Here is a 57,671-nt window from a genome sequence, read left to right as displayed (position 1 = left end):
TTGAGGCGCTACTGAAGCTTGAATTGGCGCGAATAATGCGTTGTTGTTCGTTACAGAACCTGTCATAAATACACCGATCCAACCAAGTATAGGTGATAAGAATGGGAAGGCTGCTCCAGTTTTTGAAATACCTTCGCCCATAGCGCTTGTTAAACCACCGTAAGTTGTCACTTTTGCAATGGCTAAGATGAAACAAATTGTCAAAATCGGTAACCATAATTCTTTAAATGCTTCTGCAAACAATGCACCTGCACGTTTGAAGTTCACTTTTGAAGAAATTAAAACCGTAATAATACCTGCAATCAATAATGCAGTACCTGTTTGATTCAAAATGTTAAATGTTAACATAATCGGTTGTCCAGAAATATCATTCATAGTACCTGGAATGCCAAATTTAATGTTCATGAATGACAATGCGCCATCTTCCAAAAAGAGTCCTTTAAATGCTTTTGAGCTCCAAATTAATACAAGGATAGTTAAAATAATGAATGGGCTCCATGCGTATACGACTTCTTTGAACGAATGATGTTGGACTTCCATTTTTTCTTCGCCTGTATTTAAACGGAAAATATTTTTCGGTTGGAATTTTTTCGAGAATAATGCTAAAGCACCCATTGAAGCAAGTGGAGGAAGAATGTCCACTAACTCAGGACCGAAAAATTGGTTAAAGAATACTTGTAATACTACGAATGGCACGATTGTAACAATAATCGCTGGTAATGTTTCTTTAATCCCTTTAAATCCGTCGATAATAAAGACTAATAAGAAAGGTACAATGATACTTAAAATAGGTAAGCTTAAGTTTGTCGCTTGAGCAACATCTAAAGCTGTAACGTCACCTTTTAAAGCTAATGTATCGATAACAGAAACAGGTAAACCAATGGCACCAAATGCACCTGCCGCACCGTTACCTACTAAACAAAGCATTGCGGCTTGTAATGGTTTAAATCCAAGTTGAATCAGTAACACCGCACAGATAGCAATCGGTACACCGAATCCAGCTACACCTTCTAAAAATGCATTAAACGCAAAACCAATTAATAACAATTGAATACGTTGGTCTTCAGAAATTGTCGTGATACTGTCTTGTACAATAGAAAACTGACCTGTTGCTACAGTAACTTTGTATAACCATACGGCCATCATAACGATAAAGCCAATTGGTAAAATACCTTGATAAAAACCTTCTAAAATACCACCAGAAGCAATGCCTACTGGGAGTTTAAATACAGCTAATGCAATCACAAGTGTTACGACAAGTGTTGTAATCGCTGCATAAATCCCTTTCATTTTAAACACTGTTAAACATAACAGGAATAAAATGATTGGTATACTTGCAACTAATGCAGAAATTGCAAGATTGTGAAATGGATCGAAATTCTCTACTAACATCTCTTTTCATCTACCTTCAATATTTATTTTTTATGCGTCAATCTCCATGAGGGGACATGTGATTGATTTCACATAAAATATACCATGCCTATGCAATTTATTCAATAGTGCTTGTGAATAATTTCTCAATAGTTGTAGAAGACTATTGATTCGTGTCATCAGCATTTAAAAGGTGTATATATCACCTTACAATGACGTTTATTCTAGATTATATAAGTTGTTTTTTCTAATTGCAATGATAGATTTTAATATGATAGAAATGCAAAGTTAAAAAATACTTATTCATTTTATACTATATGTTTAATTTTTATTTTTCAATATCATTTCAAACCGTTAATTCCTTTACTGTTATCACGCTATCAATAAAGATGGGGAACACGTGATCTCACCATCTTTATGTTTAAAAATTAAAAAGGTTAAGCCGCCTATGTGCCTAACCTTTTTGTTCAAAACGTATTATTGACGATATGCTGGGTCTACAATTTTCGCTTGTCCTGTACCATCTACTGTCACAACAGTATACGTTCCCGGTTGTGATTGATTAATAAAGCTAAACATGTAACTATAATGACCACCATCACCTTGCAATGCATAGTCATTATAAGGATTGTTTTGACCGTTAAAGCGATTGACTTCTGCTTGTGCATTGTCGAGTGATGTTTGGAAGTTCGGAAGATTTTTTAATGCTTGTTGACGATCGACTTGTTGGCGAACAATATTTTGAGCTACTGGTGCAACGTTCTGACCTTGATATGGTGCAACATATGTCGGTTTTGATTGTGAAGATGATGGCGACGTTTGATTTTGTTCATTTCCGTTGTCATTTGATGCCTGATTTTGTTGCGTGTCGTTTGTACTTTGTCCATTATCCGTGCCTTCGTTGTTGCCTGACGTCGCACTGTTGTCTTTGGATTGCTCATCTTTTGCTTTGTCATCTTTTGCTTTGTTATCTTTTTCTTTTTGCTTGTCTTGATCTACTTTCTTGTCTTTTTGAGTTGTTTGATCTTTGTTCGATGACTGATCTTTATCTTTTCCTTCATCATCCGAACATGCAACGAGTAATAATGGTACTATCATCAAGCTTGCCAATAATCTTTTCATGTTGCTTCCTCCTCATTCAGTAAATGATATAGAAAAACCCTATCACTTTTTTATACACTTCACACTGAATACTAAACTTTTTAAGCAAAATTTTCAAACAATTTTTATAAATCTTTCTCCATAATCCAATCTTCATCAATATGGTCGCCCATCTTAAATGGGTGTACCCCTGTTTTAACAAGGCCTTGTTTCAAATAAAAATTGAGTGCCGGTGTGTTTTCCTCCCACACACCTAACCATAACTTGGACTTACCTAATTCATTTTTCACAAAGTCACACACTTGATCGAATAGCCATTGCCCTAACCCTTGCCTTTGATAGTCAGGATACAAATAAATCCGTTGAAGTTCAGCATACTCAATACCTTTCTCTACTGTTTGTGCCGCTTCAACATTCACTTTGACATAGCCCAAGATTTCCACTTCATTGTGTAAAAAGAAAAAGTACATATTCGGATGTTCTAATTCAGCCGTTAACTTTTTGATAGACATTTCTTCTGCAAAGTAACGCTCAAATAACACTTGATCGTAATCATGTTGATACGCTGCTAAAAATGTATCTATACTTACCTTTTGCAAGGTTTCAACCTCTGTCACAGTCACTCTTCTCAATTGATATCCCAAAGTTTCATCCCCCTTTTCTTACATTGTACATGAATCGCTTCACTTCAACGAGCAAAAGCAATCTAATTGTCTTTCATGAACGTTTTTGGTAAAGTGTGAACGAAAAAAATTGAGGAGGCACATGCAAATGACAGAAACATTTAAAGCATTTCGCGTGAATCATGATGCAGACACATTATCTGGAGATTTCACAACGCTTACGGTAGATGATTTGTCTGAAGGCGATGTCACAATACGTGTACATTATTCAAGTATCAACTATAAAGATGTATTAGCGACAAAATCGAACAACAAAATTATTCGCAATTACCCGATTGTCCCAGGTATCGACTTGGCCGGTGTCGTGATGGCTTCGGACCACCCATCATTTAAAGAAGGCGATAAAGTCATTGCAACGGGGTATGATCTCGGTGTGAATCATGATGGTGGTTTTAGTGAGGTTGCGCGAGTGAAAGGTGATTGGTTAGTTCATCTCCCTGAAGACTTAACTTTAGAAGAAGCGATGATTATTGGTACTGCAGGTTTTACAGCTGCGATTTCTATCCAATTATTAGAAGATAACAAAATCACAAGTACAAATGGTCCTGTACTCGTGCGTGGCGCTACAGGTGGTGTCGGTGTAATGTCAGTCATGATGTTAAATGCAATTGGCTATAAAGTCATTGCAAGTTCTGGTCAGACTGAACATTACGAGCAATTAAAAGCGTTAGGTGCACGCACAGTCATCCCTAGAATTGATGAAATTACGGATAAAGCCCTTGCTTCAACAGAATGGCAAGCCGCTATCGACCCTGTCGGTGGTGAAACGTTAACTGAAGTATTAAAACGTACACAACGACATGGTGCAGTTGCCGTAAGTGGTAACTTAAGTGGCGCTCAGTTCACAAGTACCGTTTATCCATTTATTTTAAGAGGCATTCGACTACTAGGTGCAGATTCAGTCGCTTTTCCAATGCAACGTAGACAGCATTTATGGCGCCGTCTTTCTAAAGACTTAAAACCTGAAAAATTACATGACATTAAAACAGTTGTGCCTTTTAATGAATTAAAAACGTATTTAGAACGCGCAGAAAAACATGACTTTATCGGCCGTATCGTCGTTGATTTACGTTCTGAATCTTAAAAATTGTATAAACGTTGCTTCAGAAATGTGATAATCGTCACACTTTTGAGGCAACACCTCAATCAAATCATGGCGTCCACTTTCGCGTATACAACAGTATGATTAAGCATTTATAAAAATGTTTTGATGACAAGTAATTCACGATTACAAATCTTTAAACTTGCAAATTTTTATAATTTACTATTATCTTATGAAAGCGTATACTTGTATACAGAAAAATAATGGAGGTTGCACAATGAAAATAAATAAAAAGATGATTTTCTTCATTGGTGCTTTAGGTGGTTTATTATACGGTTATGACATGGGGGTTATTTCCGGTGCATTGCTTTATTTAAAAAATGACATCCCACTTAACGCATATACTGAAGGTCTTGTTGTTTCGTCTATGTTAGTCGGCGCAATTGTCGGTGCTGGGTTAAGTGGCCCACTGTCCGAGAAATTGGGTCGTCGTCGTTTAGTCTTTATGATCTCTATCGTCTTTATTATCGGTGCATTGATTTTAGCACTCGCACCAACGATGGAAATTTTAGTCTTAGGACGTGTCATTATCGGTTTAGCCGTCGGGGGTTCTACTGCGATTGTTCCCGTTTATCTTTCTGAGCTTGCACCGACAGACGCACGTGGCTCTTTAAGTTCACTTAACCAATTAATGATCACAATCGGTATTTTAGCTTCGTATCTTGTCAACTATGCATTTGCGCCGATTGAAGGATGGCGTTGGATGCTTGGCTTAGCAGTTGTTCCATCAGTTATTCTCATGGTGGGTGTGATCTTTATGCCTGAAAGCCCACGTTGTTTACTTGAAAAACGTGGTGAAAAAGCAGCGCGTGACGTGATGAAATTGACTTACCCGGCTTCAGAAATTGATCACGAAATTGAAAACATGAAAAAGATCAATCAAATTGCAGATAGCACATGGACAGTTCTTAAATCTCCTTGGTTGTTATCGACTATCATTATCGGTAGTGTTTTTGCGTTACTCCAACAATTAATTGGGATTAATGCCATTATTTACTACGCACCTAAAATTTTCGCAACAGCGGGATTAGGTGAATCAACAGCGATTTTAAGTACAGTCGGTATCGGTGTTGTGAATGTACTTGTGACCATTTTCGCGATTTCTATTATCGACAAAATTGACCGTAAAAAATTGCTTGTCATTGGTAATATTGGTATGGTGGCTTCGTTACTCATCATGAGTGCGTTGATTTGGCTCATCGGGGTAAATAGTGCCGCTTGGATTATTATGATTTGTTTAACAACATTCATTATTTTCTTCGGTGTTTCATGGGGGCCAGTCTTATGGGTCATGTTACCAGAATTATTCCCAATGCGTGCGCGTGGTGCAGCAACAGGGATTGCAGCACTCGTACTTTCAATCGGTAGTTTACTTGTAGCACAATTTTTCCCTGTGCTCACTGATGTACTTCAAGTTCAACAAGTCTTCTTAATCTTTGCAGTGATTGGTATTATTGCAATGTTTTTCGTTATCAAATTCTTACCAGAAACACGTGGTCGTAGCCTTGAACAAATCGAACAAGACTTGCGTGCACGTACAAATGCAAAAAATGTCGAATAAAATATAGGGATTGAGACTGGGAAAACTTAATGTCCCAGTCTTTTTTGTTCACGCCATTGTGAATCACTCAACCCAAAAATTATGGGTAGATACAAATATATTCTAGAAATTCATGGTCAACAATTGATAATTATTCTCATTTATTAGATAATGGATGATATCATATGAACTCGAGGGAGCGTAAAAAAATGAAAGATGTAACAATTATCGGTGGCGGCCCAGCTGGATTATATGCAAGTTTTTATGCAGGCCTTAGAGGGATGGACGTTCGCATTGTAGATGTTCAACGAGAATTGGGTGGTAAAATGCAAATTTATCCCGAAAAAATCATTTGGGATATTGGTGGAGTCGCACCGCAATCCTGCTATGACATCTTAAAAAATATCATTCAACAAGGCCTTCATTTTAATCCTGAAGTTTTATTAGAAACAAAGGTTACAAATATCAAAAAACACGGCGAACAACATTTTGAAGTGATGACTGCTGATGGTCAATCCTTAACATCACGTGCAGTCATTCTTGCAATAGGTGCCGGTATTATAAAACCATTACCGCTCAAAATAGAAGGCGCAGAACGATTTGAACTCACAAACTTACACTATGTCGTTCAACAATATCAAAAATTTAAAGATAAGGACGTCTTGATTTCAGGTGCAGGCAATTCTGCATTAGACTGGGCCCGTGACTTATCCGGTTATGCGAAAAGTGTGAAGCTTGTATATCGCAAAAAAGATATTTCTGGTCATGAAGCAATGCAAAGCATTTTAGATTCGTTAAATGTCCAAAAGTTTCCGAACAGTAAAATTATACAGTTGAATAGTACAGAGGATGACGCGAATCTCATCAATGAAGTCGTGCTTCAAAATAGTGAGACAGGTGAAACAACGACGCATTGTGTTGATGATGTGATTATTAGTCATGGCTTCGAACGTGAGTTGGCACTCTTAAACGATTCAGATGTTACAATTAAAACCGTAGACAATGATTATGTGTATGGGGAGAAAAATACTTGTACTTCTGTGCCAGGGATTTATGCTTGTGGCGACATTGTACAACATCCTGCAAAAGTGCATTTAATTGCCAGTGCTTTTAGTGATGCAGCTCATGCAGCAAATAGTGCTAAACAGTACATCGATCCTTCCGCCCCTAAAGAAGGCTACGTATCAAGTCACAACGATGTCTTTAAAGAAGCGAATCGTCAATTTTTACCACACTAAAACGAAAGGATTATGAAGCGATGACAATTGAAGTGAGATATGAAATTCCAAGCCCAGCCGACTATTGTGAATTACGGCGCGTTGCAGGGCTGAGTGAAAAATCAGAAACTGCTGCTCGAATTGGATTACCGAATGCGTGTTTTACAGTGACGCTTTTTAATGGCCAACAACTCATCGGTATGGGTCGCGTCATAGGTGATGGTGCAACTGCATTTCAAATTATCGATATTGCAGTACGTCCTGAATACCAAGGGCAAGGTCACGGCAAAACAGTCATGAACCATATTATGGATTACATTGAATCTGTGCGCCAACCCGGTACATATGTCAGTCTGATTGCAGATTATCCGGCCGATCAACTTTATGCAAAATTTGGCTTTATCTCAACAGAGCCGCATTCAGGTGGGATGTACCTTCACTACCCTGTTGAAAAGTAATATAAAAAGCCATTCAGTGCAGTGTCTCATTTCGTGACATTGAACCGAATGGCTTTTTTGTGTTCATGATTTATTTGGGAAGTGTTTCGTCTTTCACTTCATCTTTGGATACGGCGCCATCTCGAGGTGCCACAAGTATCGCTTGTCTTAATAAGAAAAATAATAGAATAAATCCAGCCGTTATCGTCACATGCCCTATACCTGCAAAGCCTGCAAATGACGCCGGAATCGTACCGCCAGAAATTTCTCTAAAACCTTTCATAAACTGCATTGACACTGTTGTCAACACACCAATATTGTAAATAATAAAATACCAGTTAAATAAATAGTAGCTACTGATTTTGAACAATTTTTCAATCGGAATTAACATCAAAAACATAAACATACCGAGCGTCAATAAGTGCGTATGCATTACGCTCATTTGGGTAGACCCCGTAAATTCATAGTGTACTGTTAATTCTCTATAAGCAAATCCACTCAATAACCCTAACACGGTATAAGTCATAAATGCATATAAAATTCGTCTCATTGTGTTCACGCTCCATTGTTTTAATCCGCTAACTCTCATGGTTGCTATTATTACTTTATACAACACGGGAATTGAACGTTACCCCTACATTTTTCGAACCTTGTGATGCGCATTGCACATAACTCAATCAACCATATTTTAGTGTGAATTGAATACAACAAACGTGCCCCTGTCATCACCTATACTAATGATTATATCGGCAAACCTAGACGTCCTGTCAACAACAATTATTTGTCAGATTTCGTAAAGTTTTTACGTTTAAACAATGCGACGATAGACACGATTAAAGCAGCAATACTGATCACCCAAAGCCATGGAGATGCTGCTGATGTTGTTTCACCCGCTTCTCCATGTTCAGTCGCTGCACCACCCGCTTTAACTTCTGTTGTCGGTGCTGGATTTTGGCTATCTTCACCTTCTTCTGTCCACTTTACAACTTTGCCATCTTTATATGTTTGTAGGGCATTCCATTTAAATGTCCCTTCTTCATCTGGATTGGCCACGATAATCGGGAAATTTTGATACTCATTTTCACCGATTCCTTCTCCTGTTGCTGTCCAAGTGATTTTCGTGATTTCACCGTCTTTATTTTTCTCTTGTTGGTGTTTAAACCCAGGCACAGGTTGAATCGCAGACACTGTGACACCTTTTGGCACTTCAAGTTCAACTTTAGTCGTATGGCTATCACGTTCAACCGGAACACGGACATCATATTGTTGATATGACCCCGGTTCGCTCACTTGTGGATCGAGTTTAACGTGTGCTTCAGCTACTGTAGCAGTGATCGCGACCATCACTATCAAAGCGATAAAACTGATTAAAAATTTTGGCATTTTCATTTATTTACTTCCTTTCTCTCTATAAGGGAATTTCAATTTGACTCATGATGACACCGGCTAAGATTAAAAATACACCGACGAAGATTTCAATATACAGTAATGGTTGATTGATACGACATTTTTGACGCATGGCCCAAAAAGTTTGGAAAGCACCCAAAATCATCATCACCATCGTCAACCCAATTTTGGCGAACCAGAGGCTACTATATGTTGTCGAACTTGTGATCATTGCAGATAAAGACGTCATATCGATAGACATTAAAAAGCCTGTCACAATAATAAGTATAACTGCGCCAATATTCGTTTTAAGTAGTACATCTTTAATAATCAATACATAAGAATGGCGCTGTTTTGAAAACAAGTAAGCGATTAAGTATGCAAAGCTTCCAAGCCACATTGCGATACCGATTAAGTGAATCGTCCGTATAACAATTGAATATATCGGTATGGATTGTGTCCAAACATGTCCAGAAATCGCCAAACTAATAAAAATGAATAACGGCATCATTTGTTGCCAAAGCGGTTCCATATTTCTCAAAGTGAACAGGCCTAGTACGATGATTAAACTTGTCATAGAAAGCATAAACGGAAATTGTATCCAAACAGAAAAATCAAGTTTCAATATCGATGTGATCACCGTTTCTGGTAAAGTCATCAAATAAACAATCGCTGCACCCACAGCTGTCATCATAAGTAAAATAACCGCACTACGATGATGCGGAATGATATGGAATGTAGGTGCTTCTTGACGTGCCATAAACAAATTCACAATGTACAGGCCTGTTAATATGAGCAACGCAGATTGTAAAATAAACCGTATGAGTCCAAACCAGAAAAAGGTATCCGTATAAAATGCCCCTGATGTATCAATCGCATCAGCTGTCTTATGACCGACAGAGAAATAATATTGACCGTCCACCTCATGGCCATCGATAGAAATCGTTTCCCATGAAATTTGATACGTGCCTTTTTGGACTTCCGAAGCATCAAAATTCAGCTTTTGTGACTTTCCTGATTCTTGGGGTTTCAATGTATCTATTTTATTCCCCTCATCATCATAAAGCGTGATCTTAGAATAATCGGTATACACAGGTTCATTAAATTCGAGTTGAATCGTCTCTGGTTGTGATGGAACAACACTATTTTCAGTTGGTGTTTGCTTCTCTAAAGTGGCATGCGCGAACGCTTCTTTCGGATGCATCATTAAAAGCACCATCAACGTCATGAATAATAAGATACCCGTCATACATTTTTTCATTCTATACATGCCCTCACCTCCTTCAAATCAAAAAATATTGACAAAAATCAAACATTTGCCATCCTTTAAAAGTTTAACAAATGTAAGGATGAACACAATCGTTTTGTTTAATTTTCGAAATTTTGTCACTTAATACTATTAATTTAACTGAACATTGTAAACACCATAATTTATTTACATATAACTTTTAAAAACACCTGCATTTTTCTCGAATTCCATTTAGTTTTTAATTGTATTTAAAAAGGTGCAATGTCTGATTAAAACCAAACACTGCACCGCTTTAAGGTTAAAACGCACTATACATTTAAAACTTCTTCTTCAATAGATACGTCTTCATTTAAGCCCACCATAGCTTCTGAAATATTTCGAGAGTTATAACCGATACGCTCTAAAACGGCAATAATATCTACATAAAGCAGACCACCATCTGTTGAACATTCGCCTCGATTTAAACGTTTGATATGACCTTTACGTAGTCGATGCTCAATATTAAAAGCTTCTCGACTCCGTTCAACGACTTCATCCTTTTTCGTTGTATCATATACATCTAATGTTTCTATCGCTTTTACAAATGATTCATCAACGAAGCGATACAGTTTTTCAATACCACGCTCAGCATCATCTGTCAGCGTAATTTGCTTCATTTTTTTACGTTCCATTTGATCAATGTAGGCTTCGATTAATTCAGACACTTTCAAAATAGAGCGATTCACATCAAACATGACTGCCAATCTTTCAACATCTTTACGATTAATATCTTTAGTCGAGATCCGCACGAGATAATTGCGAATACTGTCACTAATTGTCTCCACAGCTTGATGCTTTTGTTGTACATTTTTAATCATTTTTTTGTCCATTTGAGACGGATGGTGTACATCCTCAAGCATGGAACGGACGATATTCCCAACATTTTGCAGCTCTTTTTGGGTCTCTTGTAACGCCACACCCGGTGCATGATACACTAAATCTTTGTTCAAATGTTGTGGTTTATAATCTTCTGTGACATCCTTACCTGGCACAATTTTTGTCACAATCCATGCTAAAGCACCCACAAATGGTAATTGAATTAATGTATTTGTCACGTTAAAAGCCCCGTGAGCAAACGCAATAGTCATCGCTGGTTTTAAATGCCATGCCTCTTGAGTGATTGCGATAAACGGTATAATGACCGGTAAAAGTAATCCAAAAATGATAACACCAATAACATTGAATATGACATGCACAAATGCCGCTCGTTTTGCAGCAAGTGAGCCCGCTAAACTTGCTAATATTGCTGTAATGGTTGTTCCGATATTATCACCTAATAGTACCGGAATCGCACCTTGTAAATTAATTAAATCTTGACTATAAAATTCCTGCAAAATTCCAATTGTCGCACTCGAGCTTTGTACAAGTGCTGTTAAACCTATTCCAGCTAAAATCCCATAAATGGTATGTGAGGACATATCGAGCATGAGTTGTCTAAACCATTCCAACTCAGCTAATGGTTTCACAGAATCTCCCATAAACTCAAGTCCAAAAAATAGAGAACCGAAGCCGAATAAAACGCGCCCGATATGATTGATTTTTGAACGTTTAAAAAAGAAAATAAGGAACGCACCTATCGCTAAGATCGGCATCGCATACTCCCCTAAATCAATACCAATAATAAACGCGGTCACTGTCGTCCCTATGTTTGCACCCATAATGACACCTATCGCTTGTTTCAATGTCATAAATCCAGCTGTGACCAAACCAATCGTTATCACTGTCGTTCCCGAACTGCTTTGAATTAATATTGTCACAATCATACCTGCTAATACACCAAGGACTGGGTTAGAGGTATATTTATTTAAAATGTTACGTAAACGATCTCCAGCAGAAGCTTGAAGTCCATCCCCCATTATTTTTAAACCGTACAGGAAGATACCTAAGCCACCTAAAAACGAAAAGATGACTTCAGTTACCGACATTTCCATTTTTCCACCTCAATATAATGATTGTAAAAGTCTTAAAAAAAGACATGAAATAGGTTTCTTTTCAATATCTTAGCCATACTATCCAAGTATGATTCACTCTGATTATCTCTTATCTTTGTAAATTTAATGTTAAGATTTCATGAAGATTCGATTTAATTTCATGATTTTCCTAATAAATAACACGAAATTTAACGTCATATTCTAAATTTTGTCGTATTTATGACACATTAAACGCTTAACAATCACGATACAAACTTCACATTTCTAGGTTTAGGTTACGTATTCCCTTATTTATGCTTCGTCGTCTCGTCTGTTAATACATGTTTTCATGATTGATTATTCTTCAAAATTCATCAGCATATTCATGACAGATGTACGATTCTTTACTATAATGAAAAAGACTTTTCAGAAAAGGAAGTATACTATGACTCAAAATAATGATTATGAACTATTTCTTTTTTATTATGCTTATCAAACTTTTACAAAAACAGCTGATGATCTCATCGCTGAATATGATATGAGTCGCCAACATCATCGCTTTCTCTTTTTTATTAACAAACTGCCAGGTATTACAACAAAGAAATTACTGGAGAATCTAGAAATCTCAAAACAAGGCTCACACGCAACGCTCAAATTATTAAAATCAAAAGGCTTAATTTATGATGAACCTGATTTAACGGATCGTCGTTTGAAACGGCTTTATCCGACACCAGAAGGTAAAGCTTTAATCAAAAAATTAAACCGTGCACAAAGTGAATTATTTAATCGAATTAAGTCAGAGTTTGGTGAAAATTGGTATGCCATTATGGAAGGGTTTGCCTCACATAGACAAGGCTACAAAGATATTAGACATCTCAAACAAGATATAGAAGAAGGTGACGCAACATGATTCACGCTTATCGTAATGATACAGACTTGCGTGTCATAGAAAGTGAAGATTGGGAACATGCTCAATGGCTGAATGTCGTTAAACCAACCCCCGATGAACTTGAACGTCTTATTGAAGTGTACGGGTTTCCTCAAGACTTTCTAGAAGATGCTTTAGATAGCGAAGAAAGTTCACGTATTGAGTACGATGATGATAGCGACTACTCATTAATCATTAGTGACTTCCCTTTTTCCAAATCCGGTCAATACAAGCTTAAAAGTTTTACGACATTGCCGTTAGGTATTATTATCGGTAAAGATATTATTGTGACTGTTTGTGCCAAACCATTTCCTTATTTTGATCACTTAATGCAAAAGCCGATTAACTTGAAGTATAAGAGCCAATTCGCCTTGAAAGTGATGTATGATATGGCAGCACAATATAATAGAAGTTTACGTCTACTGAATAAAGAACGTCGTCAAGTGGAATATAATTTACAACAACGTGTGACGAATCAACGTTTATTTTTATTAAGTGAAATTGAAAAAAGTCTCGTATATTTTTTAGGTTCATTAAAAACCAATTCTTCAACGATTCGTTATTTGTTCCGTTTGCCAGCAATTAAACGGTTTGATGAGGATGAAGAATTACTAGAAGACTTGCAAAATGAACACCAACAAGCAGTGGAAACGACGGAGCTTTATTTACGTATTGTTGAGAGTATGTCGAATTCCTATGCGTCATTACTTTCGAATCAGTTGAATACGACAATGAAGACGTTGACGATTTTTACGGTGTTGTTAACGTTGCCGACGTTAGTGTTTAGTTTTTTTGGGATGAATGTTCCATTGCCTATTGATACAGGAAGTGCGTTTTCTTGGTTGATTATCATTGTGCTTTCAATGCTACTTGTGGTGGTATTGTTTGTCTTTTTATGGCGGAATGATAAGCTTTGACAGTTGGTTTTGTAGTTGCTTTATGTATGACATCATAAAGAGGGGTAGATTTTTCATTGTAAAAACCAACCCTCGCGTTCCTAGGCGACTTGCCTCAACTAAATTTGGCTTAATTGAAATGTTCACTTGATGAAAGCCAAATTGGATTTTCGGCTACGTCTGATGCCTCAGGAGTCTCGGGTGGTTTTTACAATCTCTTATTTTACTTTTTCACACAAACCCACACCCCATCGTCAAAGTTATAGGCATTTTCATCTACCACAAGTATCAGTTCTTTGGTTATGGTTAGACATGTCGTCTTGGTTTGCAATCTCATCAGTCAAGACTTTTATTTTATATGAGAATTGTTTCTCAATCCTCTTTAATAGCATCACTCTCATAAAGAAGCTACTTACCAATGTTATAGCTTTTTCATTCTTCATTTCCACAAGTGACCTGGGTTTTTCTTCTGTTTTATGACCTCGGGTGGTTTTTACAATCTCTTATTTTACTTTTTCACACAAACCCACACCCCATCGTCAAACTTTAGTCATTCTCATCTACCACAAGTATCACTTCTTTGGTTATGGTTAGACATGTCGTCCTGTTTTGCAATCTCATCAGTCAAGACTTTTATTTTCATGTTAGCATCGTTCCTCAATATGCTTTAAAAACATCACTCTCATAAACAAATTACTTACCAACGCTATAGCTTTTTCATTCTTCATTTCCAAAAGTAACGCGCATTTATAAGTCAATTAACAATGACTTTGTTTCAACTCAGTCCCCTTAATGATGACAAAAAGACTGAGGCACAATTCAGTTACCTCAGTCTTTTTTGCGATTCAAATTAATCCTTTACTTTACTCTGTTATACTTTGATATCTTTTCTGTTTCGACAGTATGAAGGTGATGACGAAGCTACCGATAAATGCGATACACATACCAATAATGTAATGTGTCCATGAACCTGGAGCGATTGAAATGATGCCCGGAATTCCAGCCGCGCCTAATGCTGTTGCTTTCACTTTAAAGAATGAAACATATGCCGAACCTAAAGCCGAGCCTGTCATTGCTCCGATAAATGGATAACGTAACTTCAGATTGACACCAAACATAGCAGGCTCAGTAATACCTAATACGGCTGATACCCCTGCTGCTGAAGCGACACCTTTCAGTTTTTGATTTTGTTTAATGATGAAAAATGCGGCCAATGCAGCTGCTCCTTGTGCCATATTAGACATTGCAGCGATTGGGAAAATGAATGAGCCCCCTGTTTTCGCTTGATCTGCAATGAGTGCTGTTTCAATGGCGATAAAACTATGATGCATACCTGTAATAACAATGGGTGCGTAGAATAAACCAAAGAGAAATCCACCAACTGCGCCACCTGTTTCATACAACCATGTTAAGCCATCTGTAAGCCAAAAGCCTGCTGTACGTGTCAAAGGTCCTACAAATAAAAATGTCAAAAAGGCTGTGATTAATATTGCGAATAACGGAGTCAACAAATTATCTAACACGGTCGGTACAATACGACGTAACCCTTTTTCTAACTGCGCTAAAATATATGTCGCGACTAATGTAGGTAACACTTGCCCTTGATAACCAACTTGTGCGATGGATAAGCCGAAAATATGCCATTGCGGAATTGGATCGCCATTTGCAAGTGCTTCAGGATAGGCATACCCATTCATCAATGCGGGGTGTACCATAATTGCGCCTAGTGCAGCACCTAAAAAGGCATTGCCACCAAATCGTTTTGCGGCACTAAAACCAATTAAAATAGGCAATAAAGCAAAAGGTGCACTTGCAAAAATATTAATCATGCTTGCAAATTCAGCAAAATGTGGATACATTTCTACAACAGATTGACTGTCACTAAAAATGCCCTTCGCTGTCAAAATATTGTTGAGTCCCATTAATAAACCGCCCGCAACAATGGCAGGAATAATTGGAACGAAAATATCAGACAACATCTTCACAAATCGTTGTAACGGATGCCCCTTTTTCTTTTGCTTTTTATGCTCTTGTGGTGCTGGTTCATCAGTGTCACCTTTCATTAAAGACTGTACTGCTTGAAAGACTTTATTCACTGTACCTGAACCGATAATAATTTGATATTGATCACTTGTAGAAAAGGTCCCTTTCACGACGTCCATTTGATTGAGTGTTTCCTCATCTACTTTGCCCTCATCTTTTAATGTAAGGCGTAAACGTGTCGCACAATGGGCCATTTCTTCAATATTCTCTTCTCCACCCACTGCTTTTAGTATCGTTTCAGCTTCTTTTTGATAGGCCATAACATCACTCCTTAAATTGTCTTACATGCATAAAGCAGTTTTAAAAGCAGTGTAAGGCTTCAAATCGGCACGTTCATTGCTTTCAAAACTTTTTGGAACCGGTACCAAAACCTGTTATATTCATTTTATTCGTTTTCAAATAGATTATCAATACCTATTCAAAAATTCTCTATCACTTTAATGAAAGCGCTATGAAATGAGGGTGTCGCTTTGGTAAGAATATGTTATAGTAGTGTTACTTCAAAACAAATAAGGCATTGACATGATTTTCTATCTTAAATTTCCGCCTATTTAATAATCGTATTCTCAACTTTTGAATACTACGCCATCGTCTATAAATCTTTACCACTTTTTTTCACTTCGATGTATCTTTTTTTAAAGAATATTGCTTTCCATAATCTTTTTAAACCATTTAATATGTCTTTATTTTTTCACTTTACGTCTTTCCTTTCACAATACGGCAAATCTTATTGTGGTCTAACAATCAATAATTTTATAATAATGTTGATTTATTAAGTCATTTCAATGCTGTTGAAAAATATTGAATTTGAAAGAGGGCAATTATGCAAGGCATCACTATAGAATTAATGAAACAGTACACAGCTAGCGCTTATCGTGTGTTCAATCGTATAGAATTACTTGTTTCATTTGAAGGCGTCCTGACACTCGAGCTTAACGGTAAATTGAGTCACTATTATCACCAGGTTGCAATCATTAACCATAATGACATTGTTAATGTTAAAGATGCACAAGCTGTTGCAAAAATCTCTATTCCATTACGCTACTTCTCAGCATATGAGCCCCATTATTTACTCGGATATTTCAATCAAGAAAAATTATCCTCTCACAATAAAATCACCTCACAAATAAAAAAAGTGATTACTGAAAAGAATACAGACGCACGTTTCGAAATTTTCTTACCGATTATCGAAAAGTTGCTTAATGAATGCTTTATCGTTACAGGGGCCGTTCATGTGCCACAGATTCAAGTGAAGAGTATTTTATTTAATAACATTATGGATTATGTTCACCAAAGACCCCTTTCACGCCTGTCTTTGCCAGAATTAAGTGAACACTTTTTCGTTACCGAATCTTACATTTCAACATTGTTTAACAGATATTTAAATTACACGTTCAAAAAATATTTTGTCTCACTGAAAATAGGTCTGTCCATATATCACTTACTGAACACGAATGAATCGATAAACCAGATTGCATCATACTATCAATTTAGTAGTTACAATCACTATTCTAAACAATTTAAACGTTTCATTGGTGTCAGTCCGATTACCTTTCGAAAACAGCATCAACAACCAATCAACAAGGTGCATGTACATCCGTTTGATTATCAATATTTTGAAGGTCATTTATTCGATGCTGATGAACAAGTTAATACTGCGCAACCGATAAGTATTTATTTAAATCAATCCCAACAAACGCAATGGATACCCTCTAAACAGTTGCTCCTTGAAGTACAACATATGCGTGAAGTGATGCAAATTTTCAATTCAACATCTCACGTGCATACTTATCAACAAGTAGCGCCTATCATACTGTACTTCAATCGTACGAAAGAGACGAATGTTACGGTTGATCATCTGGAGGAAGCCGAATGTTTAAGTAAGCTCGTACAGCAACATCAGTACGGTATCGCCTATCGTATCTCATCTATGCAAAATTATGAAAAGTTTAAATTGCACTTTTTACAGCCGTTATTACATGTACTACGCCAGTCTTCTGTTGCATTTGATTTGTCACAGTTGAATTTCAATCTCGTTTTAGATGAGGCTACAATGTCAGCGCATGACATCAACTTTATCGTTCAAGAAATGCAATTATTACTTGAACAGTGCCGATTTACATTACTGCTGTCTACACCGATTCGTGAACGTACATTACCATTAGACTTCGTGTTTGATTATTATATGGTCGATATGGCAATGGTGAACAGTGCTTCCCAATCAAGTATTACAGTATTACAACTTGAACATCCATTTCATCGACAATTTAAAGATTGGCTGGACGAACACAACATGAATCAGTGTCCAATACTCATCACAGGTGTCAATGAATGGTTATTTGCGCAACAAGAAGTTAAAGTACACCCTAGAGAATGGTTGGATATTTGGTTGAATATGCATCATACCGTTCAAGGCTTAAGTTTGCCGCTCATCTGTCGTCAGTCAGAAATGTATGGTTATTTCGATAGATTTGGACATCAAACGGCACTACAACATGTATTTTATTTATTGCAACCTTTCAATCACTCGCATTGTGTTGTGGGACATTCCTATATTATCCATGAATCCCCGCATGCGTATGATATTTTACTGTTCCATCCGTACCCAATTCAAAACAACAAAACGGATTTAACATATGAACTATACGGTACTTTAGAGTTACAGCAACATTTCATCGCAGAATATACGTACCATCCAAAATACAGTAACATTGATGCGATTTTGGATGAAAATACAAAAGGGTATTATTTACCTCCACATTTCATTTCTGCCATCCATACATCGAATCAGTTGTTAGTGAACATTCAACGCCATCATTTTGGCGAGTCACGATATCAAACAATGTTGCCAAAAGAGCACATCAAATTAATGCATATTTTGAAAACCCCAGCACAGCAAGAATCAGATATGTTGTAATGGTTAGCGCATAGCATGATAAATCGTAGTAAAAAAGGGTTAGGACAAGGTGCATCATTACCTCGTCTTAACCCTTATGCTTATCTCTTATTCGTCTTCAATATATTTATTTTGCGCGGCAACCATACCGGCACAATAGACAGCTGCGACCATACACAAAAATAGCACCATCCCTACTGTCCAGTTGTTAAACATGTCATGTGCTATCCCCATTATGAATGGACCAATCGCGGCAACCCAATAGCCAACAGACTGTCCAAAACCAGATAATGCCATACTGCCGGCAGTCGTTTTTGAACGAATTGAAAACATTGTCATACATAAACTAAAGCATGCGCCAATGCCCATACCTGTCAAAATCATCGCTATCAATAATACCCAAGTATTGTTGAAAAACAGTAACATAAATCCAACACTCATCAGTACCGCTACTATACTAATTAGACTTCTTTGTGTTGACATTTTTGCCGCGATAATCGGAAATGTAAACGTCATCGGGAGCTGCGCAAATTGATTCAACATTAAAAAGTAACCTGCCATTTCTGGGTCAATGCCTTTACTGACTAAAATAGATGGATACCACGCGACGATACTATAAAACATCATAGATTGGAATGCCATCGTCAGTGCAACAGCCCATGCAATTTTCGAACGATAAATCGGCTTTTTTAATCCCTCATGTTGTTGTGAAGTTAAATGGGATGCTTGTTTAAGTTGAGGTAGCCATAGCACGAGCGCAATCACAGCAAAAATGACCCAAAAAACGAGGGAAAAGCGATACGATAGCGACGTCACGGTAGAAAGAGGATAACTTAATCCCCCACCTAACCCAGCTGTAAAGTTCATCGTTGCGCTATAAATCCCTGTGATGACACCAATTTGTGTTGGAAAGGCCCATTTTGCATATGCGGGCAACGTCACATTGGCAAGCGCAATCGATACACCTAGTAACACCGTCCCTATAAAAAATGCGGGCACACCTCCCAAAATTCGAATAACGAGTGCTATAATCGTTAATATTAACGTTAAAAATAAAAAACGTGACATCGAAATTTTTGAAAGCATACGTGAAACAAATGGCGATACGATACCAAAAATAATGAGCGGAATGGTCGTAATCAATCCAGCAATCCCATTATTAATTTGTAAATCCATTTTTATTTGTTGAATCACTGGTCCCACAGCGGTTAATGGCGCACGTAATGTGGCCGCAATTAAAATGATACCGAAAACGAGTAACCATTGATCTTGAATTTTTTGATGTCCATTGAACTCAGACATTGTTGTCCCTCCATCTTTTGCCTCATGGAAGCGATAATTTCTAATATAGATACTATACCATAACACCATTCATGACTTGTGAAAAAATTGAAGACAGACAGCACGAACTTTATGCAATTTTTCAACATCACATCGCTCACTTTTCCATATGTCGGGTAAACCTTCATATACGAAACGACATGCAATACATCACTGAACTTCACAATTACATTTGATATTTTACTTCCTGAAAGTATTTTCATTCGATACAATAAGAAGTGACTTGTTATGAAGTCCCAATAAATTTTAAAGGAGGCCCATCAATGAAAGAAAAACAAACGATAGGTATCGTATTGATCGTGGCTATGTTAGTCGTAACAATAGGTGTTGTTGTAGTCATGATGCTTTCAGGACAAAAGGAAACATATTACGGTTATATGAAAGATGGTACAACTGCTGAAAAAGTCGTGAGTGAATCTGAAAAAACTGTTGAAGAAAATGTGAAGATTCCAACTGATGATGATTTCACACCTGAGAAAGGTGATTTTGTGAAACTTGTTGCGAAAAAAGATGACCCACATAATTATATTAAGAAAGAAGTTGTGTCACATGATGATGTGCCACATGGATTGATGATGAAAATTCATGATATGCACTAGTTTGTTGAGAATAGATCGGTTTAGTGATGTTTCTAAATCATATCGTTGAAATTCAGAAGAGAACCATCTTACAGATTACATAACGATGCTCTGCTTGATTACTTTAGCCTTTATTGATTGCACTTTGGGTCTCGCGTTCCGAGGCGCTGAAACTCCAACTAACTAACGCTTTAATTGTACTGTTACATTGTTTGTAGCGTTAGTGGATTTTGGGAGCAGTACAGAAATCTCATGTGCAACAAAGATTTCGTCGTACTGCCCCCGCAAGGCTGACTAGACTTCTCAGAAGCGAAAGCATTGAGAAGTCAGACAGCTACTGCGTTAAACAGTAGTCACTGTTAAATATCAGAAATCATTTTTAAGTCTTAGATTCATCCCTAAGGAGTCTTGCCCAGATTGCATTCAATAAGGCTTCTTTTATATTGAATAGCATCGTTTTTGTAATCTTTTTTCTCTTCTACCTCGAATGAAGTGACATGCTTTTGAAATCTACAAAATCTTCCTTCACACACTATTGCATTTTTCTTCAAAGCCCTGATTTATACCTACAATCATCATGTGCTCAACAACTTTATTGAATAACATACTGTTTAAGACACAGCTGATTTCTCGTGCAAACCTTAAAAGCTGATGCGGTTATAGCTTTATTTATTTTTAACGACGGATACGACGACGACCATTAAGATGATGCATACGACACCCACAAGTTGCCATAGCCCGAATGTGATATGTAGCCAGACTACTGATGTTAAGAGTGCTGTTAATGGTTCGAGTGTGCCTAACAGTCCTGATTCGTGTGGTTGTAAATAGCGTAAACTATCGATGTAAAACCAAAATGCTAGCATTGTCCCGAAAATGACAGCAAATCCAAAGTAGAGGTGTGTTTCTATTGTCCACGTTGAAAAGTCGACTTGCCATGGTGGATGAAAGAAACTTAATGCGACACCCCCAATGAACATCGCCCATCCCACGACAGTCAGCGAACTCCATCGTGCTAATAATTTCACTGGATAAATCGTATAAAATGCAAGTGCGAGGGCAGAGAGTAAGCCCCAGACAATCGTTAATTTCGGAACTTGTAGATTTTCTACATCACCGTTAGTCAGTAATAAAAATGTACCAGATAACGCCAGCAATACCGCGACGATTTCTTTCACACCTATTTTTGTCACTTTTCTGATGACGAGATAAAAAATGATGAAAATAAGCCCGAGGTATTGCAATAATGTCGCAACTGCCGCATTACCGTAGCTGATAGTGACCATAAAAGTGTATTGAACTGCCAGCATGCCGAGTAAACCATAAATTAAAATTTGCGTGATGGATTGCTTATCACGCCAAATATGAAAGACTTTCGAGCCTTCTGAAATGAAAGCAATGCCGAGTAATAACAGCCCTGAAATCATGAGTCGAACGGCTACAAACCAAGTTACGTCGACATTTGCATGTTGGAAAAGCCATTGTGAGACTGTTCCACCTACGCCCCAAAATGAAGCACCGATAATAACTAACAAGTAGCCAAACCACCGCTTTTGATGTTGTTGCGCCATAGTAAGCCCCCTCTGCTGTCGTTTTAGTTTTGTCTAATCTATCATGACTCTATGATGAAGACAATACCTTTTTGTTGCCTTCCCTTCACTTTTATCATGCAATATTAAAAGCAGAACGCCACTGTTCAATAGAACACGCGACATTCTGCTCAATCCGACATTTTAAATGCTTTACCAAATGATTTCGTCGACTGTGTCATCATTTAATGCGCGAATGATTTCAGTTACTAATTTAACGACAGCTTGATAATCTTTTTGGCTAATGATAGATACATTTGAATGCATATAACGTAATGGCAATGACAATGCGATGGAAGGAATACCGTCTAATGCTGTATGGAAGCTTCCGGCATCTGTACCGCCACCTGGAAGCGAATCCCATTGTAAGTCGATACCATTTGCTTTAGCCACTTTTTTCACGTGACGAATTAAGCCGACATGCCCGATATTTGTAGCATCTAAATTTAACACGATAGGACCTTGCCCTACTTTCGTGTCTCCGTTACTTTCTAATCCAGGTGTATCATATGCAACGCCGACATCTACAGCAATGGCTAAATCCGGTTTCACTTTGTGCGCGGCAACTTTTGCACCACGTAAACCGACTTCCTCTTGGACATTGGCACCCGCAACTAAATTAATGTCAATGTTTTCGTTTTTGAGCTCGTCCATTACATCGACTGCAACAGCACAGCCAAAACGATTGTCAAATGCTTTCGCGGTCATATAATCTTCATTGAGTAATGTTTCAAATTCTGAATATGGCGTAATCATATTGCCGATTTCAATACCTGCCGCTTCAACTTCAGCTTTATCTTTTGCCCCTACATCGATAAACATATTTTTCATATCCACTGGGCGTTTGCGTTCTTCAGGTGTTAATACATGTGGTGGCTTCGAACCGATAATACCGCGAATTTGGCGACCTTCATCTGTCGTGATCGTCACTTTTTGCGATAACATCACTTGATTCCACCAACTTCCGACTTGTGTGAAACGAATAAAGCCATTGTCATCTATTTTGGTAATCATAAAGCCAATTTCATCAAGGTGACCCGCAATCATAATCGTACGTTGACCTGTTTTTGAGTGCTTTTTACCGAACACGCCACCTAAATTGTCATAAATCATTTCGTCGCTATTCGGTTCTAATAGGTCGTTCATCACCTTTTTCACATTGTATTCGTGACCTGCAATGCCATTAAGGTCTGTTAATTGTTGGAGTAATGCTTTTGTCTCTTTCATTATTCATTGTCCCCCTTCATAGGATGTGTCTTGTTTATCATACCAAAAATTCTGAAAAATGTGTCTGACGATGAATGGATTGTCATTGCATCTGATCTTTCACAATGTTTATACTAGTATTATCAATATATAAATCACTGAAATCATCTAATTTGATACAACTTCAGGAGGGATTTTTAAATGGGCAACAAAGTAGCACTTATCGGTTTAGGACGCGTAGGCAGCCAGATTTTAACAGACATTCAATATACAGGTTTGTTCCAAGAAATCATTTTAATTGATACAAATCTTGACACTGTAGAAGGTGAAGCACTCGATCACGTGCATTATCAAGGATTAAGCGGAACACACCGTACACGTATTAAAGTCGGCACTTACGATATGTTAAAAGATGTTGATCTCATTATTATTTCTGCGAGCATTCCTTCCAATGCTGATATGGCAGATCGTACGAAATTGACAGCACACAACACGAAGATCATTCAAGAAATTATGGCGCAAATTACTACAGTGACAACATCTCCACATATAATGATGATCTCAAACCCTGTAGATACAATGACATATATTGCTGAAACACAATACAACTATCCACACCATAAAATCATGGGAACAGGTACGATGTTAGAATCGACACGTTTTCGTACTTTAATTGCCGATCATTATCAAGTTGACCCAAAAAGTGTTGAAGCGTTTGTGATTGGTGAACATGGTAAAACGACTGTTCCAGTATGGAGTCGTGTCCGTATTGCTGGGATGTCATTGGAAGAATATGAACAACTGAGTGGTGCCACACCAATTTCGAAACAGGGTATTCGTGACCAAATCGATCAAGTTTCCTTTGATGTGATGCGTAAAAAAGGTTGGACGAATTCTGCCATTTCACGTGTTGCTGTCGATTTAGCAGAAGCCATTTTTTATGATGAAAATCGCATTTTACCGATTTCTACCGTTCATCAAAATGTATACGATTATACAAATGTCGCTTTCAGTTTACCGACACGTGTAAATCGAGACGGTCACCACGAAGTATTCCCAATTTTGTTAGATGAGGAAGAAAAAGCGGCACTCGATCAATCCGTTGACTACATTCAAAAAGCAATAGAAACAGCAGAATCTGTGAAATAGTGTTAGAACCATACAGCATATCAGTTAAAGTACAAAAAGACTCGGCACATTGAATTGTCCGAGTCTTTTTTCATCTGTTTATACATATTGTACAGCGCGTCCCCATCAGTCATTGTAAAATATCCATGATGGTACGCAGCCATTAAAACCAGTTATTTCAACTTATAATCTTCGTCAAAGAAACTATACTTTGCCTTTTTATCATGCTTTTTCGTTTCAGTATTAAATCCTTGTAAGAAAAATCCACGTTTCATATGGATCGGTTGTGCAATGTATGTATTTTTTTCATCGCCTTCTAATTTTAACTCTTTATAAAAGATCCCTTTTCTTGGGTCGTACTCATCTTTTTCCTCAATAACTTTATCTTTCAAATGGTTTTCAGTTAAATATTGATCAATCATCTTTAAATTTTGGCTTTTTTGGTATCCTTTAAACGCAAAAAATGCACCGGCAACGAGGATAAATAAAACGATGAGTGACAAAATAATACCGATTATTTTTTTTAACATGTCATATGCCCCCACTTTTGTACTATCTTATTTTACTATCTTAACACAAATCAGTTTGAGACATCTAAGAGAACTTCCGCCGTCACATAAACGTCATAAAGTCGGTCGAAGCAATTGGCAAACGTTATGAAAACACTTACAATGAGATTGTATGCTGGAAACGGTACACAAAGGAGAAGATAGTATGAAAGCACAATGGCAAACAGCAGCAGGAAGAGCATTACTATTAAAACAACTCGTTGCACATCAAAGTGTAACCCATTCAGACGGTGAACAATCATTTCCTTATTTAGTGAAAGACAAATTGATGTCTCTCGATTATTTCAAAGCCCGTCCAGAGCAGATCCACCTCGTGCCGACTGACGACGGTCGACATGCAGTCATCGCATTATATCAAGGGGCAACATCTCACAAAGCTGTCACATGTATCAGTCATTTCGATACAGTAGGCATTGAAGATTTTGGTTTATACCAATCTGATGCATATGATATGGATGCCCTCACTGCAACTTTTCAAGCGCATATCGAGGATTTTGATAAAGACGTTCAAACCGATATTCTGTCAGGACAGTATTTATTTGGACGTGGCAGTATGGATATGAAGCCAGGCCTTATGTTACATATGTCACTCATTGAAAAAGCGATCATTGAAGAATGGGATATCAATCTCATTTTAATCACTGTTCCAGACGAAGAAGTCACTTCAAAAGGGATGCATGCCGCAGTGGCCTACTTAGATCAACTTTGTCAGCAACATCAACTCGAAATCGTCTTACATCTCAATAGTGAACCCACATTTCAACAACAAGGCAATGACGTCCATTATTTTTACAGTGGTTCAATCGGTAAAATTATGCCAGGTGTGTTCGTGAATGGCCGCGAAACACATGTGGGAACGCCTGCACTCGGTCTAAGTTCCAATTTTGTGATGAGTTATATTCTTCAAGAAATTGAATATAGCACGCGTTTTAAAGAAACATTTGAAGGTGAATCCACACCTTTTCCTGTCACATTAAAACTGAGTGATATTAAACATCATTACGATGTCCAAACGCCATTCCGCACAGCAGCTTTATTTAATCTTTTTTTATTCAAACAGAACGCAAATGATGTTTTTCAGCAATTTAATGATGCAGTCAAAGCGGGGGTGAATAAAGCTTGGCGCGCATACATAGAACGGATGGTGACTGAAGACGTTGCACCCATGCCTGAACTTCAACTGATGTCCTATCAAGAATTGTATCACTATGCATGTCAACATCATGGTAAAAGCACGGTACAAGCATTGATTGACCGTACCATTCAAAACGACCAAGCACCCCATGAACAGTCTATCGCAATCATTGATCAACTTATTCGTCTATGCAAATCACTGGGACCTGTCGTGATTACATTCTTTGCACCACCCTATTATCCAGCAACGAATGCATCGTTTCATCCTTTAGTTGAAGCCATTAAACAAACGATTACGGATACTGCAAAACAACACTTTAATCGTGTATCAAAACGCATTCACTATTTTAACGGAATTAGTGATTTGAGCTACGTTGCCCCATCTCCAAACGGCTCAGGATTTGACGCATTTCGCGATCACACACCTGTATTTGGACAAACGTATCACATTCCTTTTGAAGCGATTGAACGGATTCAAGCCCCTTTTCTCAATTGCGGGCCAATAGGTAAAGATGCGCATAAAGTCACTGAACGTATACACCAACAGAGTGCCTTTGAGGAATTACCTGTCATTTTAGAAGCCGTGATCAAAACACATTTCTTATCATCACTTTCGTGTGACTGACGTTTGAAATCAAAAATAGGACTGAGAAACGTCACATCTCTCGGTCCTAAATTTTGATTCATATATTTACTTTTAATGATACAACTTTGTATGACTTAATGTTATGAAACAGTTGCTTTATTTTCCGCTGCCTTTTCACGTTTAGATAAGTTAAACATCGTAACCAGTGCAATTAAGCCGAATACACATAATAAGATAAATGCGAAATGACTCGTACCTGTGATAGATGTTACAGCAGAAATGACAAGGGGTGGGAAGAATCCGCCTAGACCACCCATCATTGAGACAATACCGTTAGCGACACCCGCTTCTTTTGTGAAATAGTGTGGGACTAATTTAAACACGAGTCCATTACCAATACCAGCACAAACACTCACTGTTAAACAGCCAATTGTAAATAGTGAAATGTGACTTGAAATACCTAAGATAAAAGCACCTATAATCATAATCGAGAAGAAAATTTTCAGCATCGTTACCGCGTTAAATTTATCCCCTAAAATACCGCCAAGAGGTCTTAAACATGTCGCTAATGCGATAAACACACCTGTACGAATCCCTGCATCAACTTTATCAATACCGAAATTTTGTACGAGGAAGTTCGGTAAAAATAGACCAAATGCGACAAATGAGCCAAATGTAATAAAGTACCATAAGCTTAAATAATACAGTTTATAGTTTTTCATTAAAATACGTGTTTGTTCTACAAGTGGCACTTTCACTTTAGGTTCTTTATTGTCCCCTAAAAAGAACATAATGATTGCAAATACTGCCATGACAATTAAATAACTTCGTACAGTATTTTGCCATCCGATGACACCTGCAATCGGTGGTGCTAAAAATGAAGAGACCGCTGTCCCTAAGTTCCCCATACCATAAATACCGTTTGCAAGACCGACTTTATCTTTTGAAAAATATTTCGGAAGTGCTGTGACACCTACTGAGAAAATCGCGCCCCCGACCCCAAGGAAGAACCCTGCAAACATTAATGCCCCAGGAGATCCCGCTTGACTCAGTAAAAATATCGGTACGAGCAACACAATAAAGCTCGTGAAAAACACCCATTTTGCGCCAACAATGTTTGTTAAATAGCCAAAAGGTACACGAAGAACAGACCCTAAGATCACTGGGATGGCCAAAATAATTGAGAGTTGACCGCTGGAAATTTTAATATCTTGTGAAATAAATGGAATTAATGGTGCAATGATACTCCACGCCATAAACCCTGCAACAAGGCTGAGTGTTTGGAGCGCGAGTTGTACGCCACCTTTCGATTGATTCATTTCTCATTCACCTTTCTTTACTAGATGCATCAAGTTGAACGTCAGTTTTCGTTCAAAATGAAATACCTGATTAGATTTCACCTTTAGTTTAATGCTATTGTGAAATTTATAACATAAGGAGTTCCCCTATTCTTGCATAGCGTATCCCCTAACAATCGAAAGTGATCGTGCGCGCTTACAAATTTGAATGACGACATATACCTACAACAGAAAATGTTTCAAATACGAACCTCTCTCTATTTCCCTCTTACATAAAAGGAAAAGTTGTGTGAAGTAACAACGTCAGAAGAAGTGGATGAAAATATATCAATAACCCACTTCAAATTAAAAGTTGAGGATGGCACAAAATATCGTGTACCATCCTCAACTCGAAATGTTTTAAAACACAACCGTTTGCAATTCTGGGCGAGACTCCTGAGGGATAAAATAAACATCTAATTAGGATTACTACTGATTAATAGTGGCTACTGTTTAACGCAGTAGCTGTCTGACTTCTCAATGCTGATGCTTTTGAGAAGTCTAGTCAACCTTGCGGGGGCAGTACGACGAAATCTTTGTTACACATAAGATTTCTGTACTGCTCCCAAAATCCAATTCGGCTTCCTTCCAGTGTGCACTTTAATCAAGCCGAATTTAGTTGAAGGGTCAGCCCCTAGGAACGCGAGCCCAAGGCAGCAAACATTACAACAAACGCCTGCAACAGAAAATGCTTCACCAACCATCCACACTCTCTATCTCCTTACTCTAATATAAAAAGATAAGTTGCGTGAAGTAACAGCGTGAGAAGAAGTGGATGAAAATGTATCAATAACCCACTTCAAATTAAAAGTTGAGGATGGCACAAAATATCGTGTACCATCCTCAACTCGAAATGTTTAAAAACACTAGCGTTTGCAATTCTGGGCGAGACTCTTGAGGGATCAGCTGGCCCGGAAAATCCATCAACGCTTCCTTTGCAAATGTAACAGTAAAATGAAAGCGTTGATTAGTTGAAGGGGCAGCCCCTAAGAACGCGAGCCCAAGGCAGCAAACATTGCAACATACGCCTGCAACAGAAAACGTTTTTACTACCCACACTTGTCAGAGAGCATGTTCCAAGTCACCCTAGTTCCCCAACTTTTAAAATGAGCAACATGTTAAAACACTAAAAATCCAACAATTTCTTCTTCAACGCATACTCCACTAACTCCGGCTTCGACTTCAAATTCAACTTATCCATAATTCGCGTTTTATGCGCCTCAACCGTCTTCACCGATACAAACAGTTTCTCAGCAATATCCTTATTCCCATAACCTTTCGCAATCAACGGCAAAATCTCCAACTCCCGCTTCGACAACACTTTAAACGGATCATTCGAATACTCTCCGTCATTGGATGAATGAACAAACTCTTTCACCAAAGAAGTCGTCATTTTCGGATCAATATACGTTTCGCCTTGGTACACCGTCCGAATGGCTAACAATAATTGTTCATCCGGTGCATTCTTCAAAATATAACCACTCGCGCCACTTCTCAAAACGTGAAATAAATATTCTTCATCGTCATACATGGTGAGTATCAAAATTTTGGTATTCGGGAAACTGTCTAAAATTTTACTTGTCGCAATTAAACCTGATTCCCCTGGTGGCATACTCAAATCCATAATCAAAACATCTGGTGTGTGCTCCATCACTTTTTGATACGCTTCAACACCATCTGCAGCTGTACCCACCACTTCCATATCTTCTTGAAAGTTTAAAATCATCGAAAAACCGGTACGTACAACAGCGTGATCATCAGCTATTACGATTCTCATGCTACATTCCCCTCACTTTTGACTGATGGGTACTTCGAGTGACACAATCGTACCCTTTCCTTTTTGCGTTTCAATATTGAGCTTTCCATTCACCAGTTCAGCACGTTCGTACATGCCATAAAGCCCTAATCCTGATCCTTTAGGCGAATCACTCGGTTCAAATCCTCTCCCTTGATCTGACACTTCTGCATAAAGGTAATGGTCATCTTTGCGAATAATGACATCAACATCATCAACACCCGCATACTTCATCGCATTGAACACCGCTTCTTGTACGATACGATAGACGACAGTTTCGATCTCCACGTCAAAGCGCTCTGAGTCAATATCAAAATGATAATTTATTGCTAAACCGTAGTTATTTTCCATCTGCTTGAAATACGTTTTAAATGCGGCATCTAATCCTAAATCATCTAATGTAGACGGACGCAATTCTGATGATAAATTGCGCAAGTCATCAATCAATTTTGTCATTAAGCCTTCAATATTTTTAGCATTAGAGAGTAGAACATCCATATCGGTTTGATATTTCAATAAACGCATTTCCACATTAACGTTGATCAGTTCTTGAACGACCCCGTCATGTAATTCCCGTGAAATACGCTTACGTTCGTTCTCTTGTGCTGCGATCGTCTTTTGTATCATATTACGTTGATACAGTTTCTCTTGTCGTTGCAGTTGCGCTGTGACATTTTGCAGTGTAAAAGCTTTAATTTGACGTTCTTCATCAATCGTCTGATACGTCGCTGTAAATGGTTCAACTTTGTTATCTGTCGTTTTCATAAAAACTTGAAATGTCGTATCACCAATTTCTGAAGACTGGAGAAAACAATTTTGACATGTGCGTAAGGCATGTTCGTTTGTATAACCTTCACAGCGACCACATATCGTTGTCGAAATACCGCTCATATCATTATCCGGTGAAATGACACGTCTTGCTGCTTCGTTCATATCAATGACTTGCCCTTGTGCATCAATAAAAATAATCATTTCTGTCGTTTGATGATAATAGGCTTGTAAAAAATTGAGTAATTCTGTCTGTTGTTGTGGCATTATTGCATCACCTTGTCTTCACTCGTCAAACTGCCAATACCTTTAATGGATGAAATATCTTGCGCAATACGTGGCAATGGCTTTTGGTTACGTTGTCCGAGTAGAAGCACACCTTTCACACGATGATTATGCCACAGTGGAATCGCAATTAAAGCCGTCAATTGTTCACTCATCAATATAGGATAATCAAACAATGCGTTTTGAATTTCGTGATCTGTTGTATCAGGAATCATCATCGGCTTGCCTGTTTTCATCACATTTCCTGCAATGCCATGCCCATTCCGTAACACGATGCGACGATATCTTTCATTTAAGTTGCCTGACACGTAACGCCATTTGATTTTCATTCCTACATGATCTTCAGATGGCAAAGCAATACCGGCAAAGTCAAACTGGTATTCATGACGCAATCTATCTATTTCATCTTGATAATCATGTTGCGAAAAATCAATCTGGTTCACGGTCATCACCTTCCATTAAATTTTATGTTTGCGATAAATAATATAGCTACGACTTGCATAAGTCACCGGCACACTCCACACGTGAACGAGACGTGTAAACGGCCAACAAGCCATAATTGTAAAGCCTAAAAGGACGTGCAATTGAAATACAAGTGGGACACCAGTCATCAAACTCGCATCTGGACTGAGCGTAAACAATGCTCTAAACCAAATCGAAATCGTTTGACGGTAATCAAACTCTGGCGTTGTCGCATTTGTCACTAACGTGGCATAACAGCCGACGAAAACGATAAGTAATAATAAAAAGTTAACAAAAATATCTGACGCCGAACTTAAACGACGGACATTTTGTTTGGTAATACGACGCGCAGTTAACAAAAACATGCCAATTAACGTTATTATACCAAAAATGCTTCCAATATACACTGCACCGATATGATAGATGTGGTTGTTCACACCAACCGCTTCTAACCAATGTGCGGGAATAAGTAATCCAACGACATGCCCAAAAAACACAGGAATGATACCAAGATGAAACAGTAAACTGCCCCATTTTAATTGCTTCTTCTCAATAAATTCACTCGATTTTGCAGTCCATGAAAATTGGTCATAACGATAACGTACGAGATGTCCGATAACAAAAACTGCAAGACAAAGATACGGAAAGATCACCCATAAAAACTGATTAAACATGATGTGTCACCTCTTTATCTTGTACAATACAGCGCTTGAACGTTTCACGAAGGCCACGGATTAAGTGTGCGTACGGATTATGTCCGTCTTCCAAATGTTTCATCATCGCGTACGTGCCATCTTCAATAATCATGATGACCAGTTGCACATTTTCTTGCGCACGTGTATCCCCATCAAAGCGCGCCGCATATAGAAATTCCAACATTAATGGTAAGTAATCCGACAACTCTGATGCTGGCATTTCAAGACCGAACATTTCATAGAGGACTTTTAACTTTGCCAACATTTGACCCCGTTCTTTTTGTGTATCCAATTGATTGTAAGTCATATACAAAGTCGTTTTTTCATTAAAATCAAATGTATCTGTATAAAATGCTTGTATTTCTGACAAACTCTTTTCATACATTGCCTCTCGATATGCCACGACATGTGGAAAAGCCGGATGTGTCTCATCAAACACGTCTTCAAATGTTTTAGGATGGAAGGTCAATTTTTCAGGAAAGCTCAACTGCTGACTCATATAACCGAATGTATCTTTATACGTATTCAACATGTGTAGATCAATCACGGAAAATCCCTCCATAGAAACGCTCATTATAGATTTCTTGACCTGTTTTTCCACCTGTGCCTACGGGTACACCGCAACCGTCACAGTTCGCACCGAAATGTTCGCCACCATATCCTTGACTACCTTGCGCTGTGTACGTATCCATGTATTGTTCTTTATGCGATGTTGGAATGACAAAACGGTCTTCATGTTTGGCAATCGCAAGTAATCGATACATGTCTTTCGCTTGTCGTTCCGTTAAACCGACACGTTCTAAACGAGAGTTGTCAAAATCGCGGCCTGTATTTTGTGCCCGCATATAACTTCTCATCATCGCCATACGTTGAAGTGAGCCTTTCACTGCCACAGTATCTCCAGCTGTAAAGAGTTCTGCTAAATATTGAATAGGTAAACGCATCTCTTCAATCGCTGGGAAAATCGCATCTGGGTTGTTCCCTGCATTTTGGCCTTCAAAGTAGTTCATAATCGGACTTAATGGTGGGCAGTACCAAACCATTGGCATCGTACGATATTCTGGGTGCAATGGGAATGCCAATTTATATTCAATCGCTAATTTATAAATCGGTGAATTTTGTGCTGCCTCAATCCATTCTTGAGAAATACCGTCTTTTTCTGCTTGTTCAATCACTGCTTCATCATATGGATTTAAGAATAAGTCGAGTTGCTTTTCATACAAGTCTTGTTCGTTTTCAGCCGATGCTGCTTTTTGTACACGGTCGGCATCATAAAGTAACACACCTAAATAACGCATACGACCTGTACATGTCTCTGAACATACAGTCGGAATTCCTGCTTCAACACGAGGGAAACAGAACGTACATTTTTCTGCTTTATTCGTTTTCCAGTTGAAGTATACCTTTTTGTATGGACAACCTGTCATACAGTAACGCCAACCACGGCATGCTTCTTGGTCTACAAGAACGATACCATCTTCGTCACGTTTATACATCGCACCTGATGGACATGAGGCCACACAGCTTGGATTCAAACAGTGTTCACATAGACGTGGTAAATACATCATAAATGTTTGGTCAAAGTTGAATTTAATTTCTTCTTCAATTTTTTGAATGTTAGGGTCTTGCGGGCCAGTAATATGACCGCCCGCTAAGTCGTCTTCCCAGTTTGGACCCCAATCTAAATCCATGCGTTGTCCGGTCATGACCGAGTGTGCTTTCGCTACAGGTGTATGTTGGCTTGGTTTTGCTTTTGTCAGATGTTCATAATTGTATGTCCAAGGCTCATAATAATCTTGAATGACCGGCATATCAGGGTTATAGAAAATTTTACCTAATGCAATTTTGTTCAAACGTGTTCCTGATTTCAGTTCTAACTTCCCTTTTTTATTTAACACCCATCCACCTTTATATGTTTCTTGGTCTTCCCAACGTTTTGGATATCCAATACCTGGCTTCGTTTCGACGTTATTGAACCACATATATTCAGCGCCTGGTCGATTGGTCCAAGTACTTTTACATGTCACACTACACGTATGACAGCCGATACATTTATCTAAATTCAATACCATTGCGACTTGTGCTTTAATCTTCAAGCCAATCCACCTCTTTCATCTTTCTTACAGCGACATAGACATCACGCTGATTCCCAATCGGTCCATAGTAATTAAATGAATAACTGATTTGTGCATAACCGCCCATGAGTTGTGTCGGTTTTAAATGGATACGTGTTGGCGCATTATGAGAACCGCCACGTGTACCTGAAATGTCGGATCCAGGTGTTTCGATATGTTTGTCTTGAGCATGATACATGAACATTGTTCCGCGTGGCATACGGTGTGATACAACTGCACGCGCTGTCACGACACCATTACGGTTGTACACTTCTAACCAATCATTATCTTGAATATCGTGTGCTACAGCGTCTTCATTCGAAATCCACACTGTCGGTCCACCACGGAATAACGTCAACATATGTTGGTTATCTTGATATGTGGAGTGAATATTCCATTTTCCGTGTGGTGTTAAATAACGTAAGACGAGCGCATCCACGCCACCTTTTACCGGTTTATCTTTTGTGCCGAATACCATTGGTGGTAATGTCGGTTTATAAACTGGGAGTGCTTCACCAAATTGTTGGAACACTTCATGATCGATATAGAAGCTTTGACGTCCTGTTAACGTTCTAAATGGCACTAAACGCTCAATATTTGTTGTAAATGGTGAATAGCGACGCCCTTGTTTGTTCGAACCTGGGAACACTGCTGTCGGAATCACTTCACGTGGTTGTGATGTAATATTCAAGAATGAAATCTTTTCTGACGCACGTTCAGAAGAAATGTCTTTGAGCGGCATACCCGTTTGTGCTTCCAAGTCTTCGTATGATTTTTGTGATACACGGCCATTAGTAGCAGAAGAGACGTTCAAAATAACATCTGCTACTTTACGTGCTGTATCAATTCGCGGTTTATTATTTTTCACCGTATCATCTTCCCAAGTACCGACCATACTGCGCAATTCGTCATATTGATCTTTAACAGAGAAGCTGACACCGTGCGCACCCACTTTGCCATTTTCGAGTAATGGGCCGACTGAGATGAACTTGTCATACACATCTGTATACGTACGATCCACAACCGCAAATGCTGGCATTGTTTTTCCTGGTACAGCTTCCACTTCACCTTTTGTCCAGTCTTTCACTTCACCATATGCAAGTGAAATTTCTTGTTTAGAATCATGCGCAAGTGGTGCAGTCACAACGTCTTTATATGTGCCTGTTAAGTGGACACGTGCCATTTCTGAGAATGTACGGCTCAACGTTTTGAAAATATCCCAGTCTGAGCGTGATTCCCATAATGGATCAATTGCTGGGTTGAACGGATGAATGAATGGATGCATATCTGTTGATGAAATGTCATGTTTTTCATACCACGTTGCTGCTGGTAATACGATATCCGAATAAAGTGGTGTCGCCGTCATACGGAAATCTAATGATACGAGTAAGTCGAGTTTACCGACTGTATCTTCACCCCACTCAATTTCAGATGGCTTGTCTGTTTCATTCGGTTCAGCCATCAGTGCCGATTTCGTACCGAGTAAATGTTTCATAAAATACTCTTGACCTTTAGCAGAACTTGAAATCAAATTCGAACGCCATACGAAAAGTGACTTCGGATGGTTTTTACGTAAGTCTGGATTTTCAACCGTAAAACGTGTACGACGTGATTTCACATCTTCAACAGCACGTTTTAAAATCGCTTCATTCGTAAATTCACCTGCATCACGCGCTTCTTCTCCCCACAGTAAACTGTTGCGGTCAAATTGTGGATAGGATGGCAACCAACCATTACGTGCCGCTAAAACATTGTAGTCTGCTGGGTGTTGCAATTTAATATTTTCAGCTAATGGAGACGCTAAACGGTCAACACCAGACTCTTCATATTTCCATTGATCTGTCGCAAAATAGAACCAACTTGTTCCGTTTTGTAAACGCGGTGGGCCTTGCCAATCTTTCGCAAAGGCAATCGTACTCCAACCTTCAATTGGTCGACATTTTTCTTGACCTACATAGTGTGCCCAACCGCCGCCGTTCACACCTTGACAGCCACATAAAATGACTAAGTTTAAAATGGAGCGATAGATCGTATCTGAGTTGAACCAGTGATTGATACCCGCTCCCATAATAATCATTGAGCGACCACCTGTATCAATCGCATTTTGCGCAAATTCCATCGCGACTTGTGTCACAGTGTTCGCTTTCACACCTGTAATTTTTTCTTGCCATGCGGGTGTATAGAACGACGTCGCATCATCAAAACCTTTAGCTTCTAATTCATGATTAAAACGTTTCACACCGTATTGGCTCGCCATCAAGTCATATACAGTTGTCACATACGTTGTCTCACCATTTGGCAAAGTCACACGACGCGCAGGAATGACACGTTTGAAGACACCATTGCCATCATTATCAAAGTAAGGAAATTGCATCGTTACGAGTTCATAATCACCGTCAATGACAGTCATCGCTGGATCGATTTTTTCGCCAGCTTCATTTTCTAATTTCAAATTCCACTGCTTGCCTTCTTCCCAACGTTGTCCCATCGTTCCATTTGGCACTTGTAAAGAATCAGTTAAACGGTCAATAATCATTGGTTTCCATTCACTGTTTTCAGACGTTTTCCCTAGATCACTTGAACGTAAGAAACGACCTGCTTTAAAACCGTTGTCATCTTGGTCGAGACGCAAGATAAATGGCATATCTGAATATTGTTTCGCATAATTGATAAACATTTCAGACGGCTCATCTTCATAAAACTTTTGTAAAATGACATGCGTCATCGCTTGTGCAATCGCTGCATCTGTACCTGGATTTGGTGCCAACCAATTGTCCGCAAACTTCACATTTTCAGCATAGTCCGGCGCAACAGACACCACTTTTGCCCCTTTATAGCGCACTTCTGTCATAAAGTGTGCATCCGGTGTACGTGTGAGCGGTACGTTGGAACCCCACATCATAATATAAGACGAATTGTACCAGTCACTTGATTCTGGTACGTCTGTTTGTTCACCCCAAATTTGTGGCGATGCGGGTGGTAAATCTGCATACCAATCGTAGAAACTCAACATTTCCCCACCAAGTAACGAAATAAAACGCGCGCCCGCAGCATAACTGATCATCGACATCGCTGGAATTGGCGTGAAACCAGCAATACGGTCTGGACCATCTTTTTTAATGGTGTAAATCAATTGCGCTGAAATAAGTTGTGACACATCTTTCCAATTCGTACGGACATGTCCGCCTTTACCACGTGCTGACTTATAAATTTTCGCTTTTTCTTCATCTTCTACAATGGATGCCCATGCTTTAATCGGATCTTGATATTCTTCTAATGCTGCTGTCCATAACTCCCAAAGTTTACCTCTAACATAAGGATATTTAATACGTAACGGACTATATTCATACCAAGAAAACGACGCCCCACGAGGACAGCCGCGCGGTTCAAACTCCGGCATATCCGGCCCACAACTCGGATAGTCGATTTGTTGATTTTCCCAAGTAATCACACCATTTTTCACAAATACTTTCCATGAGCATGACCCTGTACAGTTAACGCCATGTGTCGTACGAACTACTTTGTCATGACTCCATCGCTCACGATACATCTTTTCCCATTCACGGCTTTTATGTTCTAATACTGACCAATTGCCATTAAATTTTTCAGTCGGTTTAAAAAATTGCATTCCAAATTTAGCCATAGATATCCTCCTTTTTCGCATAGCACGCCCTATCACTCTGATTGTACATTTATTCACATACATAAGATATTAGGGAAATACCTAATTCACTAGTGGGAATCCCTAGTGTTTGTAGTACACGTCGAAGTTATAGGAGAGGTATTTTAAATTGCGAAACCTATAGTACTCATCACAATTTTTGAGTTAGCTTTAAAGTAAACCAAACATCTTTTTTCTATACGACGCTCATAATGCAAGAAAACTGGTATTCTATTTGTAAATAGGAGAAGTCTAGCCATAAGTTGGCATTGAAAAACGAGAGAGTCCATGCTAAAAGTTGGAATTGAAAAAATGGAGAGGTCTTGCCAAAAGTAGACATTGAAAAAACACCAAACAACGGAAAATCCTCGTTGCTTGGTGTTTTATGTTGTGCAGTTTTATTTTATGCGCGGTGTTTTTGACGTCTCATGATGACTAAACCAGCACCTAGCATGAATAAGCCACCCACGATTGGTGCTTTTTCTGTCGTACCTGTGTTGGGTAACTGTTGTGCGCCGTTCTTCGCTGTATGATGACCTAATGCTGAACCATTTTGTGTTATCGTCATATTCGCTTGACTCATCATTCCTGTCGCATCAGTAGATGTCATGCGCACGACTGGTGCCATAGATTGAGCAGTGCCACATTGTTCAGGTGTTACGTTCATAGCACTTTGTTGTGACTGTCCATTTGCTGTTGGTACTTTTGTCATCGGCATCTCTTTTGATGGTTTTTGTTGTGGGAATGGAATCACGTTATCCCCTTTTGATGACGGTGGTGTTGTCTTTGGTGTTTCACTGTTTTGAGCTGGTTTACCGTTAATGATACGTTGTGGTTCTGTTATCGCATATTGTGATAAATCAGCTGTTTTCAAATACTTCGCAAAGACTTGTTCAAGTGAAATCCCTTCTTCACGAGGTCCACCAAACATGTCAAAACCATCTCCACCTGATGCTGTAAAGTCGTTCATCGCGACTGCATACGTACGATTCATATCTAAATCTTCATATTGTCCAGTTTGCTTGTTCAACACGCGAATCGCATGAATACGTTGACCAGGTGCTTTATTCATATCAAAATAAACTTGAATCGATTTGGATACTTGTAACAATCCACCATTTGCAGATAATTGTGTTTGACCATCTTTCGTCATTGTCGGTGCACTTAAACTATGTTCGAAAGCTTTCCACACATCGCTACCTTTGACTGAAATTTGCGCGATCGTATTGCCAAATGGTAACACCGTAATGACATCATTTAACGTCACTTTGCCTTTCGCAATCGATGCACGGATACCCCCACTGTTGGTCACCGCAAAATCAGATGGACGGCTGAAACCGTTTTGACCATATGCTTCCATTGCATCGGCAATCGCATTTCCTAAGTTCGTTTCATGCGTTCTTACATCGTCACGTTCACCTTGGAAATCAACAGTGTTATTCGGAATAATCACTTCTGATGTAGCTTTAAGAAATGCTTCGTTCGCCTTGTCGACTTGCGCCTTCACAGTAGCATCCGGTTTCAAATTCGCTAAACTTTTGACATTTAATAAGCTTGCCTCTGCATTCGAAAACTGATGGCCAGACTGTTCGAACGTAATTTTTCCAACATTTGCAAGTGCTGTACCTGTTTGTGCTAATACATCTTGATCAAATTTTTGACCATGTTCAATCACTGTATGCGAATGGCCATCAATGACAAAAATCGGATGGTGATACTGTTTGTTTTGACTGAGTTGACGTGTTAAATAATCCCCACGCCATTGTTCTTTAGTTGTCGGATCAATACCTAAATGGGATAACACGACAAACACATCGACTTGTCCATTTAAACGGTCCATTTCACGCGTCACACTTGTTAAAGGATCTGCAAATGTCACACCAACAATACCTGTTGGACTTGTTTTTGTTTTCGTTTCAGGCGTCGTCACTCCGATGATGCCATAACGGACACCATTTTTTTGAATTACGACTGACGGTTTAAATGCCAATTTCCCATCTTTGTAGACATTGGAACTGACAATCGGAAAGTTGAGCATCCCTTCCAATTTTTTCAATTGATCATAGCCAAAATCGAATTCATGGTTCCCCGCTGTCATTGCATCATAACCGACTGCATTCATCGCTTTCGCCATTTCTTCACCTTTAGATTGGTTCGATAATGGTAAACCTTGAAACGCATCGCCCGCATCGACAAGTAAATCTGGATTTTGTTGTTCCTTTAACGTCTTCAACTTTGCCATACCCAGTACACGGTCTTTTTCTTCAACCATGCGACCGTGAATATCGTTCGTATGTAAAATTGTATGTGTTGATTTTGCCGTTTTATTTTGCACACCTTCAGATGAAGTCGCTTGTGGTTGTGCTTGTTTAGTCGACAATCTTAGCATCATTGGCGCATCGTTTCCCGTCTGAGCCACATTTTCTGTAGTCATCGGTGCACTCGATGGCACTGTGTCATCTTCAGTCGCAGCAGCCGTCACAGCAGGCGTTTCTTCCTGTTTCTCAGCTGTTACACTTTCCGATGTCGTTTGTGTTGCTTCTTCTGTTGTTGCTTGTGGTTGAGATGTCGTATCCGGCTGACTTGCTTGCGTTGCAGTCGTTTCAGCATTTGCTTCCACTTTCGTTTCCGGTGTGGTTGGTTGTGATGCTTCTTCTGCATAACTCGAAATGTTATTGAACATCAACATAGCGATGATAAACATCACCAACAGCATGATACTTTTGAGCCCTGTCCTTTTCATATAAAACCTCCTTATTGTGATTACAACTTTATCCTAGCATAAAGCGCTTTCCAATTGTTTAAAATTTTTGTTAATTTGAAGATAAATATAATAATGGCTCGCCCTTTACCAAAAACGATACATACACTGTTACATTGGTTGAGGCATTAGTGGATTCTAGGCAATCTTACACCCAATGCAGTCACTTAGGGCATGTTTTTGAAATGAAGATAATCCTATACTTTAGCATCTAACTTTCACGTCCAATTTATCTTCATTTTTGGCCGTTTTTATCTACATCATTACTCGATATATGTCTATAAAAATTAGCTGTGAGGAAATCTATCGTCATAAATTTCTTCACAGCTAATTTTAGTATGTTTATTTATAATGAAGTTAAACCTTGATGATTGCAAGAATCGTACAAGACTCCTAAGGCATCTGAACACTTATATTACGCTCTCTTCCTTGCGATTTCATTCCCAAACAAGGGAGTCGAATATGCGTATACGCCGAGATTCCTCCTAACAATATTCAGAGGCACACATTTTAATTGCGTCCTGAACGAGACTCTTGAGGGATCAGACGCAGCCGAAAATCCAATTCGGCTTCTATCAAATGGACACTTCTATCAAGCCGAATTTAGTTGAGGCAAGTCCCCTAAGAACGCGAGTTCAAAGGACGCAATCAGCTAAATGCTCAAACCTTCACTCTTTGTTTATGTTAAAGAAATCTCACGTGTAAACGTCATCTCATCTATCCAACGCGCGATCGTCTCCGCTTGTGTCGGATGCAAATCGCTCCACCCACGATCATCAATCAAAACCGCATGTCCTGTTTCTGCCCATTCATACGCCACTTCAATCGCTTGATGCCGCTCACCTTTCACCAATACCGTCTCAAAATCACCACCTGGATGCAATACCGCTTCATCCAAGTCTCTCACAACATGACCTACAATTGTAATGCCAGGTCCCATACGCTCAGGCAATACCGCGATACGTTCTACAATCGTCGACACTGTTCCACTGACGACATGTTGATCCGAACGTGTCGCATTAAAAATAATCGCAACTGGAAAATCGATGCCAATTTGTTGTTGAATCGCTTGCATAAGTTCTGGTAATCGTTTTATGCCCATATAGATGGCGAGCGTGCCGTCATTGGCGAGTGTCGTCAAATCAATATCATTTTCTTCGTTATTTTTAAAGTGCCCTGTCGTAAAGGTAATATGCGTTGAGACACCGCGTTCTGTTAATCCACGGCCCAACTGACTCATGGCTGCACTCGCCGCTGTCACACCGGGCACAATTTCAAATGGAATACGATGTTCGCGTAACGTATCGACTTCTTCAGTCACACGCCCAAAAATCGCTGGGTCGCCACCTTTTAATCGAACAACCACTTGTGCCGATTGTGCTTTTTCAACAAGTAATGCATTAATGCGCTCTTGCTTTGTTGTACGTGTGTAAGGCGTTTTGCCAACATGAATCCACTCTGCATCTGGACGTGATAATTGCAGTAAAAAAGGGTTCACGAGCTGATCATACAAAATGACATCCGCTTTTTGGATACAACGCTCTGCCTTTTTCGTCAACAAACATGGATTACCCGGACCTGCACCGACTAAGTACACCTTTGTCTGTACTTCCGCTAAGGCAGACATATATAAATATCTCCATCCACCACTTCAACAGGATATGTCGCGACACAACCTTCATCGGGTTCTTGTACTTCTCCTGTATTCAAATCAATCTTTTGATCGTGGAGTGGACAAAATACATAATGCTCACTCACTGTGCCTTCTGATAAAGGACCTTGTTGATGTGGACACACGTTATGAATGGCTTTAATGTCGCCATCTTCTGTTAAAAATAATGCGATAGGCGTCTCACCGACATAGACTTTTTTACCGATTAATGGTTCTAAATCTGTTAACTTCGCCACTTTTACTTTTTGTTGTAACATCGCCTTACACCTTCTCAACTTCAAATATTTTTTGCTTGCGTTCATTTTCTACAATGTCATGCCATGGCTCTTGTTCGACGGCAGCTTTCGCAATCATAATACGGTCATATAATTCCTGTTGTTTTTCAGGATCAAGGACAACCGCTTTTACTTGATCAAATCCAATACGTCTCAACCATGGTGCTGTACGTTCTGCATAGTTCGCTGTTTCACGGTAGTATTGCATGTACGCACCACATAATTTAATGACATCATCTTCTGTCGGTACTGTCGTTAAATGTTCTGCAACTTCAACTGTTGTACCGCCATTACCCCCAACGTAAATTTGGAAGCCGTTTTCTACACCGATAACCCCGAAATCTTTCACACCTGATTCGACACAACTACGCGGACATCCGGATACACCCATTTTGAATTTATGTGGCGTATCAATGTATTCAAATGTCGCTTCCAAACGAATACCTAAACGTGTCGTATATTGCGTACCAAAACGACAAAACTCTTTACCGACACAGCTTTTCACTGAACGTGTTTTCTTCGCATAAGCTGACGCCGAGCGCATGCCGAGTGCTTCCCACACTGCAGGTAAGTCTTCCTTGTTCACGCCATACAAACCAATACGTTGAGAACCTGTCACTTTCACCAATGGCACATCATATTGTTTCGCCACTTCACCGAGACGAATGAGTTGATCTGCATCTGTCACACCGCCACGCATTTGTGGAATCACTGAAAATGTACCGTCTTTTTGAATGTTGGCATGGTAGCGTTCATTCGCAAAACGTGATGCTTTTTCATCTTCATGTTCAGTTGGGTATACCATATTTAAATAATAGTTCAAGGCAGGGCGACATTTTGGACAACCGCCTTTATTTTTGAAATCCAACACATGCCGGACTTCTTTTGATGTTTTTAAACCTTTTGCGCGAATTTGTGTCACGATTTGGTCGCGTGACAAGTCAGTACACGCACAAATGCCGGTCGGTGCGTTTGCGACAAAATCATCACCTAACGTATGTTCAAGCAATTCTGCAATTTGACCTTTACACTTACCGCAAGAGTTCCCTGCTTTCGTCACACGTGTCACATCTGCAACTGATGTTAAACCTTGTTCTTGAATCGCGCTCACAATTGTGCCTTTAGAGACACCGTTACAACCACAAATCGTTTCATCATCGTCCATTTCAGCAACGTTCATCGCATCTACTGCACCTGCTTTATGCAAGATGGACACAAGCGTATAATCGTCAATCGTTTCGCCTTTTTTCATCATATTATAGAAACGGTTACCTTCTTCAGTATCGCCATAAAGCACCGCACCAACAATCGCATTGTCTTGAACGAATACTTTTTTATAAATGTTGTCAACACCGTTAAACATTTCAATACCACGAATATCTTCATTTTCAGTAATGCGGCCCGCACTGAATAGGTCGCATCCAGATACTTTTAATGATGTAAATGTTGTCGAACCTTGATACCCTTCTGTTGGACGTCCTGTAATATGGTCAGCTAACACTTTACCTTGTTCGTATAAAGGCGCAACCAAACCGTACACTTTTGAGCGATGTTCCGCACATTCACCGACAGCGTAAATTTTTGGATCACTCGTTTGCATAAAGTCATCCACGATAATGCCACGACCGATATCTAATCCTGCTGCACGCGCTTCTTTCGTAACTGGACGAATACCGACAGCCATGACCACCATATCTGCATCGAGTACACGACCATCCGATAAACGAATGCCTTCAACTGCTTTGTCGCCGATAATTTCTTGTGTGTTCGCTTGAAGTTCAAAACGCAATCCTTGTTTTTCTAAGTCTTTTTTCAACAATTCGCCTGCACGACGGTCCAATTGTACTTCCATCAACCATTCTGCTAAATGAACGACTGTCACGTCCATACCTTGTTCGACTAGACCACGCGCACATTCAAGTCCTAACAAGCCCCCACCGATGACAATCGCTTTCTTTTTCGTTTTCGCCACTTCTAACATTTTTTCAGTATCGTCAATCGTTCTAAAACCGACCACACCTTCTAAACGCGAACCGTCAATCGGTAAAATGAACGCGTCTGAACCTGTTGCGATAATCATTTGATCGTAATCAACAACTTGACCTTGTTCTGTCTCAACTTGTTGCGCTCCTCGATCAATCTTGACTACTTTATCTCCTGTAATAAGACGAATGTTACGCTCTGTATACCATTCATACGGGTTCATAATCGTTTCTTCTACTGTCATTTTGTTTTGTAATATATTTGATAACATAATTCGGTTATAGTTCGGATACGGTTCTTTACCGATAATCGTAATATCAAAACGGTTTGGATCACGGTCTAGAATTTCTTCAATTGTACGTACACCCGCCATACCGTTACCGACCATTAATAATTTCGTTTTACTCATCATTATCCTCCTCAAGCGTTGCCAAAAACGCCTTTATTTTCGCCGCATATACTTTGGTCTGTTGAATTGACTGTCCCTCTGAACTGATACTGATCTTCATCCCTTGGTGTTCAATATCAAGGCTGTTATAAAAGTCTGATTGCGTGCGATCTCCTGTATGATTCACCCATTGTGTGGGCGCCGCATCATCACGCACTTGTTGATTCACTGTTGCATCATTTGTCGCAGTGATAATGAGATCCGCATCATCCAAGTCTCCTCGTTCATAACACTTTTGTATGAGTTGAATATGTGTCCCCCGCGTCTCATTCAAAAAGCGCTCATTAAATGTAGGACTCACGATTTTGATTTGACCTGCTTCATCTTTTAATTTCGTAAATTTTCGCCACGCAATGTTTCCGCCACCAACAATAGTCACTGTTTTATGTGTCAAATTTAACTGGATAGGATACATGTTGTGTCGCCTCCACATGTTTCAAGCCGTTGTACAATCACTTCTTTTAAAACCGGGTGAAAATTGATTGCTGTCGTAAAAGTGATGTCACACGGTAAATTGAGTGCCCCTATACGTTGCTTTGTACGTTGAACTAAATAGCCATCATAAAAGAAGTACGGAATAATCAATAACTTCGGCCACTTCTGGGCAAGTTCAGTTAAAACTTTTTCATAATTCAACTTCCCATAGACCATACACGGATAGCAAGGTCTTGACGCCGTTGACAGTTCGTTAGCGATGTTTTCTAATGCAACATCAGGTTCAGAAAAACGTGCACTGCCATGCGCTATCACGACAACAGCCGTATCTTGCACTGTATCGTCGAGGTCGCTTGCGATTTGCGCTGCTACCCAATTTTTCATTTTTGGATGTGTACCGAGTGGCTGTGCCAAATGAAATACCGTTTGAGGATACATTCGACGCCAATCTTCCAAACTGTCGACAATATCTTCATAATAGTGTGATGCCGAAAAGAGTAACAATGGCACTAATAAAAGTTCTGTCGCGCCTTGGTTCACTTGGTCTTCAATCACTGTCGGCAAACTCGCCGTCTCACTTTCCAAAAATGCCGTCTCGTAATCCATCTGTTCCGCTTCAAATAATTGTGCAACAAATTGTGTTAATGTTTGGTTCAGTTGTCCCTTTCTCATCCCGTGGACAACAAATATCACTTTACGCAACACATCACCCCCTACATGATTATTGTAGACGAAAAAGCTCTTCCAATGTGATAAAATTCACATAAAATCAAAAAAGTAGGGAATCCCCTCTCCTACATCTTGAGGGAATTCCCTATTCCATATTATCATTACTATCGCTGAATCTATCAGCACATCATTTTAGCTTTACAACAATGAGATTATTCACTTTGAGCCCATGGTGGAGGTGCGAGTAAATCTTTATTATAACGTTCTGGAATCAAGACTTTCACCATCATTGCACCTTCATCGCCCGTTTCATCTTCCATCGTAAAGAATGTTTCATAACCGCGGCGTGCATAGACATCTTTTAACCAACCCATTTTACGCCCTGAAGTTCCTAAAACAACAGCAGGTGCTTTTAAAGTATCACGTAAAATTGTTTCCTCTACATATGTCATCATTTGGTTACCATAACCTTCGCCACCATAGTCTGGATCTGTCGCAAACCACCATACAAATGGATATTTAGAGACGGGATGACTCGGCTCCCATGGAAAACGTATCGACAAAGTTGAAACAATTTTCCCCTCTACTTCAAGGACATATGCCGCATTGTTTTGGATATTATCTTGAATCATTTCTAATGTCGCGTTCACAGATGGCCAATCTATGCCAACTTCTCTCAAAGGTGTAAAAGCGCGATACATCAATTCATGTAGTACCTCTGCATCCTCCAAAGTGGCCATTCTTATATTGACTTGAGACATAGTGTCGCCTCCCTTTTCATTCATCTGTAGTTAGATTATCAAAATTTATATCGTATAGAAATGAATACGCTTGGCTCAACGCCATGTGATTTGGCGTGGTATGCCATTTGGCTGGTCACATTTCTTCACTTTAACGTAGGTATCTTTAGTTTCGTTTGACACAATCCTATCAACCTCCACACAAAAAAGAGCCGAGGTTTATGGGGACCTCAACTCTTACATCTATGTTGTATGTTTATTTTTGTTCAATGTGACGTGTACCATTGAAATATGCAAACAATAACCCTACAAAAATACCACCGCCGATATAGTTACCGATAAATGCGAAGACGATATTTTTCAGAACACCTAACCAAGAAGCAGCATCAAAGTTATAAAAGAGCATCCCTACGAATAACCCTGCATTATAAACAACGTGTTCATATCCCATAAACACGAAAATAATCACACCAATCGCAATGAAAAACGTTTTGGACAACCCTTCTTTAAATTGCATTGAAACGTAAATCCCAATGTTGATAAAGAAGTTCGCAAAAATGGCTTTGACTAAAATAGCTTGCCATGTCGATGCGACTGTCTTAGCATCAACAGTTGATGTTAACGCCGTAACCATTTCAGGTGTCATCACTTTGGTGAAATACATTAAAATAAACAGTACAAATGCACCTAAAATATTACCGAGAAAACAAATCGTAAATAACCACATCGTTTTACCGAATGACACCGTACGATAGTAAAGCCCCACTGTCATATACATAAAGTTACTCGTCAAAAGTTCGGCTTGTGTTAAAACGATAAATACTAAGGCAATACTGAACGCCGTCGCACCCATTAAATTCACAACACCTGGAAGCGCACCAGCCATTTGTGTCTTCATCGCAAGCATAAAGACGGTCACAATCGTTAATAAAAACCCTGACAGCATCGATTTGAGTATGTATCGTGGCATTGCCTTATCCAGCATCACTTCTTTCATCGCCACTGAATGAATAATGCTTTGTATCGTTTCTCGTGATGCATAAGTATCAGCAACCGTTTTCGTTGGTTTTTGAATCCCCATAGTCCAACCTCCATATTGATATTCAAATTGATTGTTCATGAAACCTCACTTACATTTTACATGAATTGATCCTCAGTTGTCATAAAGTTTGTGAAATAAAATTCAAATTCTTTTATGTTTTCAATGTTTTTATCCGTATCTTTCAATAACAAAATGTTTAAATCATTCTATTAAAAGAAAAACAGGGGGACATAATCATTTTTGATGCTATGGATACAACATTTTGTTTAACTTGTCCTTTCAATATGAATTACGTTTTTGATTGCCTTTAATGATTTTGTCCAGGTCATCCTCATTTTTGGAAGTTTTACCATCATAAATACATGTCATTCCATAAAAGGATAGGGACTAGGAAAAATTAATATCCTAGTCCCTGCTGTAATATTTATTGTTTTATAATAAGCCTAGCCATTTCCAATACGTCATACTCATAATCACAACGAGAATGTAACCGATGATTGTGATTGGAATCCCCGCTTTTAAGAAGTCTTTAACCGTAAATGTTTCTGTACCGTAAGCAAGCATACTTTGCGGTGAACTTACCGGAAGTAAGAATCCAAAGCTAATGACGAATTGTTGGATTAATACGAAACCAATAGCATGGTCACCTAAGCTTAATGTTGATGTTAATGAAATGAAGACTGGAATTAATGCAGATGCTAAACTTGTCGCACTTGCAAATCCTAAATGAATCAAAATGTTAAACAGTGAAATTAAAGCAATTGTGGCTACAATCGGCATATTTTCTAGACCCATTAAGCCAAATGTTTGGTCACTCAACCATTGTGCTGCTGTCGTTTTCAATAAGACATTACCTAAAGAAATCCCCACACCGAATACAATGATTGTGCCCCATGGAATACGACTTTCAACTTCTTTCCAATTCATGACACCGATTTTAGGCGTTAACATGATTGCTAATGCAATAACAGTAATAGAAGAAGAGTCAATCGGGTGTAATACTTTTTCAGTTGACCAAAATACGAGTAATAATAATGAGATAACGATTAAGCGCCACTCTGCTGGTTTAACTGGACCAAGTTCCGCCAATTGCTTTTTAACGAGCTCAGTACCACCATCAATCGCATCTTGTTCTGGTGGAATAACTTTTAACATGACGAAATAAAGAACGATAGACATAATGATCGACCAAGGTGCAGCATATAAGAACCATTCACCCCAAGACACATCATGACCGAGCTGATCATTAATAAAGTTGATAGCTACGATATTTTGTGCCGCTGCTGTCTTGATTCCAATATTCCAAATCGATACCGCTTGAACAGCCGTAATGATCAGTAATGCAGCTAATTTACTATTTTTCGGTGCACCAAATGCCGCAATCATCCCTAATAAAATCGGTACAACGGCGCCGGCACGTGCTGTTGCTGACGGTACGAAAAACGCTAAAATGATAGAGACCAAAATCGCCCCGATAACAATGTTTTTCGTTTTATTTCCGACAAACGATAATACCAATAGTGCCAAACGTTTATGCAAATTTGTCACTTGCATCGCGGTTGCTAAAAATAATGCTGCTGCAACTAACGCGACAGCACTCGTAGAAAAGCCGCTAAAAGCTAATTTCAGTGCATTCCCTGTACCCAACAAGGCGTCTCCTTTAAGTACTGCACCACCATTTTGAGGATTTCCTAGTGCTTGTGTTAAATTTTGAACAGGACTAAATCCAAGCAAGAGTATGATGAGACCAATAATAATCGTTGCAGATACCGGATAAGATACTGCTTCAGTCACCCATAATATGACTGCAAATGCCAAAATTGCTAATGCTGCTTTTCCCATAAACGGTAAACTTGCAGGTGTCGGCATGAGTAACACCGCAATCAATGCAACAAAGCTTAAAATAAACCATAGCGGCTTAAATGTTGCCCCTTGTTTTTTCTTTGAAGCTGAAGTCGTTGCCATTTTTGGCTCCCCCTTTTAGTGAATTTCTTTAATTCCATTGTATCAAGAAAGCGCTTCAAAAGGATATAAATGTTCAAAGTTTCACAAAAAATTAATAACTATTGATTCAATTGTATTTTTTGTTCTCCTACATGCAGCCATTGACGTTTAATCATAAACCGATAGATGACAAACGTTACAAATGCGGGTAAGACAAAGTGAAACATAGTGATGAGTAACCAAGTATTCAAACTCGCGCCCATCGTATTTACTGTCATAATTTGACCGACTAAGCCACTTGTCCCCATACCTGCACCTGCCGCATTATTCGTCATTGGGAAGAGAACGGTCATGATTGGCGCGATAATGGCACTCGCTAATGTAGGCGGGATGATAATCAGTGGTTTTAATAAGATATTAGGCACTTGCAACATACTTGTCCCGAGTCCAATTGAAATGAGGCCACTGACACCATTTTCTTTATAGCTTGTCACCGCAAAACCAATCATTTGGCAGGCACAACCGATCGTCGCTGCACCCGCTGCTAAGCCTGACAAATCTAGCATGAGCGCTAATGCTGCGCTGGAAATCGGTGCCGTCAAACACAATCCAAAGATGACTGCCACAAGCATCCCCATGATAAAAGGCTGTTGATCAGTAGAAATCATGATCACTTTTCCGATTTCTAACATCAGTTGACTTAAGATAGGACCTAAAAATTTCGCAACGATCCCGCCTATTATTAATGTCAGTAGTGGTGTGACAATGATATCAATTTTCGTCTTTGCCGCATAAAAGTGACTCAATTCTACAGCAATGAGTACCGCAAAAAATGCCCCCACTGCACCGCCAGAAAATGTTTCATAACCTAGCATTCCGACAATGACTGCTGTGAAAATCACGAGCGGTTTTCCTTTTAAACCATACGCAATCGCCGCACCAATCGCTGCACCCGTCAAACTTTGCGCGACTTTCCCAACGTCTACTAAAAATTCTAAGTTGAGACTTGGGAATAACGTTTGCTTGCCAATGGTTTGCATAATTAAACCGATGATAAGTGAACTAAAAAGTCCAAGTGTCATATAACTGAGACCATCAATGAACCAACGATGAAGTAATTTTTTCACTGAATTGAACACTTCCAATCTTTGCTATTTTATTTTTATAAATTTCATATTAACATAACATCTCAATATTTTTGATTTGAATTTCCAATATCAGTGTAAGGAAAATACTTTTGACTTCTATAAATCATCGCCTACAAAGTCCTGACTTGTCCCAACCAATTCATAAGATAAAATAAATTGTGATTTTATTTAATAACCGTGAGAACATGGATACATCTTGATGATCTCATTCCAAAGACCATCGATAACTCACACTGACTAAATATGAGAGTAGAAAGAAACTGATTACAGTCCCCTCACGTATGGTCAGAATATGATGATCAACTATAAAGATAGCTATGACGCCAATCAAAAATATGAAATCGAATGCGTATCTTATTGCGCCAAAAGTAAATGTCGTTTTCTTCTCTAATTCAATACATAGACTCTCTAAAGGAAATTTCACTAAACCTATCCTTAATATTTGTCCTAAACTTAATGCTGCAATCAACAATCCAATCAGAAAAATGACTGATGTCATTCCATAGTTTTCTATCTCCCAATCTAGAAACAGTTTTTGCAAAAACAAGTCTACCAACAATCCATTTATGATAATAAAAACAAATTGTAATAAGTCTAGCAGATGAATAGATTTTTTTATGAGGGTGTATAAAACGAAGATAATCATATTACAGACATTAATCATGAGTCCTACACTCAAATGTAAATATTTCGAAACAGATAAACAAAAAGCATTAAAGGTACTCAGATCAATATTTGCTTTCACCTGTAAAGATATACCTAATGAAAACAACACGAAAAATAATAAAGTAAACAATATTTTTTTCACACTATCACTCCTTTAGACCATCATAGGGCAATATAAAAAGCATAAAGTATGAGAAATCTCATACTTCATACTTTTCAATTGCCTTATTCAATTTTTCAAAAGAATTAACTTGATAGATGTGATCTCTTTTTTCAATTATACCTTCATCAATCAATGCCTTTAAAGTAAACATTAAATGTCTATAGGATGTCCCCAAATACTGTGATAAATAAGTAAAGTTTTCATCAACACTACCTTCTATATGTGTTCTTTTAATATGCATTAACAAGCGTGGTTTTAGTTTATACTGTTGCATTTCAGTAAAATGATGTGTGCGTGCGAATAACTTTGTCGCTAAATTAACTGATAAATATTTTAAAAACACAGGATTTTCTTTTAAAAAATCCTCATAAACGTGCGATTTAATTTTCAATACCCTGCTATTGCCGTGGGACGTAACGACTTTCTTCTCAGCTTCAACACCTAATAATCCTAACTCTCCTATTAAATCTCCCTTTTCCAAATACTGAATCAGCGATATTTTACCATTCTTGTGATATTCATAAATTTTGAATATCCCTTTTTCAATAAGGTATAGATTGTTTTCACTTGTATATTCATCACTCAACACTTCATGATGCTTTAAGTCAATGACCTCAAATTCTAATTCACTTCGTTGAAATCATTCAAGCAGATGTTCAATCATTATGCCTCCTTATTTGTACGCATCAAAACGATATCAACATGATAAATGTACTTTCAATTTATATTTTTAATGATGAACTTTAATTGTTAATATTTATCTTTTATGAGTATGTGCAATGACATGATCACCATACACATAGAGATGATACTCAGTAAAATATAAAAGATTAAGATTGGCATTCCCATTGTGTAAAAAATGATTCCAATCAATATAGGGACTACACAACTGAGTATCATGAAAAAATAATGATACACTTTACGTTGCTTTAATTTAAAAAGATAGATTGTTTCTAGTATCCATAATAACGGGAAAACAATAGGAAATAATATCATGGCTGGAACAAATACAACAAGCTGAGCCATAGATTCTGCACCTTCTAAATCTGATAACGGAGGAATAAAGAGCGTCCAAAAAAATAATGTTGCAAGCATAATAATGGTTGAACATATCAACATCCATACTTTCAATGCTTTCATAAAAATCCTCCTATATGAAATAGAATCAACTACAACTTAACATTACATTTATGTTACAAGTTTTTCAATTGTTTTACGGAATTTCATGAAACTTCTTGTATCTACATGCATGTTTTACAAATTTATTTGCTTGAATTTTGCATACTTATTTTATTTCAATTTGAACAATTACCATATTTTTTATTTTGAAAGTCTTTTCCCATATTTTGTGAAACATTCATATCATCAATCATCATATTCAGATTATGCTCAAATCCATTCTGTGGTACAACACATTCAGACAGCTTGATAAATAGTTTAATGAAAACGACCCATTATTGATGCTAGAGCTAAAAAAGCTTGGGGCATATTCCCAAGCTTTTTCTATAATAACAATCGTTATGAATGCGCCATTCATAAGTTAGCCCCCATTGATTCACTGTCTTTAAAATCCAATTGCTAACATGGGCAAGAGTTCCGAGGGATTATGCACCGGAAAACGCGAGTCCATTAAGGCAATTGTAAAATTTAAATCGCTATCAATGAGGGCGATGGGTTTAAAGCGTATCCTTTAAATCACTTAAATCCATATATGTCCTATCAATATTAATATAGACCTTTTGTTTCGTTGCTGATATCAATATAAATGTTTTTAACTTGTTGATAGTTTTCAATGGCTGCTTTGTACGTTTCACGACCGATACCTGATTTTTTATAACCACCAAATGGGGCACCTTCAGGAACTTGGTTGTACGTATTTACCCACACGCGGCCTGTACGCACGTTTTTCGCAATATTTAATGCACGGTTTATGTTTGTTGAGAAGACACCACCTGCTAAGCCATAATCAGAATTATTGGCAACATCAATGGCTTCTTCGTCATCTTTCACTTTAATGACGACTAACACTGGACCGAAAATTTCTTCTTGTGCTAATTTATCATTTGCATCATCCACTTCGATGATTGTTGGCTCGAAGAAGAAACCTTTGTCTAAATCGTTGTCTGTAATACGGTGACCTCCCACAAGGATTTTTGCATCATCTGATTCATTCGCATAGTCAATATAGCTTTGAATTTTGTCGATTTGCGCTTGACCTGTTTGAGAACCCATTTGTGTTTCCATATCTAACGGGTCGCCCACTTTCACTTTTTTGAATGCATCAACTAAGCGTGGGATAAATTCATCGTAAATATTTTCATGCACAATGAGGCGTGATCCTGCACTACATACTTCACCTTGGTTAAACAAAATGCCTAATTGTGAACCTTCTAAAGCGACATCAAGGTTCGCATCGTCTAAGATAATGTTGGCACTTTTACCACCAAGTTCTAATGTTGCAGGAACAAGACGTTTCGCACCTGCTTCAGCCACTTGATAACCAACAGCAGTTGAACCTGTAAATGATAATTTGTCGACACCTTCATGATTAAAGATGGCGTTCCCTGATTCAGAACCTTTACCTGTAACAATGTTCACAACGCCTGGTGGGAACACTTCTTGGAAAATTTTGGCCAATTCAATCAAACTTAAAGGTGTTGATGACGACGGTTGAATGACAACTGTGTTTCCTGCAGCAAGTGCGGGTGCCAATTTCCATGAAGAGAGTAACAATGGAAAGTTCCAAGCGACGACTGCACCAACAACACCAATCGGTTCGTGTTGAATAATGCTCATGATGTGATCTTCCATATTATTCACAGTACCTTCATCTGTATCTAGCACACTACCGAAATATTGATAATGTTTCGCCGTATATGGCACATCAATGCCACTTGATTCACGGATGGCTTTCCCCGCATTCAAACTTTCTATATATGCAAAATGGTCTTTTCTTTCCATAATTTTGTCATGGACTTGACGTAACATGTTGGAACGTTCAGCTTTCGAACGACGACTCCAGTCTGGAAAAGCCTTTGTTGCTGCCTCGACCGCTTTATCTACATCTTTTTCGTTCGCTTTGGCCACTTGTGATAATTTTTCACCGTTTGCCGGATTATAGACATCTAAATATTCCCCTGATTCTGCTGGAACAAATTCACCGTTAATAAATAAGTTATACTGCGCATCAATATATTCTCTCACATTTACACCCATATATATGGCCTCCTTGTATTTCGACACCATTTTAAATATTCAGACAAAACAATCATTCGTTTTGCTGATTCATTGTACTTAATGATGTCGTATTCAATATAACTCTAACTGTATTGTAAAGCGCTCTCATAAAAAGGTAAAGCACTTTGACTTATATAGAAAAAAGTACCCTTATGTTCGTGTTTACCCACTTGAAAAATAAAAAAACAAGCCTTCAATGAAGAAGACTTGTCTACTGGGGAAAATGAAGCTGGCCTTGATGGCTCATACTTCTAAACGTTATTGTCATGAGGCTCATGGAAGACTCATGTTAGAAAATGACTGACACCTTAGTTTAGTCAAATATGGTTAATTCAACTTAAACAACTTAAAAAAGGCTTTAAGAAACTTCATCCATATCATCTATATTTTTGAAGCATCTACTTGGAGTATAAAGCATATGGGTTAAGTTGTAAATAGGAAATATTACGATTTGCGTCAGGTCCTACTGAAGTCTGAGAAAATGTCCCTCCTATTGTACGATGTGAAATCACGTTTTTAGCGATATAATGAATTCAGAACAGTTAAGACATCACATTTTGATGACGCGCTGTTCGAATTCATCCCAGAAAGACATACTTGAAACCCCAATAGACAAATACTAGACCAAGTATATCCTAAACCTCCTTTTATTAAGATAATAAAACTAAAGTTGAGCAAAGCCGATGTGTACCCCGCGCATCGGCTTTATTTTTATCGCATTTTTAGTACTGTAAACAACAATTTTTACAATTATGCCATTATTTGTATCACTTGTAAGGCGTGCTGTAATTCTGTATCTAGGTGAGCAGTTCGCCATTCTCTTGGATATCCAAGACATGGACAAAGATATGTTGTGCCATTTTCTGTTAACCTTTTTCGAAAATGGACATGTCCCATCACACTGTACGTAATATTAAATTGCTCATACAACGGTTTAAAGTCGCTTGTTCCGATAAAACCGTTAAAAAAGTCGAAAATTCGATGTGGGGTCGGGACCGTAAATTTCGGGTGAGTGACCATATGTGTGACTAAAATCACTTGATGGTCAGGATAAGCCGCTAAATCACGCTTTACTTCATCAACAAAACATTGAGAAAGCTGTGGATCAGACACGTCAAAAGTAGTGTGCACTTTATCTTGCCAAGTCGCACCATAATGCTTTCCGCTTGCTAACTTGTCAAACGTAAATCGGTCAGAAGCGAAACTATAATCATACCATCCGATATGTCCTGCAATCACATAATCACCGACTTCAATAGGTTGCCCTATCAAACATTGCGGATGTTTTTGATACAATTGTAATATTTCTGATGTCGTTAAATCCTCATCAGTTCGGCGCCATAAATCATGATTCCCAGGTATAAAATAAATGGGAACTGTCGTCTGGTCTGTCAGTTGCTGTATAAAATCGAATGTTGATGTATGATGATTTGAAATATCGCCAGCAATCATGAGCATATGTAAATCTTCGTGCTGAATAAGACGTACCACCGCTTCAATATAATCCTGCATCGTTAAATGTTGATGACGATCAAAATGTAAATATGCTATCGTTCCTATTCTCATCAGTAGTCCCCCTATCTTCCCCATTATCTCAAAAGCAACGATAACCTGTGTAGTCGAATGCTTGCTACATGATTTCAACAGGCATACACAAACATAAACGGCAATGTATTGTCATCATCATCACGCCACTTCATACCTTCAGTAAATGCATCTGTATGAACTTTTTCTCTGGTATAAACAAACGAAAGCACCAAACAACATGCGTTGCCTGATGCCTTATTATTCGACCTTTATACAAAGCGTCATCATCTATTAAAATCTCCTTAAATCTTCACTTCTGCATACTTTTATGCCGCAACACATTGGGCATAATCATATAATCGTTCTGCATCTTTTAAAGACACATCATCAAGCGTACGATAACCTGATCTTAAATCTGAAATCACACCTTGACTGACACCTGTGTGAATGTAAATATCGTAGCAACTTTGGTTAGAACGAATTAATCTTAATATTGTTTCTCTCATGTTTAACACATCCTTTAATTATTACTTCTTCCTTACTTTCATTATACCCCCTTAAAATAAAAACACCACATTTTTGTGATACTTTTCACATAATCATCACAATTACCTTTTTTAGTACCAATGATTCAAAGAACACGGATCCTCATTTTCGGCTGTAATTTTCAACAAAGTCATCAAAACACTTAATAATATAAATACGATTATTTTGTAATTTTTCTATGATTGAAAATTATTAATATTTAAACTTTATCTTTTTCACAAATATGACATATACATAATTTTTCGTTTATTAAGATATTACTTTAAAGTGAAATAATATCCAAACTAGCTTAAATATCACTAGTTAATATACTATATAATTTCACAATCTTTATATTTTTATTTCTTAATATATATTTTAACTAAAAAG

The 57,671-nt window shown here is 38.4% G+C and carries 46 protein-coding genes (1 of these 46 running past the window's edge); 10 read left to right on the top strand and 36 right to left on the bottom strand.

Annotated features, from left to right (window positions below):
- From CD138_RS07920 to CD138_RS07910, 3 genes are all read right to left on the bottom strand, one after another.
- A protein-coding gene (locus tag CD138_RS07920; RefSeq protein WP_019168207.1) for an L-lactate permease crosses the window boundary here: on the bottom strand, positions 1–1,392 show its 5' portion. It extends 213 nt beyond the left edge of the window; the window shows 1,392 of its 1,605 coding nt (coding positions 1–1,392); its start codon is at positions 1,390–1,392; its stop codon lies off the left edge, out of view.
- A gap of 456 nt (positions 1,393–1,848) precedes the next feature.
- Positions 1,849–2,493 carry a hypothetical protein gene (locus CD138_RS07915; protein ID WP_019168206.1) on the bottom strand — a complete coding sequence of 215 codons (645 nt, stop codon included), beginning with the start codon at positions 2,491–2,493 and terminating at the stop codon, positions 1,849–1,851.
- A 104-nt stretch (positions 2,494–2,597) separates the two neighbouring features.
- Positions 2,598–3,116, bottom strand: a complete 519-nt coding sequence (locus CD138_RS07910; protein ID WP_019168205.1) for a GNAT family N-acetyltransferase — start codon at positions 3,114–3,116, stop codon at positions 2,598–2,600.
- Positions 3,117–3,243: 127 nt separating this feature from the next.
- Between CD138_RS07910 and CD138_RS07905 the strand changes: the two genes are divergently transcribed.
- The 4 genes from CD138_RS07905 (at position 3,244) to CD138_RS07890 (ending at position 7,472) form a co-directional block, all read left to right on the top strand.
- Positions 3,244–4,239: an oxidoreductase gene (locus CD138_RS07905; RefSeq protein WP_019168204.1), complete on the top strand. Its 996-nt coding sequence runs from the start codon at positions 3,244–3,246 to the stop codon at positions 4,237–4,239.
- 235 nt (positions 4,240–4,474) lie between these two features.
- On the top strand, positions 4,475–5,818 hold the full coding sequence (gene glcP, locus CD138_RS07900) for a glucose transporter GlcP (RefSeq protein WP_019168203.1): 1,344 nt from the start codon (positions 4,475–4,477) through the stop codon (positions 5,816–5,818).
- A 188-nt stretch (positions 5,819–6,006) separates the two neighbouring features.
- On the top strand, positions 6,007–7,035 hold the full coding sequence (locus tag CD138_RS07895) for an NAD(P)/FAD-dependent oxidoreductase (RefSeq protein ID WP_019168202.1): 1,029 nt from the start codon (positions 6,007–6,009) through the stop codon (positions 7,033–7,035).
- Between the two features lie 20 nt (positions 7,036–7,055).
- Complete coding sequence (locus CD138_RS07890) at positions 7,056–7,472, top strand: GNAT family N-acetyltransferase (RefSeq protein ID WP_019168201.1); 417 nt, start codon at positions 7,056–7,058, stop codon at positions 7,470–7,472.
- A gap of 70 nt (positions 7,473–7,542) precedes the next feature.
- Here the strand turns inward: CD138_RS07890 and CD138_RS07885 are convergent, their stop codons facing one another.
- From CD138_RS07885 to CD138_RS07870, 4 genes are all read right to left on the bottom strand, one after another.
- Positions 7,543–8,001 carry a DUF2871 domain-containing protein gene (locus CD138_RS07885; RefSeq protein ID WP_019168200.1) on the bottom strand — a complete coding sequence of 153 codons (459 nt, stop codon included), beginning with the start codon at positions 7,999–8,001 and terminating at the stop codon, positions 7,543–7,545.
- A gap of 227 nt (positions 8,002–8,228) precedes the next feature.
- Positions 8,229–8,840 carry a YcnI family copper-binding membrane protein gene (locus CD138_RS07880; protein WP_019168199.1) on the bottom strand — a complete coding sequence of 204 codons (612 nt, stop codon included), beginning with the start codon at positions 8,838–8,840 and terminating at the stop codon, positions 8,229–8,231.
- A 19-nt stretch (positions 8,841–8,859) separates the two neighbouring features.
- Entirely contained in the window at positions 8,860–10,107 is a 1,248-nt protein-coding gene (locus tag CD138_RS07875) for a copper resistance CopC/CopD family protein (protein WP_019168198.1), read from the bottom strand.
- A 287-nt stretch (positions 10,108–10,394) separates the two neighbouring features.
- Positions 10,395–12,050: a Na/Pi cotransporter family protein gene (locus CD138_RS07870; RefSeq protein WP_096559659.1), complete on the bottom strand. Its 1,656-nt coding sequence runs from the start codon at positions 12,048–12,050 to the stop codon at positions 10,395–10,397.
- A gap of 430 nt (positions 12,051–12,480) precedes the next feature.
- On the opposite strand from CD138_RS07870, the gene CD138_RS07865 reads away from it, so the two are divergent.
- Together CD138_RS07865 and CD138_RS07860 are read left to right on the top strand one after the other, a co-directional pair.
- Positions 12,481–12,945, top strand: coding sequence for a MarR family winged helix-turn-helix transcriptional regulator (locus CD138_RS07865; protein WP_019168196.1), 465 nt, complete (start codon positions 12,481–12,483; stop codon positions 12,943–12,945).
- Positions 12,942–13,880 (top strand): magnesium transporter CorA family protein, encoded by a 939-nt coding sequence (locus CD138_RS07860; protein ID WP_019168195.1) that lies wholly within the window; start codon positions 12,942–12,944, stop codon positions 13,878–13,880. Before CD138_RS07865 ends, CD138_RS07860 begins: the two co-directional genes overlap by 4 nt.
- Positions 13,881–14,722: 842 nt before the next feature.
- Here the strand turns inward: CD138_RS07860 and CD138_RS07855 are convergent.
- Complete coding sequence (locus CD138_RS07855; protein ID WP_373364646.1) at positions 14,723–16,096, bottom strand: sucrose-specific PTS transporter subunit IIBC; 1,374 nt, start codon at positions 16,094–16,096, stop codon at positions 14,723–14,725.
- A gap of 629 nt (positions 16,097–16,725) precedes the next feature.
- Between CD138_RS07855 and CD138_RS07850 the strand changes: the two genes are divergently transcribed.
- Positions 16,726–18,819: a helix-turn-helix domain-containing protein gene (locus tag CD138_RS07850; protein WP_019168193.1), complete on the top strand. Its 2,094-nt coding sequence runs from the start codon at positions 16,726–16,728 to the stop codon at positions 18,817–18,819.
- A gap of 87 nt (positions 18,820–18,906) precedes the next feature.
- Here the strand turns inward: CD138_RS07850 and CD138_RS07845 are convergent, their stop codons facing one another.
- Positions 18,907–20,100, bottom strand: a complete 1,194-nt coding sequence (locus CD138_RS07845; RefSeq protein WP_019168192.1) for a CynX/NimT family MFS transporter — start codon at positions 20,098–20,100, stop codon at positions 18,907–18,909.
- A 302-nt stretch (positions 20,101–20,402) separates the two neighbouring features.
- Between CD138_RS07845 and CD138_RS07840 the strand changes: the two genes are divergently transcribed.
- The gene (locus CD138_RS07840; protein WP_019168191.1) at positions 20,403–20,738 is read left to right on the top strand and encodes a DUF4889 domain-containing protein; all 336 of its coding nucleotides are present in this window, start codon (positions 20,403–20,405) and stop codon (positions 20,736–20,738) included.
- A gap of 644 nt (positions 20,739–21,382) precedes the next feature.
- Here the strand turns inward: CD138_RS07840 and CD138_RS07835 are convergent.
- Positions 21,383–22,288: an EamA family transporter gene (locus tag CD138_RS07835; RefSeq protein WP_019168190.1), complete on the bottom strand. Its 906-nt coding sequence runs from the start codon at positions 22,286–22,288 to the stop codon at positions 21,383–21,385.
- Positions 22,289–22,459: 171 nt separating this feature from the next.
- Entirely contained in the window at positions 22,460–23,533 is a 1,074-nt protein-coding gene (locus tag CD138_RS07830) for a M42 family metallopeptidase (protein ID WP_019168189.1), read from the bottom strand.
- 180 nt (positions 23,534–23,713) lie between these two features.
- Between CD138_RS07830 and CD138_RS07825 the strand changes: the two genes are divergently transcribed.
- Positions 23,714–24,661, top strand: coding sequence for a lactate/malate family dehydrogenase (locus CD138_RS07825; protein ID WP_019168188.1), 948 nt, complete (start codon positions 23,714–23,716; stop codon positions 24,659–24,661).
- 152 nt (positions 24,662–24,813) lie between these two features.
- On the opposite strand, the gene CD138_RS07820 is transcribed toward CD138_RS07825, so the two are convergent.
- Positions 24,814–25,170, bottom strand: coding sequence for a DUF3139 domain-containing protein (locus tag CD138_RS07820; protein ID WP_019168187.1), 357 nt, complete (start codon positions 25,168–25,170; stop codon positions 24,814–24,816).
- Positions 25,171–25,354: 184 nt separating this feature from the next.
- Between CD138_RS07820 and CD138_RS07815 the strand changes: the two genes are divergently transcribed.
- Entirely contained in the window at positions 25,355–26,968 is a 1,614-nt protein-coding gene (locus CD138_RS07815; protein WP_019168186.1) for a M20/M25/M40 family metallo-hydrolase, read from the top strand.
- Positions 26,969–27,069: 101 nt separating this feature from the next.
- Here CD138_RS07815 and CD138_RS07810 read toward each other — a convergent pair whose 3' ends face one another.
- The 24 genes from CD138_RS07810 to CD138_RS07695 all read right to left on the bottom strand — a co-directional run bounded on the left by CD138_RS07810 (position 27,070) and on the right by CD138_RS07695 (position 57,262).
- Positions 27,070–28,248, bottom strand: a complete 1,179-nt coding sequence (locus CD138_RS07810; protein WP_019168185.1) for a nitrate/nitrite transporter — start codon at positions 28,246–28,248, stop codon at positions 27,070–27,072.
- Between the two features lie 1,144 nt (positions 28,249–29,392).
- On the bottom strand, positions 29,393–30,043 hold the full coding sequence (gene nreC, locus CD138_RS07805; protein WP_019167974.1) for a nitrate respiration regulation response regulator NreC: 651 nt from the start codon (positions 30,041–30,043) through the stop codon (positions 29,393–29,395).
- Between the two features lie 12 nt (positions 30,044–30,055).
- The gene (locus CD138_RS07800) at positions 30,056–31,096 is read right to left on the bottom strand and encodes a sensor histidine kinase (protein ID WP_019167973.1); all 1,041 of its coding nucleotides are present in this window, start codon (positions 31,094–31,096) and stop codon (positions 30,056–30,058) included.
- Positions 31,096–31,557, bottom strand: coding sequence for a nitrate respiration regulation accessory nitrate sensor NreA (nreA, locus tag CD138_RS07795; protein ID WP_019167972.1), 462 nt, complete (start codon positions 31,555–31,557; stop codon positions 31,096–31,098). The genes CD138_RS07800 and nreA overlap by 1 nt, the downstream gene beginning before the upstream one ends.
- Positions 31,558–31,572: 15 nt before the next feature.
- The gene (gene narI, locus CD138_RS07790; protein WP_019167971.1) at positions 31,573–32,250 is read right to left on the bottom strand and encodes a respiratory nitrate reductase subunit gamma; all 678 of its coding nucleotides are present in this window, start codon (positions 32,248–32,250) and stop codon (positions 31,573–31,575) included.
- Positions 32,243–32,818 (bottom strand): nitrate reductase molybdenum cofactor assembly chaperone, encoded by a 576-nt coding sequence (gene narJ, locus CD138_RS07785; RefSeq protein WP_019167970.1) that lies wholly within the window; start codon positions 32,816–32,818, stop codon positions 32,243–32,245. Before narJ ends, narI begins: the two co-directional genes overlap by 8 nt.
- Positions 32,811–34,367: a nitrate reductase subunit beta gene (narH, locus tag CD138_RS07780; protein ID WP_019167969.1), complete on the bottom strand. Its 1,557-nt coding sequence runs from the start codon at positions 34,365–34,367 to the stop codon at positions 32,811–32,813. Before narH ends, narJ begins: the two co-directional genes overlap by 8 nt.
- Positions 34,357–38,028, bottom strand: a complete 3,672-nt coding sequence (locus CD138_RS07775) for a nitrate reductase subunit alpha (RefSeq protein WP_019167968.1) — start codon at positions 38,026–38,028, stop codon at positions 34,357–34,359. The genes narH and CD138_RS07775 overlap by 11 nt, the downstream gene beginning before the upstream one ends.
- A gap of 421 nt (positions 38,029–38,449) precedes the next feature.
- The gene (locus tag CD138_RS07770; RefSeq protein ID WP_019167967.1) at positions 38,450–40,789 is read right to left on the bottom strand and encodes a 5'-nucleotidase C-terminal domain-containing protein; all 2,340 of its coding nucleotides are present in this window, start codon (positions 40,787–40,789) and stop codon (positions 38,450–38,452) included.
- Positions 40,790–41,486: 697 nt separating this feature from the next.
- Positions 41,487–42,434 (bottom strand): uroporphyrinogen-III C-methyltransferase, encoded by a 948-nt coding sequence (gene cobA / locus CD138_RS07765; RefSeq protein ID WP_019169215.1) that lies wholly within the window; start codon positions 42,432–42,434, stop codon positions 41,487–41,489.
- Entirely contained in the window at positions 42,422–42,736 is a 315-nt protein-coding gene (nirD, locus tag CD138_RS07760; protein ID WP_019166531.1) for a nitrite reductase small subunit NirD, read from the bottom strand. The genes cobA and nirD overlap by 13 nt, the downstream gene beginning before the upstream one ends.
- A gap of 4 nt (positions 42,737–42,740) precedes the next feature.
- Positions 42,741–45,146 (bottom strand): nitrite reductase large subunit NirB, encoded by a 2,406-nt coding sequence (gene nirB / locus CD138_RS07755; RefSeq protein WP_019169214.1) that lies wholly within the window; start codon positions 45,144–45,146, stop codon positions 42,741–42,743.
- Positions 45,139–45,600, bottom strand: coding sequence for a precorrin-2 dehydrogenase/sirohydrochlorin ferrochelatase family protein (locus tag CD138_RS07750; protein WP_019169213.1), 462 nt, complete (start codon positions 45,598–45,600; stop codon positions 45,139–45,141). The genes nirB and CD138_RS07750 overlap by 8 nt, the downstream gene beginning before the upstream one ends.
- On the bottom strand, positions 45,582–46,325 hold the full coding sequence (locus CD138_RS07745; protein ID WP_238310444.1) for a sirohydrochlorin chelatase: 744 nt from the start codon (positions 46,323–46,325) through the stop codon (positions 45,582–45,584). The genes CD138_RS07750 and CD138_RS07745 overlap by 19 nt, the downstream gene beginning before the upstream one ends.
- A gap of 176 nt (positions 46,326–46,501) precedes the next feature.
- Positions 46,502–47,050 (bottom strand): GNAT family N-acetyltransferase, encoded by a 549-nt coding sequence (locus CD138_RS07740; RefSeq protein ID WP_026066907.1) that lies wholly within the window; start codon positions 47,048–47,050, stop codon positions 46,502–46,504.
- Between the two features lie 235 nt (positions 47,051–47,285).
- Complete coding sequence (locus tag CD138_RS07735) at positions 47,286–48,110, bottom strand: formate/nitrite transporter family protein (RefSeq protein ID WP_019169211.1); 825 nt, start codon at positions 48,108–48,110, stop codon at positions 47,286–47,288.
- Between the two features lie 393 nt (positions 48,111–48,503).
- A complete protein-coding gene (locus tag CD138_RS07730) occupies positions 48,504–50,036 on the bottom strand; it encodes an SLC13 family permease (RefSeq protein ID WP_019169551.1) in 1,533 nt (510 codons plus the stop codon).
- Positions 50,037–50,134: 98 nt separating this feature from the next.
- Positions 50,135–51,142 carry a PTS sugar transporter subunit IIC gene (locus CD138_RS07725; RefSeq protein ID WP_019169550.1) on the bottom strand — a complete coding sequence of 336 codons (1,008 nt, stop codon included), beginning with the start codon at positions 51,140–51,142 and terminating at the stop codon, positions 50,135–50,137.
- Between the two features lie 226 nt (positions 51,143–51,368).
- Complete coding sequence (locus CD138_RS07720) at positions 51,369–51,971, bottom strand: DUF6198 family protein (protein WP_019169549.1); 603 nt, start codon at positions 51,969–51,971, stop codon at positions 51,369–51,371.
- Positions 51,972–52,029: 58 nt separating this feature from the next.
- The gene (locus tag CD138_RS07715; protein WP_081583101.1) at positions 52,030–52,602 is read right to left on the bottom strand and encodes a cyclic nucleotide-binding domain-containing protein; all 573 of its coding nucleotides are present in this window, start codon (positions 52,600–52,602) and stop codon (positions 52,030–52,032) included.
- Positions 52,603–52,742: 140 nt separating this feature from the next.
- Positions 52,743–53,132 carry a hypothetical protein gene (locus CD138_RS07710; protein ID WP_019169547.1) on the bottom strand — a complete coding sequence of 130 codons (390 nt, stop codon included), beginning with the start codon at positions 53,130–53,132 and terminating at the stop codon, positions 52,743–52,745.
- Between the two features lie 585 nt (positions 53,133–53,717).
- Positions 53,718–55,208 (bottom strand): aldehyde dehydrogenase family protein, encoded by a 1,491-nt coding sequence (locus CD138_RS07705; RefSeq protein WP_019169546.1) that lies wholly within the window; start codon positions 55,206–55,208, stop codon positions 53,718–53,720.
- A gap of 771 nt (positions 55,209–55,979) precedes the next feature.
- Positions 55,980–56,795 (bottom strand): metallophosphoesterase, encoded by an 816-nt coding sequence (locus CD138_RS07700; RefSeq protein WP_019169545.1) that lies wholly within the window; start codon positions 56,793–56,795, stop codon positions 55,980–55,982.
- Between the two features lie 287 nt (positions 56,796–57,082).
- On the bottom strand, positions 57,083–57,262 hold the full coding sequence (locus CD138_RS07695; RefSeq protein WP_019169544.1) for a hypothetical protein: 180 nt from the start codon (positions 57,260–57,262) through the stop codon (positions 57,083–57,085).
- Positions 57,263–57,671: the final 409 nt, after the last annotated feature.

The organism is Staphylococcus intermedius NCTC 11048 (assembly GCF_002902385.1).
GTDB classification, from domain to species: Bacteria; Bacillota; Bacilli; order Staphylococcales; family Staphylococcaceae; genus Staphylococcus; species Staphylococcus intermedius.
Note: the sequence above shows the minus strand (reverse complement) of the source record. Positions and strands in the feature narration are given on the sequence as shown.

Coding starts and splice junctions, on each gene's coding strand:
- CD138_RS07895 (WP_019168202.1), top strand. CDS start 6,007: ATGAAAGATGTAACAATTATCGGTGGCGGCCCAGCTGGATTATATGCA.
- nirB (WP_019169214.1), bottom strand. CDS start 45,146: ATGAGTAAAACGAAATTATTAATGGTCGGTAACGGTATGGCGGGTGTA.
- CD138_RS07885 (WP_019168200.1), bottom strand. CDS start 8,001: ATGAGACGAATTTTATATGCATTTATGACTTATACCGTGTTAGGGTTA.
- CD138_RS07825 (WP_019168188.1), top strand. CDS start 23,714: ATGGGCAACAAAGTAGCACTTATCGGTTTAGGACGCGTAGGCAGCCAG.
- CD138_RS07915 (WP_019168206.1), bottom strand. CDS start 2,493: ATGAAAAGATTATTGGCAAGCTTGATGATAGTACCATTATTACTCGTT.
- CD138_RS07810 (WP_019168185.1), bottom strand. CDS start 28,248: ATGAATCAATCGAAAGGTGGCGTACAACTCGCGCTCCAAACACTCAGC.
- CD138_RS07835 (WP_019168190.1), bottom strand. CDS start 22,288: ATGGCGCAACAACATCAAAAGCGGTGGTTTGGCTACTTGTTAGTTATT.
- nreC (WP_019167974.1), bottom strand. CDS start 30,043: ATGAGAATCGTAATAGCTGATGATCACGCTGTTGTACGTACCGGTTTT.
- CD138_RS07695 (WP_019169544.1), bottom strand. CDS start 57,262: ATGAGAGAAACAATATTAAGATTAATTCGTTCTAACCAAAGTTGCTAC.
- glcP (WP_019168203.1), top strand. CDS start 4,475: ATGAAAATAAATAAAAAGATGATTTTCTTCATTGGTGCTTTAGGTGGT.
- CD138_RS07705 (WP_019169546.1), bottom strand. CDS start 55,208: ATGGGTGTAAATGTGAGAGAATATATTGATGCGCAGTATAACTTATTT.
- CD138_RS07870 (WP_096559659.1), bottom strand. CDS start 12,050: ATGTCGGTAACTGAAGTCATCTTTTCGTTTTTAGGTGGCTTAGGTATC.
- CD138_RS07730 (WP_019169551.1), bottom strand. CDS start 50,036: ATGGCAACGACTTCAGCTTCAAAGAAAAAACAAGGGGCAACATTTAAG.
- CD138_RS07845 (WP_019168192.1), bottom strand. CDS start 20,100: ATGTCTGAGTTCAATGGACATCAAAAAATTCAAGATCAATGGTTACTC.
- CD138_RS07820 (WP_019168187.1), bottom strand. CDS start 25,170: ATGTTAAAAAAAATAATCGGTATTATTTTGTCACTCATCGTTTTATTT.
- CD138_RS07740 (WP_026066907.1), bottom strand. CDS start 47,050: ATGTCTCAAGTCAATATAAGAATGGCCACTTTGGAGGATGCAGAGGTA.
- CD138_RS07840 (WP_019168191.1), top strand. CDS start 20,403: ATGAAAGAAAAACAAACGATAGGTATCGTATTGATCGTGGCTATGTTA.
- CD138_RS07890 (WP_019168201.1), top strand. CDS start 7,056: ATGACAATTGAAGTGAGATATGAAATTCCAAGCCCAGCCGACTATTGT.
- cobA (WP_019169215.1), bottom strand. CDS start 42,434: ATGTCTGCCTTAGCGGAAGTACAGACAAAGGTGTACTTAGTCGGTGCA.
- CD138_RS07880 (WP_019168199.1), bottom strand. CDS start 8,840: ATGAAAATGCCAAAATTTTTAATCAGTTTTATCGCTTTGATAGTGATG.
- CD138_RS07710 (WP_019169547.1), bottom strand. CDS start 53,132: ATGAAAGCATTGAAAGTATGGATGTTGATATGTTCAACCATTATTATG.
- CD138_RS07700 (WP_019169545.1), bottom strand. CDS start 56,795: ATGAGAATAGGAACGATAGCATATTTACATTTTGATCGTCATCAACAT.
- CD138_RS07855 (WP_373364646.1), bottom strand. CDS start 16,096: ATGGCCCATTGTGCGACACGTTTACGCCTTACATTAAAAGATGAGGGC.
- CD138_RS07800 (WP_019167973.1), bottom strand. CDS start 31,096: ATGCCACAACAACAGACAGAATTACTCAATTTTTTACAAGCCTATTAT.
- narI (WP_019167971.1), bottom strand. CDS start 32,250: ATGTTTAATCAGTTTTTATGGGTGATCTTTCCGTATCTTTGTCTTGCA.
- CD138_RS07750 (WP_019169213.1), bottom strand. CDS start 45,600: ATGTATCCTATCCAGTTAAATTTGACACATAAAACAGTGACTATTGTT.
- nirD (WP_019166531.1), bottom strand. CDS start 42,736: ATGTTACAACAAAAAGTAAAAGTGGCGAAGTTAACAGATTTAGAACCA.
- CD138_RS07830 (WP_019168189.1), bottom strand. CDS start 23,533: ATGAAAGAGACAAAAGCATTACTCCAACAATTAACAGACCTTAATGGC.
- CD138_RS07770 (WP_019167967.1), bottom strand. CDS start 40,789: ATGAAAAGGACAGGGCTCAAAAGTATCATGCTGTTGGTGATGTTTATC.
- CD138_RS07815 (WP_019168186.1), top strand. CDS start 25,355: ATGAAAGCACAATGGCAAACAGCAGCAGGAAGAGCATTACTATTAAAA.
- CD138_RS07875 (WP_019168198.1), bottom strand. CDS start 10,107: ATGTATAGAATGAAAAAATGTATGACGGGTATCTTATTATTCATGACG.
- CD138_RS07735 (WP_019169211.1), bottom strand. CDS start 48,110: ATGGGGATTCAAAAACCAACGAAAACGGTTGCTGATACTTATGCATCA.
- CD138_RS07865 (WP_019168196.1), top strand. CDS start 12,481: ATGACTCAAAATAATGATTATGAACTATTTCTTTTTTATTATGCTTAT.
- CD138_RS07775 (WP_019167968.1), bottom strand. CDS start 38,028: ATGGCTAAATTTGGAATGCAATTTTTTAAACCGACTGAAAAATTTAAT.
- CD138_RS07905 (WP_019168204.1), top strand. CDS start 3,244: ATGACAGAAACATTTAAAGCATTTCGCGTGAATCATGATGCAGACACA.
- CD138_RS07850 (WP_019168193.1), top strand. CDS start 16,726: ATGCAAGGCATCACTATAGAATTAATGAAACAGTACACAGCTAGCGCT.
- CD138_RS07860 (WP_019168195.1), top strand. CDS start 12,942: ATGATTCACGCTTATCGTAATGATACAGACTTGCGTGTCATAGAAAGT.